The 55,750-nt window shown below is 67.2% G+C and carries 52 protein-coding genes, 1 pseudogene and 1 riboswitch (2 of these 54 cut by a window edge); of the genes and pseudogenes, 28 read left to right on the forward strand and 25 right to left on the reverse strand.

The window, feature by feature from the left end; all coding sequences use genetic code 11:
* From QF036_RS02145 to QF036_RS02155, 3 genes are all read left to right on the forward strand, one after another.
* Positions 1-48, forward strand: partial view of an MFS transporter gene (locus tag QF036_RS02145; protein ID WP_307098796.1) — the final stretch only. 1,059 nt of this gene lie to the left of the window's left edge; only the last 48 of its 1,107 coding nucleotides appear in the window; the start codon falls outside the window, past its left edge; the stop codon is at positions 46-48.
* A 130-nt stretch (positions 49-178) separates the two neighbouring features.
* Positions 179-1,540 (forward strand): hemolysin family protein, encoded by a 1,362-nt coding sequence (locus tag QF036_RS02150; RefSeq protein ID WP_307098798.1) that lies wholly within the window; start codon positions 179-181, stop codon positions 1,538-1,540.
* Entirely contained in the window at positions 1,533-2,576 is a 1,044-nt protein-coding gene (locus tag QF036_RS02155) for a hemolysin family protein (protein WP_307098799.1), read from the forward strand. Before QF036_RS02150 ends, QF036_RS02155 begins: the two co-directional genes overlap by 8 nt.
* A gap of 97 nt (positions 2,577-2,673) precedes the next feature.
* On the opposite strand, the gene QF036_RS02160 is transcribed toward QF036_RS02155, so the two are convergent.
* Complete coding sequence (locus tag QF036_RS02160; RefSeq protein WP_307098801.1) at positions 2,674-4,857, reverse strand: chitobiase/beta-hexosaminidase C-terminal domain-containing protein; 2,184 nt, start codon at positions 4,855-4,857, stop codon at positions 2,674-2,676.
* 420 nt (positions 4,858-5,277) lie between these two features.
* Positions 5,278-5,676 (reverse strand): DUF5997 family protein, encoded by a 399-nt coding sequence (locus QF036_RS02165; RefSeq protein ID WP_307098803.1) that lies wholly within the window; start codon positions 5,674-5,676, stop codon positions 5,278-5,280.
* 90 nt (positions 5,677-5,766) lie between these two features.
* Here QF036_RS02165 and QF036_RS02170 point away from each other — a divergent pair, with 90 nt between their 5' ends.
* Positions 5,767-6,516 (forward strand): LysR family transcriptional regulator substrate-binding protein, encoded by a 750-nt coding sequence (locus QF036_RS02170; RefSeq protein ID WP_307098804.1) that lies wholly within the window; start codon positions 5,767-5,769, stop codon positions 6,514-6,516.
* A 96-nt stretch (positions 6,517-6,612) separates the two neighbouring features.
* Here the strand turns inward: QF036_RS02170 and QF036_RS02175 are convergent, their stop codons facing one another.
* Both QF036_RS02175 and QF036_RS02180 read right to left on the reverse strand, forming a co-directional pair.
* The gene (locus QF036_RS02175; protein ID WP_307098806.1) at positions 6,613-8,724 is read right to left on the reverse strand and encodes an Ig-like domain-containing protein; all 2,112 of its coding nucleotides are present in this window, start codon (positions 8,722-8,724) and stop codon (positions 6,613-6,615) included.
* 217 nt (positions 8,725-8,941) lie between these two features.
* Positions 8,942-9,154 carry a hypothetical protein gene (locus QF036_RS02180; RefSeq protein WP_307098808.1) on the reverse strand — a complete coding sequence of 71 codons (213 nt, stop codon included), beginning with the start codon at positions 9,152-9,154 and terminating at the stop codon, positions 8,942-8,944.
* Positions 9,155-9,556: 402 nt separating this feature from the next.
* Here QF036_RS02180 and QF036_RS02185 point away from each other — a divergent pair, with 402 nt between their 5' ends.
* The 6 genes from QF036_RS02185 (at position 9,557) to QF036_RS02210 (ending at position 16,482) form a co-directional block, all read left to right on the forward strand.
* Positions 9,557-11,332, forward strand: coding sequence for a multicopper oxidase family protein (locus QF036_RS02185; protein WP_307098810.1), 1,776 nt, complete (start codon positions 9,557-9,559; stop codon positions 11,330-11,332).
* A gap of 2 nt (positions 11,333-11,334) precedes the next feature.
* Complete coding sequence (locus QF036_RS02190) at positions 11,335-12,168, forward strand: hypothetical protein (protein ID WP_307098812.1); 834 nt, start codon at positions 11,335-11,337, stop codon at positions 12,166-12,168.
* A gap of 58 nt (positions 12,169-12,226) precedes the next feature.
* Positions 12,227-12,865, forward strand: coding sequence for a LacI family DNA-binding transcriptional regulator (locus tag QF036_RS02195; RefSeq protein ID WP_307098814.1), 639 nt, complete (start codon positions 12,227-12,229; stop codon positions 12,863-12,865).
* A 360-nt stretch (positions 12,866-13,225) separates the two neighbouring features.
* A complete protein-coding gene (locus QF036_RS02200; RefSeq protein WP_307098816.1) occupies positions 13,226-14,134 on the forward strand; it encodes an ABC transporter ATP-binding protein in 909 nt (302 codons plus the stop codon).
* Positions 14,134-15,051 carry an ABC transporter permease gene (locus tag QF036_RS02205; protein WP_307098818.1) on the forward strand — a complete coding sequence of 306 codons (918 nt, stop codon included), beginning with the start codon at positions 14,134-14,136 and terminating at the stop codon, positions 15,049-15,051. Before QF036_RS02200 ends, QF036_RS02205 begins: the two co-directional genes overlap by 1 nt.
* Before the next feature lie 33 nt (positions 15,052-15,084).
* Complete coding sequence (locus QF036_RS02210; RefSeq protein WP_307098820.1) at positions 15,085-16,482, forward strand: LLM class flavin-dependent oxidoreductase; 1,398 nt, start codon at positions 15,085-15,087, stop codon at positions 16,480-16,482.
* Here QF036_RS02210 and QF036_RS02215 read toward each other — a convergent pair.
* Positions 16,479-17,498 carry a bile acid:sodium symporter family protein gene (locus tag QF036_RS02215; RefSeq protein WP_307098823.1) on the reverse strand — a complete coding sequence of 340 codons (1,020 nt, stop codon included), beginning with the start codon at positions 17,496-17,498 and terminating at the stop codon, positions 16,479-16,481. The genes QF036_RS02210 and QF036_RS02215 overlap by 4 nt on opposite strands.
* Before the next feature lie 157 nt (positions 17,499-17,655).
* On the opposite strand from QF036_RS02215, the gene QF036_RS02220 reads away from it, so the two are divergent.
* On the forward strand, positions 17,656-18,795 hold the full coding sequence (locus QF036_RS02220; protein ID WP_307098825.1) for a GGDEF domain-containing protein: 1,140 nt from the start codon (positions 17,656-17,658) through the stop codon (positions 18,793-18,795).
* A 249-nt stretch (positions 18,796-19,044) separates the two neighbouring features.
* On the opposite strand, the gene QF036_RS02225 is transcribed toward QF036_RS02220, so the two are convergent.
* The 3 genes from QF036_RS02225 to QF036_RS02235 all read right to left on the reverse strand — a co-directional run bounded on the left by QF036_RS02225 (position 19,045) and on the right by QF036_RS02235 (position 22,792).
* A complete protein-coding gene (locus QF036_RS02225; protein WP_307098827.1) occupies positions 19,045-19,827 on the reverse strand; it encodes an NlpC/P60 family protein in 783 nt (260 codons plus the stop codon).
* Between the two features lie 3 nt (positions 19,828-19,830).
* Positions 19,831-19,996, reverse strand: a riboswitch (cyclic di-AMP (ydaO/yuaA leader).
* Between the two features lie 180 nt (positions 19,997-20,176).
* Positions 20,177-21,679 (reverse strand): SulP family inorganic anion transporter, encoded by a 1,503-nt coding sequence (locus QF036_RS02230; RefSeq protein ID WP_307098828.1) that lies wholly within the window; start codon positions 21,677-21,679, stop codon positions 20,177-20,179.
* A gap of 6 nt (positions 21,680-21,685) precedes the next feature.
* A complete protein-coding gene (locus QF036_RS02235; protein WP_307098830.1) occupies positions 21,686-22,792 on the reverse strand; it encodes a GTP pyrophosphokinase in 1,107 nt (368 codons plus the stop codon).
* A 205-nt stretch (positions 22,793-22,997) separates the two neighbouring features.
* Between QF036_RS02235 and QF036_RS02240 the strand changes: the two genes are divergently transcribed.
* The 3 genes from QF036_RS02240 to QF036_RS02250 all read left to right on the forward strand — a co-directional run bounded on the left by QF036_RS02240 (position 22,998) and on the right by QF036_RS02250 (position 26,491).
* Positions 22,998-23,819 (forward strand): alpha/beta hydrolase, encoded by an 822-nt coding sequence (locus QF036_RS02240; protein WP_307098832.1) that lies wholly within the window; start codon positions 22,998-23,000, stop codon positions 23,817-23,819.
* Positions 23,820-24,176: 357 nt separating this feature from the next.
* The gene (locus QF036_RS02245) at positions 24,177-25,295 is read left to right on the forward strand and encodes a ferredoxin reductase (protein ID WP_307098836.1); all 1,119 of its coding nucleotides are present in this window, start codon (positions 24,177-24,179) and stop codon (positions 25,293-25,295) included.
* Positions 25,296-25,309: 14 nt separating this feature from the next.
* Entirely contained in the window at positions 25,310-26,491 is a 1,182-nt protein-coding gene (locus tag QF036_RS02250) for a fatty acid desaturase family protein (protein ID WP_307098838.1), read from the forward strand.
* 176 nt (positions 26,492-26,667) lie between these two features.
* Here the strand turns inward: QF036_RS02250 and QF036_RS02255 are convergent, their stop codons facing one another.
* Both QF036_RS02255 and QF036_RS25200 read right to left on the reverse strand, forming a co-directional pair.
* On the reverse strand, positions 26,668-28,227 hold the full coding sequence (locus QF036_RS02255) for an IS1182 family transposase (protein WP_307098840.1): 1,560 nt from the start codon (positions 28,225-28,227) through the stop codon (positions 26,668-26,670).
* Positions 28,228-28,281: 54 nt separating this feature from the next.
* On the reverse strand, positions 28,282-28,530 hold the full coding sequence (locus QF036_RS25200; protein ID WP_373460314.1) for a hypothetical protein: 249 nt from the start codon (positions 28,528-28,530) through the stop codon (positions 28,282-28,284).
* On the opposite strand from QF036_RS25200, the pseudogene QF036_RS02260 reads away from it, so the two are divergent.
* The 3 genes and pseudogenes from QF036_RS02260 (at position 28,420) to QF036_RS02270 (ending at position 31,068) form a co-directional block, all read left to right on the forward strand.
* A pseudogene (locus QF036_RS02260) lies at positions 28,420-29,332 on the forward strand (carbohydrate kinase family protein). The gene QF036_RS25200 and the pseudogene QF036_RS02260 overlap by 111 nt on opposite strands.
* A gap of 9 nt (positions 29,333-29,341) precedes the next feature.
* The gene (locus tag QF036_RS02265) at positions 29,342-29,872 is read left to right on the forward strand and encodes a YbhB/YbcL family Raf kinase inhibitor-like protein (RefSeq protein WP_307098842.1); all 531 of its coding nucleotides are present in this window, start codon (positions 29,342-29,344) and stop codon (positions 29,870-29,872) included.
* 200 nt (positions 29,873-30,072) lie between these two features.
* Positions 30,073-31,068 carry a substrate-binding domain-containing protein gene (locus QF036_RS02270; protein WP_307098844.1) on the forward strand — a complete coding sequence of 332 codons (996 nt, stop codon included), beginning with the start codon at positions 30,073-30,075 and terminating at the stop codon, positions 31,066-31,068.
* Here QF036_RS02270 and QF036_RS02275 read toward each other — a convergent pair.
* From QF036_RS02275 to QF036_RS02290, 4 genes are all read right to left on the reverse strand, one after another.
* Positions 31,065-31,346, reverse strand: a complete 282-nt coding sequence (locus tag QF036_RS02275) for a hypothetical protein (protein ID WP_307098846.1) — start codon at positions 31,344-31,346, stop codon at positions 31,065-31,067. The two genes, QF036_RS02270 and QF036_RS02275, sit on opposite strands and share 4 nt — an antisense overlap.
* A 142-nt stretch (positions 31,347-31,488) precedes the next feature.
* Entirely contained in the window at positions 31,489-31,749 is a 261-nt protein-coding gene (locus tag QF036_RS02280) for an FCD domain-containing protein (protein WP_307098848.1), read from the reverse strand.
* Positions 31,750-31,977: 228 nt separating this feature from the next.
* On the reverse strand, positions 31,978-32,994 hold the full coding sequence (locus tag QF036_RS02285; RefSeq protein WP_307098850.1) for a sugar phosphate isomerase/epimerase family protein: 1,017 nt from the start codon (positions 32,992-32,994) through the stop codon (positions 31,978-31,980).
* Entirely contained in the window at positions 32,991-34,169 is a 1,179-nt protein-coding gene (locus QF036_RS02290) for a Gfo/Idh/MocA family protein (RefSeq protein WP_307098852.1), read from the reverse strand. Before QF036_RS02290 ends, QF036_RS02285 begins: the two co-directional genes overlap by 4 nt.
* 144 nt (positions 34,170-34,313) lie before the next feature.
* Here QF036_RS02290 and QF036_RS02295 point away from each other — a divergent pair, with 144 nt between their 5' ends.
* Positions 34,314-35,318, forward strand: a complete 1,005-nt coding sequence (locus tag QF036_RS02295; protein WP_307098854.1) for a LacI family DNA-binding transcriptional regulator — start codon at positions 34,314-34,316, stop codon at positions 35,316-35,318.
* Between the two features lie 35 nt (positions 35,319-35,353).
* Here the strand turns inward: QF036_RS02295 and QF036_RS02300 are convergent, their stop codons facing one another.
* A complete protein-coding gene (locus QF036_RS02300) occupies positions 35,354-35,665 on the reverse strand; it encodes a putative quinol monooxygenase (RefSeq protein WP_307098856.1) in 312 nt (103 codons plus the stop codon).
* A 15-nt stretch (positions 35,666-35,680) separates the two neighbouring features.
* A complete protein-coding gene (locus tag QF036_RS02305) occupies positions 35,681-36,733 on the reverse strand; it encodes a LacI family DNA-binding transcriptional regulator (protein ID WP_307098858.1) in 1,053 nt (350 codons plus the stop codon).
* A gap of 206 nt (positions 36,734-36,939) precedes the next feature.
* Here QF036_RS02305 and QF036_RS02310 point away from each other — a divergent pair, with 206 nt between their 5' ends.
* From QF036_RS02310 to QF036_RS02325, 4 genes are all read left to right on the forward strand, one after another.
* Entirely contained in the window at positions 36,940-38,292 is a 1,353-nt protein-coding gene (locus QF036_RS02310) for an NAD(P)H-dependent oxidoreductase (protein WP_307098860.1), read from the forward strand.
* 94 nt (positions 38,293-38,386) lie between these two features.
* A complete protein-coding gene (locus QF036_RS02315) occupies positions 38,387-39,409 on the forward strand; it encodes a DctP family TRAP transporter solute-binding subunit (protein ID WP_307098862.1) in 1,023 nt (340 codons plus the stop codon).
* Between the two features lie 81 nt (positions 39,410-39,490).
* Positions 39,491-41,410: a TRAP transporter large permease gene (locus QF036_RS02320; protein WP_307098864.1), complete on the forward strand. Its 1,920-nt coding sequence runs from the start codon at positions 39,491-39,493 to the stop codon at positions 41,408-41,410.
* A 28-nt stretch (positions 41,411-41,438) separates the two neighbouring features.
* Positions 41,439-42,365 carry an NAD(P)-dependent oxidoreductase gene (locus QF036_RS02325; protein WP_307098866.1) on the forward strand — a complete coding sequence of 309 codons (927 nt, stop codon included), beginning with the start codon at positions 41,439-41,441 and terminating at the stop codon, positions 42,363-42,365.
* On the opposite strand, the gene QF036_RS02330 is transcribed toward QF036_RS02325, so the two are convergent.
* On the reverse strand, positions 42,352-42,711 hold the full coding sequence (locus tag QF036_RS02330; RefSeq protein WP_307098868.1) for a hypothetical protein: 360 nt from the start codon (positions 42,709-42,711) through the stop codon (positions 42,352-42,354). The two genes, QF036_RS02325 and QF036_RS02330, sit on opposite strands and share 14 nt — an antisense overlap.
* A 4-nt stretch (positions 42,712-42,715) precedes the next feature.
* Positions 42,716-43,195 (reverse strand): NUDIX domain-containing protein, encoded by a 480-nt coding sequence (locus QF036_RS02335; protein ID WP_307105734.1) that lies wholly within the window; start codon positions 43,193-43,195, stop codon positions 42,716-42,718.
* A 159-nt stretch (positions 43,196-43,354) separates the two neighbouring features.
* On the opposite strand from QF036_RS02335, the gene QF036_RS02340 reads away from it, so the two are divergent.
* A complete protein-coding gene (locus tag QF036_RS02340; RefSeq protein WP_307098870.1) occupies positions 43,355-43,681 on the forward strand; it encodes a PepSY domain-containing protein in 327 nt (108 codons plus the stop codon).
* A gap of 34 nt (positions 43,682-43,715) precedes the next feature.
* On the opposite strand, the gene nagA is transcribed toward QF036_RS02340, so the two are convergent.
* Genes nagA through QF036_RS02360 form a run of 4 tightly spaced genes read right to left on the reverse strand, consistent with a single transcriptional unit; the run spans position 43,716 to position 48,434 of the window.
* Positions 43,716-44,849: an N-acetylglucosamine-6-phosphate deacetylase gene (gene nagA, locus QF036_RS02345; RefSeq protein ID WP_307098872.1), complete on the reverse strand. Its 1,134-nt coding sequence runs from the start codon at positions 44,847-44,849 to the stop codon at positions 43,716-43,718.
* Positions 44,846-45,919 carry an SIS domain-containing protein gene (locus tag QF036_RS02350; RefSeq protein WP_307098874.1) on the reverse strand — a complete coding sequence of 358 codons (1,074 nt, stop codon included), beginning with the start codon at positions 45,917-45,919 and terminating at the stop codon, positions 44,846-44,848. Before QF036_RS02350 ends, nagA begins: the two co-directional genes overlap by 4 nt.
* A 50-nt stretch (positions 45,920-45,969) precedes the next feature.
* Positions 45,970-47,016, reverse strand: a complete 1,047-nt coding sequence (locus tag QF036_RS02355; RefSeq protein WP_307105735.1) for an N-acetylglucosamine kinase — start codon at positions 47,014-47,016, stop codon at positions 45,970-45,972.
* Positions 47,016-48,434, reverse strand: coding sequence for a sugar porter family MFS transporter (locus QF036_RS02360; protein ID WP_307098876.1), 1,419 nt, complete (start codon positions 48,432-48,434; stop codon positions 47,016-47,018). The genes QF036_RS02355 and QF036_RS02360 overlap by 1 nt, the downstream gene beginning before the upstream one ends.
* A gap of 130 nt (positions 48,435-48,564) precedes the next feature.
* Between QF036_RS02360 and QF036_RS02365 the strand changes: the two genes are divergently transcribed.
* Together QF036_RS02365 and QF036_RS02370 are read left to right on the forward strand one after the other, a co-directional pair.
* Positions 48,565-49,281, forward strand: coding sequence for a GntR family transcriptional regulator (locus QF036_RS02365; protein WP_307098878.1), 717 nt, complete (start codon positions 48,565-48,567; stop codon positions 49,279-49,281).
* Positions 49,282-49,484: 203 nt separating this feature from the next.
* On the forward strand, positions 49,485-49,952 hold the full coding sequence (locus tag QF036_RS02370) for a hypothetical protein (protein WP_307098880.1): 468 nt from the start codon (positions 49,485-49,487) through the stop codon (positions 49,950-49,952).
* 68 nt (positions 49,953-50,020) lie between these two features.
* Here the strand turns inward: QF036_RS02370 and QF036_RS02375 are convergent, their stop codons facing one another.
* A complete protein-coding gene (locus tag QF036_RS02375; protein WP_307098882.1) occupies positions 50,021-51,184 on the reverse strand; it encodes an ABC transporter substrate-binding protein in 1,164 nt (387 codons plus the stop codon).
* A 177-nt stretch (positions 51,185-51,361) separates the two neighbouring features.
* Positions 51,362-51,976 carry a DUF6919 domain-containing protein gene (locus QF036_RS02380; protein ID WP_307098885.1) on the reverse strand — a complete coding sequence of 205 codons (615 nt, stop codon included), beginning with the start codon at positions 51,974-51,976 and terminating at the stop codon, positions 51,362-51,364.
* 175 nt (positions 51,977-52,151) lie between these two features.
* Here QF036_RS02380 and QF036_RS02385 point away from each other — a divergent pair, with 175 nt between their 5' ends.
* From QF036_RS02385 to QF036_RS02395, 3 genes are all read left to right on the forward strand, one after another.
* The gene (locus QF036_RS02385; RefSeq protein WP_307098887.1) at positions 52,152-53,165 is read left to right on the forward strand and encodes an ABC transporter substrate-binding protein; all 1,014 of its coding nucleotides are present in this window, start codon (positions 52,152-52,154) and stop codon (positions 53,163-53,165) included.
* 468 nt (positions 53,166-53,633) lie between these two features.
* Positions 53,634-54,647 (forward strand): pirin family protein, encoded by a 1,014-nt coding sequence (locus tag QF036_RS02390; protein ID WP_307098889.1) that lies wholly within the window; start codon positions 53,634-53,636, stop codon positions 54,645-54,647.
* 25 nt (positions 54,648-54,672) lie between these two features.
* A complete protein-coding gene (locus QF036_RS02395; RefSeq protein ID WP_307098891.1) occupies positions 54,673-55,020 on the forward strand; it encodes a GNAT family N-acetyltransferase in 348 nt (115 codons plus the stop codon).
* A 67-nt stretch (positions 55,021-55,087) separates the two neighbouring features.
* On the opposite strand, the gene QF036_RS02400 is transcribed toward QF036_RS02395, so the two are convergent.
* On the reverse strand, positions 55,088-55,750 hold the 3' portion of the coding sequence (locus QF036_RS02400; RefSeq protein ID WP_307098893.1) for a LacI family DNA-binding transcriptional regulator. It continues 342 nt past the right edge of the window; 663 of the gene's 1,005 nt are visible here — the last part of the coding sequence; its start codon lies beyond the right edge, outside the window — the gene reads right to left on this strand; it ends in the stop codon at positions 55,088-55,090.

Here is a 55,750-nt window from a genome sequence, read left to right on the forward strand (position 1 = left end):
GCCGCGCTGATGGCCGCCTACCCGCGAGGCGTTCAAGCCGACGCCTAGGCGAAGCCACGGAGTGACATGGAAACACCCGATATAGTTAAGGGCACTATGGACGACCCTCCTTCACATATGCCCTGGCCCCTCACCCATTTGACCGGCAAGCCGGTTACTACGGGAGAGGGGCGCCCCAATGAATGAATGGATCATGATCGGGATCGGCCTGATCCTGACAGTCGGCACCGGATTCTTCGTCGCATCCGAGTTTGCCCTGGTCAATCTTGACCGCAACGACCTGGAAGCTCGCCAGGCCCGGGGTGAGAAACGCCTTGCCCCCACCATCAAAGCCCTGAAAATCACCTCGACGCATCTTTCCGGTGCGCAGCTGGGCATCACCCTCACCACCCTCCTGACCGGTTACACCTTTGAACCTGCCATCAGCATGCTGCTGAGTGGGCCGCTGACGGCGGTCGGGTTCCCGGAAGGCCTCGTGCCCGGGGTGGGTGCCGTCGTCGCGATTTTCATCGCCACCATCTTCTCGATGGTGATCGGCGAGCTGGTTCCCAAGAACTTCGCGCTGGCGCTGCCGCTGGCCACCGCCAAGGTGGTGATACCGTTCCAGGCCCTGTTTACCACGGTGTTCAAGCCCGTCATCCTCCTGTTCAACAACACCGCAAACGCGGTCATCAGGTCCTTCGGCATAGAGCCCAAGGAGGAACTCTCAGGTGCCCGCAGCGCCGAGGAACTGAGCTCGCTGGTCCGCCGCTCCGCGCTGGAAGGCGTCCTCGACCTGGACCACGCGGCCCTGCTGCACCGGACGCTGCGCTTCTCCGAGCACAGCGCCGCGGATGTTCTGACGCCGCGCGTGCGGATGACCGCGGTGAACACCGATGACACGGCCGAGCAGATCATCGCGCTGGCCAGCTCCACCGGCTATTCGCGGTTTCCCGTCATCGGCCGCGACCGCGACGACGTGCTCGGCGTGCTCCACGTCAAGCAGGCCTTCGCCGTGGCCCTTGAGGAACGCGCGAACGTGTTCGCCGCCGACCTGATGATCGAACCGCTCATGGTTCCCGAATCCATGGGGGTCGACTCCCTCCTGGTGCTGCTGCGCAAGCAGGGCCTGCAGGTGGCCATTGTCTCCGACGAGCACGGCGGAACTGCCGGCATTGTCACCCTGGAGGACCTGGTGGAGGAGATCGTCGGCGAACTGGAGGATGAGCACGACCGCGCCCGTGTGGGCGTGGTCCGGACCGGCCGGTCCATCACGTTCGACGCGTCGCTGCGCCCGGACGAGCTCCTGGACCGGACCGGCATCGCCGTCCCCGACGGTGAGGACTACGACACCGTGGCCGGTTTCGTCACGGACCAGCTGGACCGCATCCCTGAACTCGGCGACGAGGTGGCCATCGACGGCGGCACCCTCCGCGTGGAGCGGGTGGCCGGCACGCACGTCGAGCGCCTCAAATTCACGCCGGAGGAATCGGCGGGGCCACCCAAAAGTGCCCACGACCGGATCGTTGACAGCCTGACCCAGGAGCTGACCCATGAGTGAGTACCTTCCTGGCATCATCTGGCTCGCCGTCCTGCTGCTGGTCAACGGCTTCTTCGTCGGCGCCGAGTTCGCCGTCATCTCCGCCCGCCGTTCACAGATCGAACCCAAGGCTGAGGCGGGCAGCAAGGCCGCGAAAACCACGCTGTGGGCGATGGAGCACGCCACGCTCATGCTGGCCACCAGCCAGCTGGGCATCACCGTCTGCTCGCTGGTGATCCTGAACGTTTCCGAGCCGGCGATCCACCACCTGCTGGAGATCCCATTGGGCCTGACGTCCCTGTCCGCGGAGACGATCGGAATCATCGCCTTTGTGGCGGCGCTGCTGCTGGTGACTTTCCTGCACGTGGTCCTCGGCGAGATGGTCCCCAAGAACATCTCGTTCTCGGTGCCCACCCGCGCCGCGCTCATCCTGGCCCCGCCGCTGGTGATGGTGGCGCGCGTGTTCAAACCGGTGATCTGGACCCTGAACGGCATCGCCAACTCCATCCTCCGCCTGTTCCGGGTGGAACCCAAGGACGAGGCCACCAGCGCCTACACCCTGGACGAGGTGGCGAACATCGTCGAGCAGTCCACGAGGGAAGGCGTCCTGACCGACAACACCGGTGCCCTCACCGCAGCCTTCGAATTTACGGAGAAGACCGTGGCCGACGTCGAGGTTCCCATCACGGAAATGGTGCTCCTGCCGGCGTCGTCGACTCCGGCAGACATCCAGCGGGCCGTCGCCGAGCACGGGTACTCCCGGTACATCCTGACCGACGACGACGGCGACCCCTCCGGTTACCTTCACCTGAAGGACGTCATGGACCTCACCACACCGGAGAAGTTCACCCGGCCCGTGCCGGAGAAACGGATCCGCCGACTGGCCTCGACCTTCCGCGGCAGCGACCTGGAGGACGCCCTCGAGACCATGCGCCGCACCGGCGCCCACGTGGCCCGGGTGTTCGACGCGCGTGGCAACACCACGGGTGTGCTGTTCCTCGAGGACATCATCGAAGAACTGGTGGGCGAGGTACAGGACGCCACCAGCAGCTCCTAACCACCCTGGAAACAAGCGAACCCGGAACATAACAAAGTCCGGTGGCTGGCGGCTGATGCCGCCGGCCACCGGACTTCAGGGCGTTATGGTTGCGTACTTACTTGTTGGTTACCGTCAGGGGTCCTGCCATGCCGCCTACCGTCGACTCAATCCAAACGGTGCCGGGGTTGGTGGTGCCTGCGGCGGCGTTGCGGAGCCTCAGGGTGTAAACGCCACCCGTTTCCGGTGCCACAGCTGCGGTGACGGCTGCCTGGCCCAGGATCCTGCCGGTCGGTCCGCCGACGCGGACGGTGATGGTAGCGCCGACCACGGAGCCGGTGCCGTTGACCCGGAAGTCGCCGGTCTTCCACTGGGCACTGCTGATGGTCACGCGGTCCGGAACAGGAACCACCTTGACCTCGTCAGTCCTGGTATTCGTGCCGGCGGTGACCGTCAGCCGGAACGTTAGCGGGTTGTTGGTCATCGGCGTCCGGAAGACCGGAAGGCTGAACGTCGGCTTGAGCGTGGTGGCTCCGGTCAGCGTCACCTTGTTGGGATCGGTCGCGCTGCCCAGGACCTGCTCCCACTGATAGGTGGCGCCTGCGGCGGTGGAGCCGGTGCCGTCAAGCGTGACGGTGGTGGCGGTGGTACGGCGGACAACGTTCTGGTCCGGTCCGGCGACGGCGACCAGGGCGCCCTGGACGGTGACGGCCGCGGTCTTCTCCGACTCCGGGCCCATGCCATTGGTGTTGGAAGCCCGGACCGTGAACTGGTAGGCCGTGTCGCCGCTGAGGCCGTCGTAGACCAGCGTGGTGACGTCGCCGGCGGTCGTCTTGGGTGTGCCGAACGCCGTTCCGTCGGCGGTGTAGGCCTGGACGGTGTAGCCGGTGATGGTCATTCCCGTGGCGCCCGGGCTGGGGGCGGTCCAGGACAGGCTTGCCGTGCCGTTGCCTACCACCGGAGTGCCCGAGAAGGTAGGAGCCGCGGGTACCGGGTCATTGGTGACGGTGAAGAGGACCTCGCTGATGGCGGAGACGTTGCCGGAGGGGTCGAAGGCCGCGAACTTCAGGGTGGTCGTGGATGCGATCTCCATCGGTCCGGTGTAGTGGATCGCGTCGGGTGCAAGCACGCCGCCCGACAGGACAGGATCGGAGCCGTCGATTGTGTAGTAGATGTCGCTGCCCGTCTCGCTCGCCGTCAGGGTGACCGTCTGGGCCACCGCCGTGGTGCCGCCGTTGGGGGTGGCAGACACCGTTGGAGCCGTGGTGTCCGCGGCCGGGATTGCGTGTGCGGCCGGGAACGTCTCGCCGACGCTGCTGACACCTACCACGTAGACGTCGTATTCCTCATTGGCGGAGAGGCCGGTGATCGTGGTGCCGGTGGCTGCCTTGCCGGAGATGCGCTTGCCGATCTCCACCTGCTCGTTGCTTGTCACGGTCTTACCGACTGCAACGGCGCGGTAGCCGGTGATGTCTGGCGTGCCGGGGATGGCTTCAGCCGGCGTCCAGTTCAGCTTCAGTCCGCCGGAAACCTTGGCGGCCGTGATTCCGGACGGTGCGGGAGGCCCGGACTGCAGCGGGCCGCTGGGGCAGCCTCCCATGCCGGGGCCGCCGGGCTCGCCGTACTCGGCGATGGTCAGGCCCTGCCGGTTGGCGTCTGCGTCTTCGAACTCCCAGGCCATGGCGCGTTCGCCAAGCCCGGCGTTCGCAGCGATTTCGGCGTTGGCGGCGTCATCGAAGACATACGTGGCAGTGAAGGTATCGCCCGTGACTTCCAGCCCGGAGGAGTAACCGCCCTTGTCCGATGGAGTGAGGGGGCCCGGGATGGCGCGAATGTCGCGGCGGCCGATGCTGGTGTCCTTCAGCGCCGGTTCAATGATCCGCTGTTCCAGCTGGGCGGGATTCACGCCGGCTCCGATGTGTCCCTTGACCGTGATGGTGCTGCCGGTGAGCTCGGCGTCGCCTGTCACGTACGTGTCCTGCACGGTGGTTTCGCCGGCGGCGGCCGTGCCGAACCTCATGGAGACGATGTCACCGGGACGGATATCGGGGGTGACAGCAAGACCGGTGCCGGCACCCCAGCAGACGCCGCCGGGGTGGTTGACCTCAAAGGCGACGCCGCCGGCGTCGACCACTGCTTCTGCTGAGCCGATGACCTTGCCGGCGCGCTTGACCTCGAGGGTGGCAGTCTCGCCGGCGTGCCCCTCGTACCCCTCAATGGAGACGAAGTCGCGGTCGGGGAAGACAACAATGTTGTCCGGGAAAGTAGGGACAGCCGCGCTGGCGGCGGGAATGGCGAACATGGATGTCGAGCAGACGACGGCCGAGACTGTTGCGAAGATTCCGGCCCTTCGGATACCGGGTAGGCGAGAAGTGTGCGCTCCCGGCTCGCTTTGTGCTGATTTCATGATGACCTCATCGATCCGAGGTGCGCGACCTTCACGCACAATCACAGAATCAAGAAGGCCCCTTGGGGAAACGCTGGGCGTTTTGGCTTGGAAAAACGCCCCGCGGCACCGACTTGGCCGCACCTTTTGGTCCCCCCACATGGAGCGGTCCGTGAGGGGGAATCCGGTGGTTTGCCCACGTCAGTGCGGGCATTCCCGGCGTTCACCGTTCGCGGGACGTGGAACCCCCACGGGGATAGGGACCCCCACCTCCCCCTCTGCGAGGGGATCAGAATTCCGGGTTTCCCCAAGGGACTGGCCGGAAAACGGGCAGGCTCAGCCTTGGCGAGCCTTCTTTGCTGCCTTCTGGGCAGCCTCTTCCTTCACCCGCTGGGCTTCGGCACGGACTGCAGCATGCGTGGCGCGCTCGGCAACCAGCCAGGCAGGGGGAGCCTGCAGCAGCGCGGTGATTTCCGCCGTCGTCAGCGCCTCTTCAACCCCACCGCGGGCAAGGCCGCTGATGGAGATGTTGAGTTTCTGCGCCACCACCGGGCGGGGGTGCGGGCCGTTGCGGCGCAGTTCGGCCAGCCACTCAGGCGGGTTGGACTGCAACTCGGCGAACTCGGCGCGGGTGATGGTTGAATCCTGGAACTCCTGGGGCGTCGCGGGCAGGTAGATGCCAAGCTTCTTGGCAACGGTGGCCGGCTTCATGGACTGGGAGTTAGCAGAGGTCATGCATTAAGGGTATCCGGCTGTGCCCGTTCCCCCGACCACGGCCTGTGGCCAACGCACGCCGTGCTGTGCCAGTGGCAGTACTGTGAAGGTGTGCCCGCTGAAGATGAACCCACCCTGGACCCGGCACCGCCGGAGTCCCCGCCCCGCGAGCTCCGCTTCGCCTACGTCGCAGGCGTCACGCCGGGCAAGTGGATCCGGCGCTGGGAGGAACGGATGCCGCACGTTCCCCTGCATTCGTTCATGTCCGACGGCGGCACGCAGCTTTCGGTGCTGCGCGACGGTTCGGCGGACCTCAGCTTTGTCCGCCTCCCGGTGGAGCGCGAAGGCCTGAACGTCATCCCGCTCTACGAGGAACAACCCGTCGTGGTGGCCCCCAAGGGCCATGAAATTACCGTCTTCGAGGACGTGGCGCTAGAGGACCTGGCGGAAGAAACCTTTCTGGACGCCGATGAACTGGGCGGGCCGGAAATGGCCCTGCAGGTGGTGGCAACAGGTGCGGGCCTGCTGATACTTCCCATGTCCGTCGCCCGGCATTTCAACACCAAGGACACCGTGGCCCGCCGCCTCACAGGCGCGCCACAAACCCAGATCGCGCTCGCCTGGCCCAGCGACGCCACCGACGAGGTCATTGAAGAGTTCATCGGCATTGTCCGCGGCCGCACGGCGCAGAGCTCACGGCAGCCGTCCGCGCAGCAGGAGAAACCGAAGAAGGCACCTAAGCCGGACCGCCGCGGCAGCGGCACAGGGGCGGGCGGCAAGAAGTCGAAAGTAGCCCAGCGCTACGCACCCAACCCGGACAAGGGCCGCGGCAAGGGATCGCGTAAGAAGGGCAAGCGCTAGCCCGCGGCCAAGACCTGCGCCAGTAATGACAAGGGGAGGCGCCGCCTGCTGGGTGCAGACGGCGCCTTCCTGTTGCCTTGCATTCAGTTCAGCCGTTTAGCGGGTGCCGGTGGTGAAGCTCCAGGCCGTGCTGGCCAGGGGAGTGCCGGCCACATCCCGTACCGCGGCGGGGCCGCCCGTGATGGTGGCGGTGTACCTGGTGCTGGGCGCAAGCGTGGCTGCCGGGTTGAGGATCCACTGGTTGGTGGTTCCGTTGCGGGTGACGGTGGCTGCCACCGCCGCGCCGGTGGCGGCGTTCTTCAGCGTGAAGGTGGCGGTGCCGACGCCGTTGACGGGCTTGCTGAAGGTAGCGGTGATGTTGGCTGTCCGGAGCGCCCCGGTCGAGTTCACGCCCGGAGCCCGGGAGGTCACGGTCGGCGCGGCGCTTGTGGTGAACCGCCAGCTGGTTGAGGCCAGCGGCCGATTGGCCAGGTCGCGGATGGTGGCCGTGCCGCCGGTCAGGGTGGCGGTGTAGGTGGTGCTAGGGGTGAGCAGGGCCGTCGGATCAAGGGTCGCCCGGCGGGCTGCCTGGTCGTAGGTCACCGTAGCCGGGATCGTGGTGCCGGCGGCGTTCTTCAGGGTGAACGTGCTGGCGGAAACCCCCTGGACGAACTCGCTGAAGGTGGCGGTGATGTTCGTGACAGTACCGACGCCGGTGGCGGCCGAGGCGGGTGCCCGGCCGGTGACGGTTGGAGCCACCGTGTCCGCCGGCCCAATCTGGACCGTCCGGCTGGCTACCGCGCTGACGTTGCCGGCGGCGTCCGTTGCCCGGACGTTGAACAGGTAGGTTCCGTTGGCCTGGGCATCCCAGGTTTTGGGCGAAGCGCAGGTGGGATCCCAGTCGGTGTTGCTGGGCAGCAGCTGGCATTCAAACCTGGCGCCGGCTTCGCTGCTGAAGTTCAGCGTCGGCGTGCTGTCCAAGGTCGGCGTTGACGGGAACGGTGCGATGACCGAGGCCACAGGGGCTGCACTGTCCACGGTGAACGTCAGCGTCGGGGAGGTCAGGAACTGAGGAACGCCGGCGGGTACAACTCCCGTCAGCGGGTCCGGTACGTAGGCGGGGTTCGCCGTCCGGGACTGGATTCTGTGGACGCCCTGGCCCAGCGGTGCCAGCCTCGCCGAGTAGCTTCCGCCGGCCAGCGTGGTTGCCACAGGAGTTGCAGCGCCGTCCACGATCAGCTGCACGGGTGCAGTGCTTCCCGCCGGCAAAGCACCGGTGAAGGTGGGTGCCGTGACATTGGTGATGTTGTCCGTGGCGGAACGTCCGCTGTCACTGGCTGCCGCCAGATCCGGGGTGGACGGGGCGCCGTCGGACCCTTCCGCTATCAGTCCCTGCACGGTGAAGGTGCTGACGGTCAGGGTGTTGATGCCGGGCCCGCCGGCGTTGGGGCCGGTGATGACGACGGCGTTGGTGCCGGACGGTGCGCCGGTAACCGCCCGTGGGGTGTTGATGTCGCCCAGGGTTCCGGGCGCGGCGCCCACTTGGCGAAGGAAGGTCGCCGTGCTGCCGGCCTTGTAGTCGCCCAGGAAGGCGGCACCTACTCCGGCCCAGTTGCAGGGCGCGGTGGGGCTGGGCGCGCACACGCCGGAGTCGATGGTGGTCTTGATTCTGCCCACTGCAGGATTCTTCGGATCCGCTTCGGAGGTAAGGACGTTCACTCCGTAGGGGTGCGTGATGGTGTACGAGGTGTTGGGAAGGATGTTTTCGACAATGAAGCGAAGCCTGCCGAAGCCCATCTGCTCCCCGGGCTCTACGACGCCGTTGGTGTGGGCGCCTTCGAGTGCCGCTTCATAGAGCCTCAGGTTTCCGCCGGCGGCTTCGGCATTGAACCAGAAGGCTTCCTCAGGGAAGTTGTCCGGATACGACGCCGGCGCGGCGGGGTCGGGTGGTTCGGAGAGGCAGCCGGCACCGGCCATGTAGCAGAGCTGCAGCTTCACCGTGCCGTCGGAAAACCAGGACGGAAAGCCGTTGGACGGATCCACAGGCCCCACTCCGGCGGCAGCGGCGCTCGCCGGGACCGCAGCCAGCGGCGACAAGGCGGCAGTAAGCAATGCGCCGGCGGCAACGGATGCCAGTCCGCCCCTGACCCGTGTGCGGTTCCGGGACGGGGCAGGCCCGCTGCGCCCCCCGGCGTCGAACGTCTCGTGGTGGTGGAATTTCGCAAACATGGTGACTCCTTCGGTCTCGATGTGGCCCCCAGTACCCTCTAGGCCAGGTCAGGTAGTCGGCCCCTAACCATGGAAATCATCAAATGAAGACCTTGGATAAAGGCCCGGCGGCACCACCCTCAAAAGAGTCCCCGTCCACCTGAGAGGGGGGACCACCTGCAAGGGGACCAGCCCTGCGGGGACTCATCAGGGTGACCGGAACGTTTTTGCAACGGTCTCAGGACGGACCCGCCGCGGCGGGTCCCTCAGCCCGGCCGGTGCCCTGGCCCCGGCAACCGCGGAGGTGCGCCAGCAGGGCTTGTTCCGGGCTGCCGGGGTTCTCGCCAAGGTGCCGCAGCAGCGCCATCCGTATGTTCGTGTCTGTCGCCTCGTCAATGAGGACGTGGGTGATGACGCCCATGATCTGGCGCCGAAGACCTTCCTCCTGCATGGGACCACGCTCCTTTGCTCCTCGCTGCATTCTGCCGCCGGTCCGTTGTGAATAGCCGGGAGCGGGCCAGCTACGGCACGAATGGGGCGGCCAAACCTAGGGGTCCCGCCCTCGCGGGATACTGCGGTAGCCAGTTTGAGGGTGCGGCCGCAGGGTAGTCCGTGCTTTCCACAGGGGCGCCTTGGCACAGTGATGACACCTGGTCGGCAGACACCCAGCCGAGAGCCGGCCAGGCGCCGGGCCCGGCAGCGCACCCCCTGTTACTTCCGGGCGGCGGCACCCCAGTGCCCGCGGCGTTCCCGACGACGCCCCTCCCACCTATTCAGGTGGGACAGGCCCCCGTGCGCGCTGCTTCCCAAGGTTTTTTGGAGTCGCCCGGCGCACCATGAGTTGTCTCAATATTTGGCCAGCGCCAACGCCGCCGAGGCCATCGCAACCAGCTGGGAGGACGTCATGGCAACAACACGGAGGGACGTGTTAAAACTAAGCCTGTTGGGCGGCGCCGTCGCCGTCACAGCATCAACCGGAGGGCCGGCCATCGCGGGTGTCCCCGGACGCCGGGGTGCGGACGACGATGACGGAACGGTCATCACGCCAAGCAAGCTTGCCCCAGCGAACATGCCCGTTCCGTTCACCACCGTCTTCCGGCGGCCGCCGGAACTGCTTCCCTACGCCACGGGCCGGGACCGCGACGGTACGCCGTTTGCGAAATATGCGCTGAACCAAAAACTGGGCAGGGCACAGATCGCACGGGGGCTCAGCACCACCCTTGCAGGGTACAACGGCGTTTTTCCGGGCCCCACCATCCGCGTGCAGCAGGGCACCCGCTCGGAGCTGAGGATCAGCAACCGCCTGCCAGCTACCGGCCTGCTCTACCCGAACACCTTTAACACCGTCACCCACCTGCACGGCTCGGCGTCGCTGCCCCAGTACGACGGGTACGCCAACGACCGCACGGCGCCGGGCCGGGTGAAGAACTACCACTATCCGAACTGGCAGGCGGCGCGGACGCTCTGGTACCACGACCACAACCACATGCTGACGGCACAGGGCGTGTACTCGGGGCTCGCCTCCATCTACTCCATCACCAACGCGCGTGAGCGGGCGCTGTTGCCGCAGGGCGAGTTCGACGTGCCCATCCTGGTCTCGGACGTGATGCTGAACGCCGACGGGTCCCTCGGCTACAACGACAACGGCCACGCCGGCCTGTGGGGCGACATCATCATGGTCAACGGGGTGCCGTGGCCCACCATGAAGGTCAAGCCGCGCATTTACCGGTTCCGCTTCCTGGTTGGCTCCATCACCCGCTCCTACCGCTTCGCCCTGTCCAACGGCGACCCGTTCCATGTGGTCGGCACCGACGCCGGCATGACCCCGAAGGTGCAGGCGGTGTCCTCCTGGCGGCAGGGGACTGCCGAACGCTACGAGGTGCTGATCGACTTCCGGAAGTACAAGCCAGGCCAGTCCGTGGAGCTGCGGAACCTGAGCAACAAGAACAACGTGAACTTCGCCAACACCGGCAAGGTCATGAAGTTCCAGGTGGTGGCCGATTCCGCAGCCCAGCCCGGTTCCCACTCACTCTCCTCCATCCCCACCACCCTGGATCCCGGCCCGCACCCCACCAAGGCACTCGGCGGGCTGGACACCATGGCACTGACGCCCGACATGGCCGTCGCCAAGAGGGTCCTCCGCGTCCAGCGGGAAGGTGGGGAATGGACCATCAACGGTGAAACCTGGGACGACGTGGAAAAATCCAACTTCACCCGCTGCTTCGCCAACCCGCAGCGCAACCAGGTGGAGCAATGGACCATCGTCAACGAGTCCGGCGGCTGGTTCCATCCGGTCCACATCCACTTGATTGACGGCAAGATCATCGGCCGCAACACGAACGGCGGCAAGCCGTTCGCCTGGGAAGGCGGGCCGAAGGACGTCTTCTACGCGGGGGAAAACGAATCCGTCACGGTCCTCATGCAGTTCGACACGGGCAAGCACGTCGGCGGCCGGTACATGGTGCACTGCCACAACCTCGTGCACGAGGACCACGACATGATGGTGCAGTTCTCCGTCGGCGACCTGCGGAACAACGATCCCATCAACGCTGACAAGCCTGTGCTGGAAATGCGGCCCGAGGGGTACTACGCCTCGAAGTACAAGCTGGCCTACCCGGCGGGGACGTGAAAATGAAACGGACGCTGCTGATCGCACCGGCGGTGCTGCTGGCCTTCTCCCTGGCGGGCTGCACCGGCGGTGTCCAGGCCAGCCCGGCGGCCAACCCGGCTCCCACCCCGCCCGCGAGCAGCCCCGCCACCACCGCGGACGCCGCGGAGCGGGTCCTCGCGCAGGCCGAAGAAGGCCAGGACCTGGGCAACGGGCGGCCCACCGTCAGCTACGACGGCCTCATGGTCCGGCGCAGGGTAGTGGTTGCCGTGCACACCGCACTGGACGCCGACATCGCCGGTATCCGCAAGCGGCTGGACACGGCCGCCGCCGCACGGGGCACGGCCCTGTCCGCCATCTCACCTGATGTGCTCGAACCCGCGGTGCTGCAGCAGATGGTCCCCGAGGTCATCGTGGCCCTCCCGTCAACAGCAACTCCCGACGACGGACGCATCATCGTGCGTGCAGTCACCGAGGAGGACACCGGCAAACTGGGCGTGAAGAACTTCTACGTCCTCCCGGTCCTGGTGCATGACCTGCGCTTCAGCGTTGCCACAGCCAACCCGGCCGCAGTATCGGCCGCGGTGGACAGGGAAGGCATCGTCTCCGACGCGCTCGGGAACTACAGCACCGTGGCACGGGGCGGCCAGCTCAGCATCAGCTACACGGGCCCGCTGCTCGGCGACGAAACGATCGAGAGCGTCCGCGAGGGCATCAGCAGGCAGGCACACATTCCCGCCGCCGAGGTGAGCGTAGGGCCACGGTCTGTGTCCGGAACCGGCGTGGACATGGCCGCCGAACCGCCGTGGGACGCGGAGCAGCTCGAAGGCCAGGCCATACATCCGCATACGGAGTGATGCACCACTCCAAACCAGAAACTGCGCGGAGAAACGATAGGAGATAACAGTGAGGAGCATGTCCAGCCCCACCATCCGGGACGTTGCCGAACGGGCCGGGGTCTCACTGACGACGGTGTCCTACGTGCTGTCCGGCAGGAGCGGAGGCACCACCCGGGTCAGCCCGTCCACGCAGGAGCGCGTCATGGCCGCCGCCGGCGATCTTGGCTACGTGCCCAACCAAGCGGCGCGGGGAATGCGGCGCGGCAGGACAGATCTGGTGGCCATCGCCATTGAGGACCTGGAATGGCCGCCGGACCGGGCGCTGGCCACGGCCGCCGCCGCGATACTTCCGCGGCACGGTTACCAGCCGGTCATCCTGCTCGGCCAGTCATGGCGGCAGTTCATGCTGGCCGGCGGTGCCGACGGCGTCATCATGGGCGTCCTGCCCACCACTGAGGAAGAGGACCGCGCCATCGCCGAACTGGCCAGGCGCGGCATCGCGCAGGTGTTCATCTCCGAATCGCCGCACGCAGAACACGCCGTCGCGCTGCTCATGGAACGGATGGCGGGGTACGCCGCCAGCGCCGCAGAAAACTCGGCCTCCTGGAAGCGTCTCAGCGGATATGCCCTGTTCGGCGGCGGTGCGCTTCAGCTGCTGCTGAACGAGGTGCTGTCCGCCGCCGGCGCGTTTGCCGAGCAGATTCCCGTCCTCTAGCAACCAGCGGCTCCGGAACCGCGTGCCGGCAGCCGCGTAACAATCGGACCTTCGCGTTGTCCGCGTTCGGTGCAGGACGCGGGCGGTGCCGGCCCGTCATGGACCGTAGCCGGCCGCAACATCAGCCGCGTTCGTGGCCGGTTTTTGTCGCCGTGCGTCATCCGGTGTCCCCGGAAGACGCCCGCCATTACGCCCTGTTGACTTTGAAGTCCCCGCGCGTCCCGGAGCCGCCATCTGCGGTCCCGGCCGGCAGGTTACGCCCCGTTTCCCCTCGTGACCGTGCCCTTCAGGCGGTGGTCCATCTCTGCTCTCATGGTGGACACCAAACGCCTTGAACGACCTGCTGAAGGGAAGCACACCATGACCTCCGGAACCGGGCCGATACCGAAAATCAGCCTTCAAAACATCACCAAGAAGTTCACGGTGCGGCCCAGCAAGGACAACCCGGAAGGGGCGGTCCTGACCGCCTTGGACGGCATCTCCCTTGACGTCTCCGCAGGCGAATTCATTACCCTGGTGGGCCCCAGCGGCTCAGGCAAGACCACCCTCTTGGACCTCCTGGCCGGCCTCACCACACCGGACACCGGCAAGGTGCTGGTTGACGGCCGGGAAGTGGCAGGCCCGGGCCGGGACCGCGCCGTCGTTTTCCAGCAGTATGCGCTGTTCCCCTGGCGCACGGCTGCTGCCAACGTGTCCTTCGGGCTGGAAGGCGCGGGCAGCGACGGGAAGCGCTACAGCCGCAAGGAGCGGGCCGAGAAGGCACGCGAATACCTCGAGCTTGTGGGTCTCGGCGGATTTGAAGACCGTTACCCGCACGAGCTGTCCGGCGGCATGAAACAGCGCGTGGCCATTGCCCGCAGCCTGGCCTACGAGCCGGACATCCTGCTGATGGATGAACCCTTCGCTGCGCTGGACGCCCAAACGCGCGAGCAGCTCCAGACCGAACTGCTCCGCATCTGGGCCACCACGGGCAAGACCATCATCTTCATCACCCACGGCATCGACGAGGCGGTGTACCTGGGCCAGCGCGTGGCCGTGCTCAGCTCCCGGCCGGGCAGGCTGAAGGAAATCGTGGACATCGACCTTGGGGACCGCTCCGGCGACGAAGATGTCCGCTCCAACCCGGCCTTCGTGGAACACCGCCACAAGGTGTGGTCGCTGCTGCATGACGAGGTACGCCGTGCCCAGGAAGCCGGGCACGCAAAGATCCAGCCCGACGGAACGGCGCCGGACGAAACCAGGACCATCACCACCGGAAAGGCAGCCTGATGAGCACGCCAACACTGACCAAGGAAACGGAAGCGCAGCCCGGTCCCGCGGCGGCTGCCGGGGAGGCAGCGACGGAGCGAAATCCGGCGCTGCGTCCGGGGCCCGGCAAGACACCTGCGGCCAGGCTGCGCCTGTACGCCCGGCAGGGCGGCAAAGCCGTGTGGGGTGCCGGGGCCATCATCCTGTTCCTGCTGCTCTGGGAACTGGGACCCACCTACCTTGCCCCGGCATCGACGAGGGTGTTCCTTCCGCCCCTGCACGTGGTGCTCGAGGCACTGGGCACACTTGTCGCAAACGGCCAGCTGCAAAACCACCTCGCCGCCAGCCTGAGCCGCTCCGCGAGCGGATTCGGCATCGCCGTTGTCTCCGCCGTGGCCCTCGGGCTGCTCGTGGCCTGGTACGGGGCCCTCGACCGCTTCCTCAACCCGCTGCTGGAAGTCTTCAGGAACACGGCCGCCCTTGCCCTGCTGCCGGTGTTCACTCTGCTGCTGGGCATCGGGGAGACGTCCAAGATCAGCATCGTGGCCTACGCGGCGTTCTTCCCGGTGCTGCTGAACACCATTGCGGGTGTCCGGACCGTTGACCCGCTGCTGATCCGGGCCGCCCGCTCACTGGGGCTGTCCAATTTCCAGCTGTTCCAGAAGGTGATTCTTCCGTCCGCCGTGCCCACCATCTTCACGGGCATCCGGATGGCCGGCACATCCTCCATCCTCGTCCTGATCGCCGCCGAGATGGTCGGTGCCAAGGCCGGCCTGGGCTACCTGATCGTCAATTCCCAGATGAGCTTCCTCATCCCGGACATGTACGCGGGCATCCTGACCGTGTCCCTGCTCGGCTTGCTGGTCAACTACCTGCTGGTCGGCGTTGAACGCCACTTCTCCCGCTGGCGGACCGCCGTCGGATCCCGCACCGCCTAGCCCGCCCTCCCCCTACCCACAAGGAACCAGATCATGCCTGAACGTACCCCCGCCAACGCCGGCGCACGCCAACTCCACCTGAACGCCTTCCTGATGAGCACCGGACACCATGAGGCGTCCTGGCGTCTTCCCGAAAGCGACAGCTTCGCCGGAACGCAGGTGGCACACTTCCAGCAGCTCGCCCGCACCGCCGAACGCGGCACCTTCGACTCGATCTTCTTCGCCGACTCGCCCGTACTGCACGGCGACGTGCGCCAGCGTCCCTACGGGACCCTCGAGCCGACGGTCCTCCTCAGCGCCATCGCCGCCGTGACCAAGCGGATCGGGCTGATCGCCACCGCCTCCACCACCTACAACGACCCCTACAACCTGGCCCGCAGGTTCGCCTCGCTTGACCACATCAGCGGCGGCCGGGCCGGCTGGAACGTGGTGACGACCGCGGGCGAGGCCGCCGCGCGGAACTTCTCCCTGGAGGACCAGCCTGCGCACTGGCGCCGCTATGAGCGCGCCGCCGAGTTCCTCGACGCCGCCAGGAAGCTCTGGGACAGCTGGGAAGACGACGCCGCGGTGGGGGACAAGGCAGCCGGGGTCTGGGCGGACAGCTCCCGCGTCCACCCCATCAATCACACCGGCCGCTACTTCCGGATCCAGGGTCCCCTGGACGTGCCGCGCGCACCCCAGGGCCACCCTGTCATCGTGCAGGCCGGCTCGTCCGAAGACGGCAAGGACTTCGCCGCCCGCTACGCCGAAGCGGTGTTCACCGCGCAGCAGACCCTGGCCGAGGCGCAGCGCTTCTATGCGGACCTGAAGCGGAAGACGGCCGCCGTCGGCCGCAACCCGGAACACATCAAGATCCTGCCCGGCATCGTCCCGGTCATCGGCTCCACGGAGCACGAGGCACGGCGGCTGGAGAAGCAGCTCGACGAGCTCATCCACCCCGAGCACGCGCGGAAGCAGCTGGCCGGCGTCCTGCGGGTCTCGCCGGAATCCCTTCCGCTCGATGCGCAGCTGCCCGAAGACCTCCCCGCGGAGGATGCAATCGAGGGGGCCAAGAGCCGGTACACACTCATCGTTGAGCTCGCCCGGCGCGAACGGCTCACCGTCCGCCAGCTCATCGGCAGGCTGGGCGGCGGCCGCGGGCACCGCACCTTCTCCGGAACGCCCGAGCAGGTGGCGGACGCCATCCAGGAGTGGTTTGAGAAGGGCGCGGCCGACGGCTTCAACATCATGCCGCCCGTGCTGCCCTCGGGCCTGGACGCCTTCGTGGACCACGTCATTCCGATCCTCCGGTCCCGCGGACTGTTCCGCCAGCAGTACACGGGGCGCACGCTGCGGGAGCACTACGGACTGCCGCGGCCCGAGAACGGATTTGCCCTGGCTGACTCCGCCGAGGCGGCTGCAACGGAGCAGGCCGTGCCCGCTGCTGTCTAGGCCTCCTGCTGCTCCGGCAGGGGCTTCCGTGCCAGCCAGGCAGCGACGATGGCACCGGAGATGTTGTGCCAGAGCGAGAAGACGGCGGACGGCAGGGCCGCCAGCGGGGTGAAGTGGGCGGTGGCCAGCGTTGCCGCCAGGCCGGAGTTCTGCATGCCGACCTCGAACGCGAGTGCCCTGCGCGCCTTGGCGTCCAGGCGGCCGAGCTTGCCGGCCAGGTATCCGAGCCCCAGGCCGAAGCCGTTGTGCAGCACCACGGCCAGGAACACAATGCCGCCGGCAGCCAGGATCTTGCTGGCGCTTCCCGCCACCACAACCGCCACGATCAGGGAAATAACGACGGCGGATGCCCAGGGGAGCGCCGGCAGCGCCTTTGCGACGAGCTTCTTGAGGAACAGCCGGGCCAGCAGGCCCGCGACCACGGGCAGCAGTACGGTCTTGACGATGTCCAGCACCATGCCGCCGGCGTCGATGGTCAGGAAGGAACCGGCCAGGAACAGCACCAGGACGGGCGTGACCACCGGGGCGATGAGAGTCGATACGCTGGCGACCGCCACGGACAGGGCCACATCGCCCTTGGCCAGGAACGCCATCACGTTAGAGGCGGTGCCGGACGGCGCGCAGCCCACGAGGATCAGGCCCACGGCGAGTGCGGGCTCCAGGTGGAGGAGGGTGGCGATTGCCCAGCCGGCCCCGGGCATGATCACGTAGTGGGCCACGATGCCCAGCACCACGGCCCACGGCCTGCGCGCAACGGCGGCGAAGTCGGGCGGCGTCAGTGTCAGGCCCATGCAGAACATGATGATTCCCAGCAGGTACGGGACCGCCGGGCCAAGGGGTTTGAAGGCGCCGGGAAGCAGGAACCCGGCAACGCCGGCTGCGAGCACCAGGAGGGGGAAGACGGTCACCGCGACGCGCGCAATCCTGGCCTCTGCGGCGAGGGCCGGATTCAGGGGTGCGGCGCCGGCCTCCGTGGCAGAGGAAGCGGATAGGGGGTCTTTTGTTGCCTCAAGCATTCAATAATGCTGGCACCGGAGGGGCATTACGGCCCAGTTCGTGAACTGATGTCTGACAAATGTGTCGTCCCCGGGAAAATTCTCCGCGGCACACCGGAACCCCGTGCGCTCCCGGTGCGATACTGGATTGCACTGGATCGGGATTCAAGGGGACAGAATGATCCTAGACACAGCAACACTGCGGGTTGCCTTCGCGGCGATGGCCCTGGTTCTGGCGCTGCTGTTCTATTTTTCGACCTTCCGCAGCACCCGCTCGCCCTACAGCGCCTGGTGGTGCGCGGCCCTGCTCCTGTTCCTCTCCGGTTCTGCATCATTCCTCCTCAACGGAACGCCGCAGCAGGTCTGGGCCAATCCGCTGGGTAATGTCCTGCTGGTGTCTGGCGCGGCAGGGGTCTGGGCGGGGGCGCGTTCCCTCCGGAACCTGAAGCACAACCTGTGGCTGTCCACCGCGCTGCCGGTCATCGCCGGCGCCGCCGCCGGCATCGACAGTCCGGGATCCAATACCTGGGCTGGCGGCGCCGTCTTCCTGGCGTCCATGGCCACACTTATTGGTCTGGCATCGCACGAGCTGTGGCGGCTGGAACCCGGTTACTCCCGGGTGAGGATCCCCATGGCCATCGCAGCGGGCGGGGTGGCCGTCTTCTACTTTTGCCGTCTGGTGGTGTTCCTCATCGAAGGGCCAAACGGTCCTGTTTTTTCCACATACTTCGGGTCCGCGGTGACCACTATGGTCACCATGGTGCTGCTGGTGGTGGTTTCCTTCAGCATGGCGGGGCTGAGCACCGAGCAGCAGACGCGGGCGCTGCGACCGGTCGCCACACAGGACGGGCTTACCGGCCTCCTTAACCGCGGCGCTTTCCTGGAAGCGGCGGCCCAAGAACTGGAACGCAGCAAGGCAGCCAACAGCGGCGGGTCGCTGATCCTCGCGGACCTGGACCACTTCAAGTCGGTCAACGACACCTTCGGCCACGCGGCGGGCGACCTTGCACTGCAGGCGTTTGCCGACGCGTGCAGCGCATCGGCGCGGTCCACGGACGTCGCCGGGCGCTACGGCGGCGAGGAGTTTATCCTCCTGCTTCCGGGTGCAGGCCCCAAGAGCGCGGAAATCATCGCGGGCGAAATCAGCAGGAGGCTGGCAGAGCAGCACATCCCGGAACTGCTGCGGATGCCGACCGTCAGCTACGGCATTTCCACCTATAACGCGGAAACCGCTGACCTCGACGAGGTGATCGCGGCCGCCGACGTCGCCCTTTATGAAGCCAAATCTCAGGGACGGAACCGCACGGTCAGGGGCTGAGGCGAAGCTGCTGCCTCTTAGAAGCTGCTGCCTCTTAAAGGAGGCAGTGCCTCTTAAAAACAGGCACCGGATCCGGAATGCATGGGGGACAATCCGGACCCGGCGATCCTGACTCGCAGCCGGAGACTGCGGTCTTTCATCAGGCATAGCCAGTGTGTTCCACCATCCTTACGGAAAGGTGGGAACACCTTGGGGGTGGCCGTGTTCCGCCGCCCCCAAGGCAGCGGAACACGGCGGTTTTCAGCTCTGCTAGGCCGCGCGCACGAACGTGACGGGGCCGGTGGCGGTGAGCCAGGACAGCGGGTGGGCCATGGTGGCGTTGATGCCGTTCATGCCGCCACTGATGACCTTGCCGGCGCCGGCGTAGATGGCCACGTGGCCGGACTGGACCACCATGTCGCCGGGCTGCGGGGTGGAGACCACCTTGCCGTGGCTCAGGAACTGCATCGGGGCGAGGTCGCCCACGTGGATGCCGGCGGCGCCGAGGGCCTTCTCCACCATGGCGGTGCAGTCCTGCGTGATGCCGATCTGGGCGTAGGCCGAAGCCAGCATGGTTGCGTTGACGCCTGCCGCAGCCTGGACGGGGGCCTTCGGTGCGGGAGCCGCAGCCTTGACGGTGACCTTCGGCGCGGCGGCCGGCGCAGCTGCAGCCTTGGCGGGCGCGGCAACCGGGGCGGCGGCAGGTGCCGCGGCCTTCTTCGCTACCGGCTTTTCGACGACGGGTGCTGCCACCACGGGAGCCGGGGTCGACTCAACTGCGGTGCGTTCAAACTCGATCTTGACGCTGGAAGCAGCGTTCAGGGGAGCCTGCACCTGGCTGGCGGCCTCGGGGGCGGCGGCCGGAGCTTGCGCCGGCTGGGCCGGGGCGGCGCCGCCGGCGTTGGCCGCAACGGTGCCCGTGAACGCCAGGCCGGAGGCGGCGAGGATCACGGCTGCCTGGCGGCCGAGGCCGGAGTTTGCGGAGGCAATGCGGGTGAATGGATTGGAGCGGGCGGCCGCAGCACGGCGGCCAGAAATAAAGCGGAACGACATGAAGAAGCCTCTCCCGATGCCTGCGAGGTGAGCTGTCGGATTCGGATGGGAGGCACCCGGCCGCGGTCCTGAACGTGGTCAGGAACTGTGCGGCTTCACCCCAAGGCCCGCTTCAAGCAGGCCGAAAAGTGGTTTCCCCGTCTCTGCCGGACATGGGTCTTCGGTTGGTTCCTCGGGCTGCGGCAGAGTTAGGCAATCAGCGCGGGAGTGCCTCATCGGTGAAAAAGGCACGTTTTTCACGGTACGGAAGGCTTCGCCCCATGTCACATTAAGGTAACGGGGCCGTGTCGTTCATTTCGCGGCGGCCCGCGTCAGGTAGGGGATCGAGGTTCGATTGGTGTGGTGAACCTCACTCTGCAGCGTTGAGTTTGCCGGCAAGCCGCTCCCGCATCTGGATGCTGGCTGAGTTGAGGCCGATCAGCTCCACCTCGCGGCCGTGCCTGCGGTATTTCTCCGTCACGGCGTCCAGCACGGCGATGGTGGAGGCATCCCACAGGTGCGAGGCGTGCAGGTCGATCACCACGCCCCCGATGTCCGACTCGGAGTCGCGGGCGTAGTTGAATTGGGTGTAGAGGTCGTTGGAGGAGGCGAAGAACAGCTCGCCGTCCACGATGTAGGTGGCCACGGTCCGGCCGTTGAGCTCCACTTCCGTCCGCTCCACGGTGGCGAAGTGGGCCACCCGGCGGGCGAACATCGCCATCGCTGCCAGCACCCCGACTCCGACGCCGATCGCCAGGTTGTGCGTGACCACCACCGTGCCCACAGTGATCAGCATGACCGCGGTTTCCGATTTGGGCATCCGCCTAAGCGTTGCCGGTGCAACAGAGTGCCAGTCGAACGTGATGGCCGAGACGAAGATCATCACCGCCACCAGCGCCGCCATGGGGATGAGGCCCACGATGTCACCCAGGGTCACCACCAGTACCAGCAGGAAGACGCCCGCGAGGAACGTGGACACCCGGCTTCGGGCGCCGGAGCCTTTGACGTTGATCATCGTCTGTCCGATCACGGCGCAGCCGCCCATGCCGCCCAGGAAGCCAGTGACGATGTTGGCCACGCCCTGTCCCCAGGATTCGCGGGTCTTGTTGGAGCGGGTATCGGTGATGTCATCCACCAGCTTGGCCGTCATCAGGGATTCCAGCAGCCCCACGAGCGCCATGGACAGCGAGAACGGTGCGATGACCTGGAAGGTCTCCCACGTCAGGGGCACATTCGGGATGAAGAGTGTGGGCAGGCTTTCCGGCAGCTGGCCCTTGTCCTGGACGGTCGGGACGTCGATCCCGGCCGCCACGGCGAGGATCGTCAGGAGGACGATGGCCACCAACGGTGACGGCACCGCCGTCGTAATGCGGCGGAGGCCGACGACGATCAGCAGGCCGGCGGCCACCAGCGGGTAGACGGGCCACGGAACGCCGAGCAGTTCCGGCAGCTGGGCCATGAACACGAGGATGGCCAGCGCGTTCACGAAGCCCACCATCACCGAGCGCGGGATGAAGCGCATGAGCCGGGTGACGCCCAGGACGGCGAGCAGGATCTGGAAGACCCCGGCGAGGATTACCGCGGCGATCAGGTGGTCCAGTCCGTGGCTGCGCATCAGCGGCGCGATCACCAGGGCGACGGCGCCTGTTGCGGCCGAGATCATGGCGGGCCGACCGCCCACGAAGGAGATGGTGACCGCCATGGTGAAGGAGGCGAACAGTCCGATCCGGGGATCCACGCCGGCGATCACGGAGAACGCGATGGCTTCGGGAATGAGGGCGAGGGCCACCACCAGCCCGGCGAGGGCCTCGGTCTTGAGGCGCCGCGGGGAACGGAGCGTGGCCCGGACGGACTGGAGCTGTTCGGGCTTCATGAAACTCTATTTCTTGGTCTGGCGGTAGCGCTCGATCTGCTTCAGCCGCCGCAGGAGGCTGTCGCGCCGCGGGTGGGGAACGGCGTCGGGCGCCTCAGCGGTGAGGTCGATGTGTTTGGTACCGTACTGCCACAACAGGAGGTCATCCAGCAGGCGGTCCGGCCCGGGGGAGTAGCGGTGGTCCAGGGCCCTGCGGACCTCGGTGATCCGGTTGGCGCTGAGCAGTCCGGCAAGCTGGACGGTCTGCTTGAGTCCATGGGCCGCCAGGAGTTCGGCCGCCCATCCCCAGTCGTCATCTACTTTACGGTCTACGTGGGGGAGCAGGGTGCGCCAGACGTCGCGGATGCGGTTGGGGGTGAGCTGTGCCGCGCCCTCACCGTCCACGTCCCAGTAGCTGCGGACCTCCTCGTAGCGTTCATGCAGGTCGGCGAAGGCGGTCTCCACGGTCTCCAGCATCGCGGCGGTGGCGGTGAACTGCCGGTCGAAGTGCGGCGTCCAGGCCCGCGGGTCCTCGGCCTTGAACCGGATGTCGTGCTCGATTTCGCTCCAGGCGTGGGCGAAGACGGTGCGGATCTGGCATTCGAAGAAGTAGCTGCCGTTGGGCTGGACCTCGGGGTTGAACACCTGCTGGTAGTTCTTCACCACGTCGTTCTGAATGGTGCGCAGGATCAGGTGCCGGCTGGAGTACCCGTACGTTCCGGACTCGATCGAGCCGATGTCCTTTTCGCGGTCCCCGCGGCAGTCGAACAGGTGCCGCTGGCGCTTGATCAGGTTGGCCACCAGGGCGTTCTCCGTCGGCAGCTTGGTAATCACGCGGACGCCCACCATGTCGTTGAGGGTCCGGAACGGGTCCGGGAACTTCAGGAGCCGCGGGCCGCCGGGTTCCAGGGGCTCCTCGGTCCGGGCGATCTTCTCCCGGAAGGAATCCACCGACTTGGTCCGGCCGGTGACGAACAGCGGCGTGACCTCGGTGTCCTTGAGCATGGTCCGCAGTATCTGCAGGACCTCCCTGGTGACAAGCTTCAAGGCAGGCCGGACACGCTCATAGAGTTCCACGCTTTCCTGCACGGAGTCGCGCTGAGTGACGTCCAGGCGATCCCAGTTGCTTGCCATGGTTCCAAACTATCAAGGCGGTGCGACAGTGGCGCCGGTGACACCCCCGCCACTGCAGCCCCTTCCGCCCCATGGAAGCGGCCTCCCTGTAGGCTCGGCATATGGCTGTTGTGGGCCGTCGTGCCCTGCAATCCCGGATCCCGGGTGCGCGGGCGGCGGCAAGGAGGGGCCCGGCGCTCCGTTCGAAGGATCCAAGGAGGATGCAGTGAAGCGGCAGAAGTACCACTATGGTGACCACCCCAGCCAATGGGGCGAGCTCTTCCTGCCGGAAACACCTGCATCACGCAATGGCAAGCCGCCATCCCCCCGCGGCATCGTTGTGGTAATCCATGGCGGCTACTGGCGCTCGCAGTACGGCGCCGAGCTGGGCGAACCGCTGGCGAAGGACCTCGCGGCGCACGGAATCGTGGCCTGGAACCTGGAGTACCGGCGGGCGGGCGACGGCGGCGGCTGGCCGCGGACGTTTGAGGACGTTCTCGCCGGGATCGACAAGCTGCGTGAGGTGGCCGGTGAGCACGACCTCGACCTGAACCGGGTGGTGGCGCTCGGGCACTCGGCCGGCGGTCATCTCGCTGTCTGGGCGGCCGGCCGGGACCGGCTCTCCGGACTCGGCGCCGCCGACGCCGACCGGCAGGTCGCCAGGAATCTCAACGGCGAGGCCGTGCACCTGACCGGCGTCGTCAGCCAGTCCGGGCTGCTCAACCTGGCGCAGGCGGAGTGGCTCGACCTCAGCAACGGCGCCGTCAGCAACCTGCTGGGCGGGTCCGCCGAAAGGTACCCCAAGCGTCACAGGTACGCCGATCCGATGAGCGCCGTGCCGCTGACCATCCCGGTCTACGCGGTCCACGGGGTCGAGGACGACAGCGTGCCGGTGAGCCAGTCCGAGGCCTACGCCACTGCCGCCCGCGCGGCCGGTGCCCCGGTCCAGGTGGTCAAGGTCCCCGGCGACCACTTCGCGCTGATTGACCCGAAGGCCCCGTCCTACCGGAGGTGCCGCGAGCTGGTGCAGGAGCTGCTGCAGCTTTAGGCCCTACGGCCTGAGCGGGGGAACTCCTGCGGGCCCTGTTCGTTGCACTGGTGGGCTGAGCTTCTCAATGGACTCCGGCGGTAAGTATGCTTATCATCAACCGCAAATGCCGCAGAGGCCACAACGGAGGGAGATTGCCCTGTTTGAACTCACTGCCATCACCTTGGTCTGCGCGCCCGCGCCCGCGCCGCTGCCAAGGAGATCCCGCCGGTGAAGGCGACGCCGAAGCGGGCTCCGGTTGCTAGCGGCGCCGGCATGGAGGACGCTTGTAGGACGGGACTGAGGTACTTTTGTATTTTACGATCCCGGGTTTCACTAGGAGATACACATGGGTGAACCCAATATGGGGTGGACAGCATGATCCGACTTCGAAAGCTGGCCCGCGCCGCGTCTGTCCTGACCACCCCTCTCGCCCCGGAGGATATTCTCGCGCTCTTTGACCCGGTGTTCTCGACCCGGCAACTGCGTGGTGTGGTCACCAAGGTTGTTCCCGAAACGGCCGATTCAGCCACCATCCATTTCCGGCCCGGCCGGGGCTGGAAGGCCCATAAAGCCGGACAGTGGGCGCGGATCGGCGTGGAGCTCGATGGCGTCCGGCACTGGCGGTCCTATTCGCTCAGCGCCCCGGCGGGGGAGGATCCCGCCATTACCGTGAGCGACATGGGTGCCGTGTCCGGCGTCCTGGTCCGGAATACCCGGCCTGGGGACGTCCTGTTCCTGGCGCCGCCGCAGGGCGACTTCGTCCTTCCCGAACGTCCCAGGCCGCTTCTGATGCTCACCGCCGGCAGCGGGATCACCCCCGTGATGTCCATGGTCCGCACGCTCGTGCCGCACCGCCCCGATGCCGATGTGGTGCTGGTCCATTCCGCCCGAAGGCCGGAGGACAGTATTTTCCGCGAGGAACTTTCCGAGCTCGCGGACCAGTTTCCCAACTTCCGCGTGACGCACTGGTACACGGGGGAGCGCGGCCGGATGGACTTCGGCTCGGCCGCCGGGCTGGACAGCCTGTGCCCCGACTGGCGCCGCCGCGCTGCCTACGCCTGCGGCCCGGAAGGGTTCCTCGACGACGCCGAAGCCCTATGGGCCGCCGAAGCCGCCGCCCATCCCAGAGACCCCAAATCGACCCGCGCGGACGGAGCCACCGGCCCCTTCGCGGCGGACCCCGTCAACCTCATCATCGAACGCTTCAACACCAGGCTGCTGGCGGGTGCCGGGCACGACGGCGGCCTGGTCACCTTCGAGGCCTCCGACCGGGAGGTGGAGGCCGACGGCGACACCCCCCTTCTTGACATCGGCGAGGACGCCGGCGTCCTCATGCCCAGTGGCTGCCGCATGGGCATCTGCCACAGCTGCCTGCTGCCCCTGCGTGCAGGGCAGGTCCGGGACCTGCGCACCGGTGAAGTCCACGGTGAACCGGGCCAACTAATCCAGACGTGCGTTTCGGCAGCTGCCGGGCCCGTTAACCTCGACATCTGAGGAGCAACTCAAGCATGACTGCAATATCCGATCGCACAGACGCGACCACGAAGACCGCCACCGACAAACCGGTCACGAAGCCGCGGCCGGGGGCCCTGGCCGCCTCCGGCCGGCCGGCCGTGCGCCCGCCCGCCGCAGCGCACCTGTCCGACGAGCAGGTGGCAGAGCTCGGCCGGGAACTGGACGCCATTAAGGACGAGATCCTGGCCAAGCGCGGAGCCTCCGACGCCGCCTACATCCGCCGGGTGATCAAGATCCAGCGCGGGCTGGAGATTGCCGGCAGGGCGGCGCTGCTGATGGGCCGCAACAAGGCCGCCTGGGTCACCGGCACTAGCCTGCTCAGCCTCGCCAAGATCCTGGAAAACATGGAGATCGGCCACAACATCCTCCACGGCCAGTGGGACTGGATGCGCGATCCGGACATCCACTCCACCACGTGGGAATGGGACTTCGTCACCCCGGCGCGGTCGTGGCAGCACACCCATAACGACCTGCACCACCGCTGGACCAACGTGGTGGGCAAGGACAACGATGTCGGATACAACCTGCTGCGCATGGACGAGGACCAGCCCTGGACCCCGCGCGCCCTGGGCAACCCGCTGTACAACGCCATCCTCGCCCCGATATTCGAATGGGGCATTGCGGTCTATGACCTGGAGCTCGTCGACTACAAGGAGGGCAAGAAGAGCAAGGAGGCCATGGCCCGGGACCTCAAGGCCCTCGGCGTCAAGGCGCTCAAGCAGTTCACCAAGGACTACGCTGCCACGCCGGCCGTGGCCATGCTGACCGGCTCGGGCAAACAGGCCCTCTACGGCACGCTCACCGCCAACGCCGTGCGAAACGTCTGGGCGCATGCCGTGATTTTCTGTGGCCACTTCCCCGAAGGAACGGACACGTTCACAGAGGAAATGGTGGAGGGCGAGACCCGCGGCGACTGGTACGTCCGGCAGATGATCGGCTCCGCCAACATTTCCGGCTCCAAGTTCATGCACATCATGACCGGAAACCTGTCCCACCAGATCGAGCACCACCTGTTCCCGGACCTGCCGTCCAACAGGTACGGGGAGGTGGCGCCGAAGGTGCAGGAAATCTGCCGACGCTACGGCCTGCCGTACACCACCGGGCCGCTGCTGAAGCAGGTGGGTTCCTCGTGGGCGAAGGTCTTCAAGCTCGCGCTGCCGGGGAAGAAGGCCTAGGAGACTGCTGAACAACGTGGTTGTGGGGCGGGCGGAACGCCACCAATGGCCGTCAAGCGGCATGTAAGGTCAGCACCCTTGGGTGCGACAACGGGGTCATTCCGCCCGCTTAGTTCATTGTGCCCCGGATGTGGGGCGCCATCCAGTGGTGGGGTTGGCCGGGTCCGGGCGGCGGTTCATCCCAGCGCCCATGATTCCTCGTTTCTGCTCAGTCCGAGAGCGAGCAGGCGTCGCAGGTTCAGTCCCGCCACCCGCAGGCGCAGCCAGGCGTTGTTCCGGCTGGTGCCGCGGTGGGGAACGCGCCGGTTGCCGCGGGTGAGCCAGGCGATGGGCCGTTCGACCATGGGCCGGTGGGTGCGGTAGTCGTCCTGGAAGGCCGGGTCCGTGGCGCGTTTCCGGTGTTCGCGCTGCAACGCGTAGTGTTCGTGCAGTTCGATTTTGCGTCCTTGCGGCGAGGCGGTGCACCGGGCCCGGAGGGGACAGCCGGTGCAGGCGGCGCCGAACGTTACCCGTCGCTTGGCGGTGATCTTGCGGGTGAGACCATTCGGGCAGGTCATGGTGCCGGCGACTTCATCGACGGTGAAGTCATCGAGGCTGAATCCGCCCTCAACGGTCGGGCGTAGCGGCCAGGGCTTGATCACCGGAAGAAGCCCGGTGGACGCGAGGGCGGCGAGCATATCCCCCGTGCCGTAGGCCGAGTCGGCCAGGACTTGGATGCCGGTCCCGCTGATCGTTGGATCCTGGGTCAGTAGCCGGGCGCCGACGGTCCCGTCGCTGTTCTCCGGCCCGGAGGCCTTGGTCAGTTCCGCGGCGGTGATCAGCCCGGTGTCGGGTTCGATCACGATGTGGGCTTTGTAACCGTCTTGCTGACGTGACTGGGTTTTGTGCGCGTGCCGGGCGTCGGGGTCCACGGTGGAGATCATCCGGTCCGGGGCGACCTTCCGGGCGATCCGCCACCGCCCGTCCGTGCCGTCCGAATCCTCAGCCGGTTCCACGTCCTGCCCCGCGACCAGGGCCAGCAGCGCATACGCATCAGCGGCCCTGCCCTCCAGCGTTTCGGGATCGACCGCGGCCAGCAGCGCCAAGGCATCGGTGACCAACGCGGAGATCAGTCCGTCTTTGGCGTCCGGGTCATCCCAGGCGATGTTCGGTTTGCCGGTGCGCGTGTAGTCATACCCGGTCGCGTGGAGGCCGACCAGGTCTTGGCCTCCGGGAATGTCGCGGCCGAAGCGGCGGACCGCAGCGATCAGCTGCGTGATGGTGTCCTGCCTGGCGACTGCGTCATCCAGGACCGTTGAGTCCACCGCCCGCCGGCGCTTGCCCTTCAGGGCCCCGGTTTCCGCGACGACCTCGGCGATGGCCTCCATGATCCGATGCGGGTTTCCGGACCCGGCCAGACGCCTGCGCCAAAATGTCAGCGTGCTCGGGTGGAACGCGGTATCAGTCAACCCGTACCCGCACGCGGCCTTCCAGCGTAGATCGTAGGTCAAAGCCTCGGCTGTTTCCCTGTCAGAGAGCCCCTGCAACGCCTGCAGCACCAACACCGAACCGATGACCGGCGCCGGAACCGACGGCCGGCCCCGCCGCGACGGAAAGAGGTCCTCCATCATTGAATCCGGAAACAGGCGCCCCCGATGTTTGGCCAGAAAAGCGAAGACGCTGCCCGGAGCCAACAACTCTCCGGCCAGCGACTCCACATCCAAATACCCGCGTTGCGCATCCTCGCGTCCCTGCATAAACACCAGTCTTAACCACCAGGCCCACGAGTCCAGCCGACGCGCCCGCCGCGATTAATTCAGCAGTCTCCTAGCCGGCTGCGGGGAACCCGAGCGCCGGGCGGCGTTCTCTGGCAGAGTATGACCATGCTCACTGTTATCGGCGAGGGCCTCGTTGACGTGGTCCAGCGCAGCTCCGGAATCGAAGCCCATGTGGGCGGCAGCCCGCTCAACGTCGCCGTCGGGCTCGCCCGCCTGGGGCACCCGGTGCAGTTCGTCGGCCGGTACGGCCGGGACGCGTACGGGGAGTCGTTGGCTGCCCACCTGAGGGCGAGTTCCGTCATGCTCCCGCAGGCCCCGGACGGGTTGCCCCACCAGCGTGGCCACGGCACTGGTGGACGACGACGGTGCCGCCACCTACACGTTCGACCTCGCCTGGGAGCTCCCCGGACTAAGGGAACGGCTGCCGTTCATGCTGCAGGCCAACACGCTGCTGCACACCGGCTCCATCGCCACCATGCTGGCGCCCGGCGCCGCAGAGGTGCTGGCCGCCGTCGAACATGCCCACCCGGCGTCGACCATCAGCTTTGACCCCAACTGCCGCCCCAGCATCATCACGGACGCCGATTACGCCCGCCGGCAGGCGGAAAAGTTCGTGACCCTCTCGGACATCGTCAAGGCCTCGGACGAGGACCTCGCCTGGCTCTATCCCGGTGCGGACCCGCTGGAGTCCGCGCGCCGCTGGCTGAAGCTTGGCGGGGCGGAAGGGCCAGCCATGGTGGTGGTGACGCGCGGCGCGGCCGGGCCCTGGGGGATCACCGCCGCGGGCGAGGCCGAGTTTGCCGCACCCCGGGTAGAGGTGGCGGACACCGTTGGCGCTGGGGATTCCTTCATGGCGGCGCTGCTGTCCGGCGTCGTGGACCGCGGTCTGGACGGCGCCCAGAACCGGGCGGACCTGCGGGCGCTCCCGGCCGAGGGGCTCACCGCGCTCCTGGCCCACGCCTCTCGGGCCGCGGCCGTTACAGTCTCCCGTTCCGGTGCCAATCCGCCCACCCGGGCGGAGCTCAACCGCGTCGAAGCAGACGCCGAAGCGGTAGCAGAGGAAGCCGAAGTTCCCACCACCTGAGAGGCAGTCATGACATCGCAGCGTCCGTTTTCAAACCTGCCGGACGTCCCCACGTTCGGGCTTACCAGCCGGTCCTTCGAGGACGGCGGGATCCTGCCGCCGCCGCAGCGCAGCGGCAGGATGCATGCCGGCGGCGCCGACGAGTCCCCGCAACTGAGCTGGAGCGGCGCGCCGGACGGGACCAGGAGCTACGCCGTGACGGTGTTTGATCCGGACGCGCCGGGCGCCGACGGTTTCTGGCACTGGGCGGTCCTTAACATCCCGGCAGACACCACCTCCCTGGCAGAGGGCGCCGGGGCCGAGGGCGGCCCGCAGCTCCCGCCCGGCGCGACGCAGCTGAAGAACGACGCCGGCTTCCGCGGTTATGTGGGGGCGGCCCCGCCGCCGGGGCACGGCCGGCACCGTTACGTCGTCACCGTCTACGCACTGGACGTCGAGGAGCTGCCGGGCGGGGCAGGGGCGAAGCCCGCGGGGCTGGGTTCCGAACTGGCCCGTCACCTGCTGGGCACGGCAACCCTGACGGGTGTTTACCAGCGCTAAGGCGCCGGCGGCTGTTTACCAGCGCTAAGGCGCCGGCGGCAGGTGGCGCCGAATAGAACTATTGACAGGACAAACTCCTGCTCCTATCCTCAGTTTATGGAGCGCTCCAATTGCGCTCGGTCGCATCCCTCTTCTCCGGCCGGAAAGATGCAGTGGTGTGGTTCCCCCAGTCATCTGGACACGATCGAAGGAGATCACCAGTGAAGAAGTTTTTTTGGCGCCGCGCAGCGGTAGCCGCGGTCGCAATCCCGATGCTGGCTTTGACAGCATGCTCCAGCCAGGGCGGAAGGGCACCGGAAGCCGACAGCGGAGGCGGTGGGGGTCAAGCCGCCTCGACTCCGCGCATGAAGATTGCGCTGATCACGCACGCTCCGGCGGGCGACACCTTCTGGGACACCGTCCGGAAGGGCGCCGAGGAGGCCGCGGCCAAGGACAACGTGGAGCTCCTCTACACGAACGATCCCGAAGCCGGGCGGCAGGCGCAGCTGATCCAGCAGGCCGTGGACCAGAAGGTGGACGGAATCGCCGTCACCCTGGCCACGCCCGGCGCGCTGAAGGATTCCCTCAAGAAGGCCTCTGACGCCGGCATCCCCATCGTGAGCCTGAACGCCGGCGAGGACGTCTCCAAGCAGCTTGGGGCGTTTACGCACTTCGGTTCCAACGAGCAACTCGCCGGCCAGGCGGTGGGCGAGAAACTGGCGGCCGAGAACTTCAAGCACCCCATCTGCGTGATCCAGGCACAGGGGCACGTCGGGCTGGAAGCCCGCTGCGCCGGCGTGAAGTCCAAGGTTCCGGGAACCGAGATCCTGTACGTGAACGGCGCCGATATGACGTCGGTGGAATCAACCGCAACCGCCAAGCTGCAGGCAGCCAAGGACGCCGACGTCATCATTGGACTGGGTGCCCCGATCACGCTGACCCTCCTGAAGTCCGTGACCACCTCGGGCAGCTCGGCAAAGGTCGCCTCCTTTGACCTGAACAAGGAGCTCGCCCAGAAGATCGCCGACGGCACCGTGCTGTTCACGGTGGACCAGCAGCCCTGGCTCCAGGGCTACGAGTCCGTGGACGCCCTGTGGCAGGTCAAACGTGGCGGCTTCAAGCTCGGCGGCGGGCAGCCCGTGCTCACCGGACCCACCATCGTCGACAAGTCCAACGCGGCGGACGTCGTGAAGTTCGCCGACCAGGGCATCCGCTAACCGCCGCTGGTTCTGTCGAAACCGCCGCTGGTTGAGGTTGTCGTAAACCTCAGCCAGCGGCGTCGGCCAATCAGCGGTCCGCGATAAGGCGCCACGGGGGAGCGGCGAGGTCCGCCACCGGTACGGGAACTGAGCCGGAACCGCTGCGGGGCCCCGGCCGCGGCCACGGCGCGCTTCTCCTGCAGCACCGGCCGCGACGCGGTGACGATCTTCATGTCGGCACCGCCGAAATCAATGTACGGGCCAATGAGTCCGGGCTGGCCGGACGTGAGGGCCACTCGTACCAGGTCATTTCCGTGTAGTCGTAGTAGCGCCGGCCAGGACTGCCAGGTCGGCGAAAACCCTCTCCAAGCTCTGTCCAAGGGCCCGGGCCGTCGACTGCAGGACCTCGTCGATGGGTTTCACCGCTGGTCCGCCAGGTCAGGTGAGGATGGCCAGGCGCTGGTTGATGATGAGGGCGCCTTCCCGTTCGAAGTGGGCGATTGCAGTGTTCTCAGCTGCGCCGGGGTCCCCCTGCTCGATGGCGTCCAGGAGTGCCTCGTGTTCCTCCACGGCGGTCGGCTGTCCGTCCAGCCACGCCTGGCCCCACGTCAGCGGGGACAGCTCAGCGTGGATTTGGATTAAAGGGCCGTAAGACGGCGGGACTGTGCCGCTGCCCCCAACCCGATATGCAGGCGGCATCCGCCTGGCGAAGCATGTGCGGCGCGCAGCTTGCAGCAAAGCGCTGCGCGAGCTTCCGGAAGCGCCGCACGTCCTGCTCGTCGGAGCGTTTGGACGCCAGCCGGGCTGCCCTGTGTCACAAAGTCACACCTACGATACCTGCGGGCCGTATGACTCGGGCAACGACGGAAGCCTGCCGGCTGATTGCCGGCAGGCTCCCTGTCCGTGCTCGTATTGCAGGTCTGGCGGCTAGGGGCTGACCAGCGAGGCAGCCAGGGCCGCGTCTGCTTCCTTGAGAACCGTCGAGGCGACTTCCAGGCCCTCGATGCGGCCCAGTTCGACGTCTTCGTGTTCGATGTTGACGAGCATGTCGGGGTCCACTTCATGGAGGGCGCGCAGGAATTCGGTCCAGTAGGCGGTGTCGTGGCCTTTGCCGAGGGCGACGAAGTCCCAGGCGGCGGGCTTGGGCCATTCGTTGGCCCACTCGTCGCCACCCAGGTTGGTCCGGTTCTCTTCCGGTGCCAGCCGGCGGAAGCGGTTGTCCAGGACGCCATAGATGGCGGCCGTGTCCTTGTTGACCCGCACGTCCTTGGCCGCGGCGTGGAAGACCAGGGGGCCGAGTTCGCGGACTACGGCCACCGGGTCCATCTGCTGCCAGAACAGGTGGGAGGCGTCGAGTTCGACGCCGACGTGGGTGGCGCCGGTCAGTTCGACGAGCCTGTAGACATCGGCGGGGTTGAAGACGAGGTTCTGCGGGTGCAGTTCCAGGGCGACCTTGACGTCGAGGTCGGCGGCGAGCCGGTCGGTTGCCTTCCAGAACTCGGCGGCGACGCCCCACTGGTAGTCCAGGACGTCCAGTGCTGCGGAGTTCCAGGCGTTGACGATCCAGTTCGGCACGGTGGCGCCGGGTTCCCCGCCGGGGAGGCCGGACATGGTGACCACGCGGTTCTGGCCGAGCCTGTGGGCCAGGCGGATGGAGCGGCGGATGTCCTCGGCGTGCTTGTCACCGATCGCGCGGTTGGGGTGCAGTGGGTTGCCGTTGCAGTTCAGCCCGGCGATGGAGACGCCGGTGCCCTCGAAGATCGCCAGGTAGTCATCGCGGGCGGCGTCGCTCTCGAGGATGTCGTCGAAGGTGGGGACGTGGACGGCGGGCAGGAATCCGCCGGAGTTGATTTCGATGCCGGTGAGGCCCAGGTCGGCGACGACCTTCAGGGCCTCGGGAAGCGGGCGGTCGTGCAGGATCGCGTTGTAGACGCCGAGCTTCATAGTGTGATCTTCTTTCCGTTGTTCAGGGCTGATTCGGTGACCGCGGCGAGCAGTTCCATGTTGCGGACGCCTTCGTCGAAGGTGGCACAGCGCGGCAGGGATTCCGCTTCGCTGAGGCCGGCGACCTCTTCGAGGAACGCACGGGACTGGTAGGCGAACGCGTCGTTCTGGCCGAAGCCGACTTCAGGGGCGTCCATGGCCAGGCCGCCGGCGATGTAGGGGTGGCCCGGGCCGAGGATGACCTGGCGGTAGCCGTTTTCGTGGCCGGAGCCGTCGTTGAGGAACAGCTGGACCTCGCCGGGGCGGCGCTGGTCGAACTTGGCGGAGCCGTTCTCGCAGAAGACCTCAAAGTTGAGGCTGTTGGCATGTCCGGCTGCGACGCGGGAGACTTCGAAGCTGCCGGCGCCGTTTTCGAACTCGGCGGAGAAGGCTGCGTAGTCGTCGTTCTCCACCGCCTCAAAGGTGTCGCTGACGGCGGCGTGGTCATGTCCGATGACGGCGCCCAGGGGCAAGGGCCGCTTGTCGATGGCCGTGCTGAGGCGGCCACCGCTGACGGACTTGATGTCGCCACAGAGGAATTCGGAGACATAGGCCAGGTGGCTTCCGACGTCGGCCAGCGCCCCTGAGCCGGGGCCGCCCTTGTAGCGCCAGCTCATCGGGGCCTCCGGACTGAAGCCGTAGTCAGTCCAGTAGCGGCCGCTGAAGTGCAGCACCCTGCCCAGGGTCCCGTTCCGGATGAGGTCGCGGATGTAGGCGATGCCCGGCGTGCGGCGGAAGGTGAATCCGATGCGGGCGATTGAGGAGGCGCTGCGGGCGGCGTCGGCCATGGCCCGCGCGTCTTCCAGGGTGTCGCTCAGCGGCTTCTCGCACAGCACGTGCTTGCCGGCGGCGAGGAGGCCCTCCACCACTTCCCGGTGCAGTGAGTTGGCGATGACAACACTGACGACGTCGATGTCATCGGCCTCGGCGATGGCCTGCCATGAGGTGTCGTTGCGCTCGTAACCGAAGCGCCGAGCGGCGAGGGAGCCGAACTCCGGATTCACGTCTCCGATGGAGACCAGCCGGATGGGCGGCAGGACGGGGTTGTACAGGGCGGACGCGGTGCGGAAGGCGGCGGCGTGAGCCTTGCCTGCCATGCCCGCCCCGATGACGGCTACGCCGAGATCTTTGGGCATTGATTTTCTCCTTTGAAACGGGCTTTGCGGGACTCAGCCGCTGTGACGTGCGACGCGAAATGGAGCGCTCCATAAACACGATAGGGGTGTGACTTTGTCCTGTCAATATCCCAAAACGGTCCGCCGATGGGTGACAATTGCAGAGTGACCCAGGAGACCGGCAAACGCCCGAACATTTACGACGTTGCCTCCGCGGCCGGGGTATCGAAATCCCTGGTCTCGTTGGTCCTGCGCGGTGCGCCCGGCGTGTCAGCTGCGCGCCGCGCCGCCGTCGAGGAAGCTATCGAACGGCTGAACTACCGCCCCAGCCGGGCGGCAGCGACTCTTGCGGGAAACCGGTCCCGGACCATCGGCGTCGTACTGGACGACTACCGGAACCTCTGGTTCGTCGGCCTGCTGGGCGGGCTCCACGATGAACTCGCGCCCCTCGGCTTCCGGGTGGCTGTCGCCGACCCGTCGTTCAACGCCCACTTGGACCGGACGCCGGTGGACGGCCTCATGTCTTTGCGCGTTGACGGCATCGTGATCGCGACCGAGCCCACGGAGGAGATGTTCGCCGCACTTGACGTTCCCGCAGTGGTGGCGGGCAACCGCGACGTCGTTGTCCCGGGCGCGGACATTGTGGCCAATGATGACGAGGCAGGCGGCCGCCTGGCCACCGAGCACCTGATCGGACTGGGGCACAGGGAAATCGGGCATGTGACCGGCGGGGGCGGCGCCGCCCGTCTTCGGGCGCAGGGGTTTGAGGCCGCGATGCGCGGACACGGGCTGGCGCCGGACATCGCGCAGGGCCACGGCCTGACGATGGAGCCGGACGGCTACGAGGGCGCGCTGAAGCTGCTGGATCGAAACCCGGCGCTTACTGCGATTTTTGCCGCCAACGACGTGATGGCGATGGGTGTGGCGGCGGCGGCGCGGGACCGGGGGCGGCGGATTCCGGAGGACCTGTCCCTGATCGGCTACGACAATTCGCCGCTCGCGTCGGCGAACCTGCTGCGCCTGACCACCATCGACGGCCGCAACGGCGAGGTGGGTGCAGGGGCTGCGAAGGCCCTGCTGGACCGCATGAAGGACCCGGAACTGCCCGTCCGGACGAAGCTCGTGGACCCGGAACTGGTGGTCAGGGGCTCGACGGCGTCCCCCGCCTGAAACGCTCAGGCGAGGGGCCGCCGTCGTTCGTCAAATCAGAGCGCGCCCTGCGCGCTGGTGCCCGCAGGGATCGCGGCCAGCCGGGTCACTTCCACCGGTTCCTCAAGGAGTCCCTCTAGCGAGGCGTTCAGGCGCTTGACGGCGTCGCCGGCGCCGTGGGCGTCGAGGAGTTCGGCGCTTTCCCACTTTTCGATCATGACAATCTGGCCGTTCGGGGCTTCGTGGATGGCGTACAGGATGCAGCCCGGCTCCTCGTGCACCTCCGCGATGGCGGGGGAGAGGGCGGCGACGACGTCAGCGAAGGCACCTTCCTTGGGCGTGAACATGGCGGTGACAACTACGGTCATGGGTTTTCCTTTTCATTATCTGGTTGCGGACTTGCTGGTGACGGTGCGGACAGGGGCCGCGCAGCTGCTGCGCGGCACGAAATCGGCCTGCACTTCGATGGTTCTGGCGCCGGCGGGAAGCCGGCCCTGCATCCGTCCGAGGACGAGCTCGAGGGAATGCACCGCAAGCATGCCGATCGGCTGCCGGATCACGCTGAGCGGGGGGCTTGTCAGTTCGGTCCAAGGGTTGTCGTCAAAGACGATCACTGAGAGGTCGCCTGGTATCCGCACACCCATCTGGACGAGGCGCCGGACTGAGCTTTGCACCTGGGCGGTGTTGGCGACGATCAGTCCCGTGGGGGGCTCCGGGAGAGCCAGGAGGGACCCGACGGCGTCGCCCCCGCCATCTCCGCGGAAGGGGACGTCCCGGACCAGCGTGGGGTCGAGGCTTATCGAAGCGCTTTCGAGGGCGGACCGGTAGCCGCCGATCCGCGAACGCCCCGTGGAGGTGCTTGCGGGGCCGGTGATCAGCCCGATCCGCTCGTGGCCGAGCGCGATGAGGTGGTCGGTGGCGCGCCAGGCAGAGTCGGAGTTTTCGATGCTGACGACGTCGACGTCGCTGAGTTCCGCAATGGCGCGGTCAACGAAAACCACGTTGACCCCGAGGTCCCGCAGGCGGTCCCATTTCTCGACGTTTCCGCCCGTTGGGGTGGCGATGACGCCACCCACCGAGCGGTCAAGGAGCGTGTCCAGGGATTCGGCCTCAAGGTGCGGGTCCTCCTGGGTGGTCATGACCACCACCTGCACGCCGTGGCTGCGGGCCTCCCACACCACGCGGTCCGCCAGTTGGGCGAAAAACGGGTTGGCAAGGTCCGTGACCACCAGGCCGACGGTGAGGGCGTGGCCGGCGCTGAGCTCACGCGCCGCGGCGCGGGGGGGACGGTATCCGAGTTCGCTGATGACGTTCAGCACCTGTTCCCGCTTGGCCGGCGCGACAGGGCCGGAGTCCGGGTTCAGCACCCGCGACACCACGGATACCGAGACCCCCGCCGCTGCCGCCACGTCGCGGATAGTGGGCGCCTTCTTCAATGCTCCTCCTTGCGGCCGGTGGGGTTCACCGACATCTGTTGACACAGCTTAACACTGACTGGTACAAAAGTGGAACCGGTTCCACTCCGGTACTCCAGATCACCGCATCTGCTAACGCAGATCACAAACAGTGCGACGAAGAGGTTGCTCTACCGCAAGGTGGACGGCCATCTCTCTTCGGTCAGACATCAATCAGAGAGATTCCCATGAACCTTCACAAGCTTCTTAGCGACCGCGAGAACCAGGGCCGCCCGATCCGCGTCGGACTCATCGGCGCCGGCCGGTACGGCACCATGTACCTCGCCCAGGCAAACAACATCCCTGGCATCCATGTTGTTGCCATCGCTGACATCAATGTGAAGCGGGCGGAAGGCGCCTTCGAGCTCGTCGGCTGGCCCCAGAACCAGATCGCCCCGGACATCGCGACTGCCCTGGAGAACCGCTCCACCACCATCGTGGCAAACGCCGACGAACTGTTCGATGTCGACATCGACGTCATCGTGGAAGCCACCGGCAACCCGATCGTCGGCGTGAAGCACGCGCTGCGGGCGATCGAAACCAAGAAGCACATCATCATGGTCACGGTCGAGGCCGACGCCCTGGCTGGACCGGCCCTCGCCAAGCGCGCGGAAGAAGCCGGCGTCGTCTATTCCATGGCGTACGGCGACCAGCCCGCCCTCATCATGGAACTGGTGGACTGGGCCCGGACCAGCGGCTTCGACGTGGTCTGCGCGGGCAAGGGCGCCAAGTACCTTGAGCACTACCACGAGATGAACCCGGACAATGTGTGGGAAAACTGGGAGTTCTCCAAGGAGCTCACCGACTCCGGCCAGCTGAACCCTTACATGCACACCTCCTTCCGTGACGGCACCAAGGCATCCATCGAGATGGCGGCCGTCGCCAACGGCGCCGGCCTCACGCCGTCGGACGCCGGACTGACCTTCACTCCAGGCGACGTGGAAGAAATCGCCACCATCTGCCGCCCGGCCGACGTCGGGGGTGCCCTGGCGCACGAGGGAAGCGTGGACGTCATGTCCAGCGTCAACCGCGACGGCAGCTGGATCAGCCACAACACCCAGGAAGGCGTCTTCGTCGTCGTCAAGGCGACCAACGGCTACGTCTCCGGCTGCTTCAACGAATACCCGTGGCACCCCGACCCCACCGGCCAGTACGCAGCCCTGTACCGCCCGTACCACTACGTGGGTCTCGAACTGAACATGTCCATCGCCAATGCAGCCCTCCGCGGCATCGCAACCGGCTCGCCCGTCGGCTTCTTCGGCGACGTCGTTGCCACGGCCAAGAAGGACCTGAAGGCCGGCGAATTCCTCGACGGCGAGGGCGGGTTCACCGTCTGGGGCAAGCTCGTCTCGGCCAAGCATTCCGTGGCGATTGGCGCCCTGCCGGTGGCACTCGCCCACCACGTCGAGCTGCGTGCCGACATTGCCAAGGGTGCCACCGTCCGCTGGGAAGACGTCATCATGGACGACTCGCTGTCCCAGGCCCTCGAGCTGCGCCGTGAAACCGAAGCGCTTGTTACCGAAGCGGCGCTGAGCGCCTAATTCACATACCTATCCCTATCTCCCGGGCGCGCTGCGAACCCCCAAGCTTCCCGCGCCCGGGAACAAGAATCCTTCCAATGAAGAAAGGCATCACATGAAATCGAAGACCCGCGCCCTCACCGGAGTGCTGGCATGCACCCTCGCCGCCTCCGTCCTCGCCGGCTGCGCCTCCGGGGCGCCCGGCGCCGGCTCGCCGGTGGCCAAGATCCAGCTGTCCATCCCGGATCCTCTGACCTCCTCGGTGGGTGTCTCCGCCCAGCACTTCGCCGACCAGGTGAAAAAGACCTCCAACGGCTCCGTGGTTGTCACGGTGGTACCGAACGGAACGAGCTTCAGCGGGGACCAGAACGCGGCCGTCACGAGGCTGCAGGGCGGCTCGCTGGATGCACTGATCCTGTCGACGTCGGTTTATGCATCCGTGGTGCCCGAGATGAACGCCATCAGCATCCCCTACCTCTTCGACGACACAAAGGAAGAGGCGGCATTCCTGGCCGGCATGCCCGGCGACGTGCTGAAGGAGAAGCTCAAGGAGAAGAACACCGTCGCGCTGTCCTTCCTCACCAGGACCGGACGCCAGATCACCAACTCCGAACGCCCCATCGAGCAGCCGTCGGACTTGAAGGGCCTGAAGATCCGCGTCCCGGGCAACCCGCTGTGGACGGACTTCTTCGGCAAGCTGGGCGCGAGCCCCACCACCATGGCGTTCTCCGAGGTCTTCACCGGCCTGCAGACCGGAACCATCGACGGACAGGAAAACCCGATCGAGGTGCCGTGGACCAACAAGTTCTCGGAAGTCCAGAAGTACGTCTCGCTGACGCACCACATCAACGACGCCTGGGTCCTGGCCCTGTCCTCCAAGAAGTGGGACTCGCTGAACGAGGACCAGAAGAAGGTCCTGACGGATGCGTCAGCCGAGACCGCCACCTTCAAGACTGAATACGACGCCGAACAGTCAGAGAAGCAGCTGGCCGAACTCACCGCCAAGGGCATGAAGGCCAACGAGCCCACCGCCGCCGGACTCGAGCAGTTCAAGGCCGTTTCCAAGAGCCTGTACCCGGACTTCTCCAAGCTGATCGGCAAGGAATTCTTCGACCAGGCCATTGCCGCAGCCAAGTAAACCCCTTGAGGGCCGGAGCGCAGCCCGGCGCTCCGGCCCTCACCAAGCATCCCGCTCTCAACGTTGACAGTCTGGAAAAACATGGAACATACACTCGCCCCGAAGGAACTCGAAGAGGTCCTTCCCTCCGATGCGGAAGAGATCCTCCACCACGGGCACGTCGCACCGCGCTGGAGCGGAGCCGTCTGGCTGGACAAGGCCCTGGAATGGACCGTCGGCGCGGCCATCCTTGCCGAGCTCGTGGTTATCCTGCTGAACATCATGGTCCGGGTTGTCACCGGGGATTCCGTGCTGTGGACGCAGGAAGTCTCTGAAATCGCACTGCTGACCATCGCCTTCATCGGCGGTGCCATCGCCTATCCCAAGGGTGCGCACATGGCCGTCCAGGCCCTGATCATGCGGCTTCCGGCTAGCTGGAAGCCTTATCTGGCGGCCCTGGTCGATTGCCTCGTCTTCGTCATGAGTGCGGGCGCCTTTGCGCTCTTCGTCCCCACCCTCGTCCAGCAGCTCGAGGAAAAGACGCCGATCCTCCAGCTGCCGGTGTTCTGGGTTTCGCTGCCCTTCTCCATCGGCATGGTGCTCATTGCCTGGTTTGCTGTCCTGAAACTCACGCGGCAGCCGCGCCGCGCCGTCCTGCTCGGCGCGGGGATCACCGCAGTCCTGGCCGCCGCCGTTGTCCTGTCCCAGCCGCTGTTCTACTACGCCTCGCCCAACGTCCTCCTCGGCGTGGTCCTGGTTGCCCTGTTCGCCCTGCTGTTCCTTGGCCTGCCCATCGCGTTCGTCCTGGCACTGGCCTCCGGCATCTACCTCTACCTCGGCGGGATCTCGGAGGTCAGCGCGATCCCGATCGGCATGGCCTCGGGGGCCAAGGGCTTCGTGCTGCTGGCGATCCCGTTCTTCATCCTCGCCGGCACCGTCATGAACTCCGCCGGCCTGACCCTGCCGCTCGCCAAGCTGGTGGACGCACTCATCGGGCACCTGCGGGGCGGTCTTCTCCAGGTGGTCGTCGTGACCATGTACATCTTCTCCGGCATCTCCGGCTCCAAGGTTGCGGACGTCGCGGCCGTGGGAACCACCATGCGCGGCATGCTCGAGGAACGCAAGTACCCGCGCGGCGAGGTCGTCGCCGTTTTGTCCGCCTCGGCCATCATGGGTGAAACCATCCCGCCGAGCATCGTCCTGCTCATCATGGGCTCCATCACCACGATCTCCACCACCACGCTGTTCCTCGCCGGCTTCGTTCCGGCCGCTTTCCTGGCCCTCGTGGTCATGGCGCTCGTTTTCCTCCGCGCAAAGAAGCAGGGGGGCGTCTCCAGCCCCAGGGCCACCTGGCGTGCGCGCGGTTCCGCCACGTTCTTCGCCATCCCCACGCTGCTGCTGCCGGTCGGCATGGTGGTGGGCATCCTGAGCGGCTTCGCCACTCCCACCGAGGTGTCCTCGGTCGCCGTCGCCTATGCCTTTGTCCTTGCCGCCGCCTACCGGCGCGGCAGCAAACGGCTGCTGGGCGATACGCTGCGGGAAACGACGACGACGGCCGGCATGGTTCTGTTCATCATCGCTGCCGCGTCGCCGCTGGCCCAGACGCTTGCCCTCGCCGGTGTGTCCCAGCAGATCCATGACCTCATGTCCGGCCTGGGCGACTCACCCATTCTCTTCATGCTGTTCACTGTGGTGCTGCTGATCATCATGGGCCAGCTGCTGGAGGGCCTGCCCGCCGTGCTGATCTTCGCACCGCTGCTCCTGCCCATCGCCACCGAATTCGGCGTCAACCCGGTGCAGTACGCCATGGTGCTGATCATCTCGATGGGCATCGGTTCATTCGCGCCGCCGGCCGGTGTCGGCTTCTATGTGGCCTGCGCAACCGGTCTTGAGACCGTGGAAAAGAGCCTCAAGCATTTCTGGCCGTACCTCATCGCGGTGTTCATCGGGCTGCTGGTGCTTGCCGCCGTTCCATGGTTCAGCACCTTCCTGCCCGCCATGGCCGGCCTGATTCCCTTCTAGCGACGTGGGCACAGTGACAGAGGCAGCAGTGACAGACACACAGAACCAGTTGAAGTCCGGGGTTTCAACGTCGGTGGCCCTGCTGGGCACCGGCCCGATGGGCGCCCCGATCGCCAGGAACATCCTGGCCGCCGGCGTCCCGCTCACGCTCTGGAACCGCACCGCGGAAAAGGCCAGAGCCATCGGCGGGGGACGCGTGGCCGGCACACCGGCGGAGGCTGCCGCCGGCGTCGTCCTCACCGTCCTGCCGGACCTGCCGCAGGTCGCCAGCCTGCTGCCCGGCGAGGACGGGCTGCTGGCCGGGTGGAAGGCGGCCGGCATCGAGGAACCGGTCCTCGTCATTCACGGAACGGTGTCGCCGGTTGCCGTGGCCCGGTTCGCCGAGGACTGCAAGAACCTGCACGGGGTGACGGTGGTGGACGCACCGCTCAGCGGCGGAACCATCGGAGCCGAGGAAGGCCGGCTGAGCACCATGGCCGGAGGGCCGCGTGACACCGTGCGGCGCCTCCTGCCTCTCTTCGGGCTCTACAGTTCCACTGTCGTCTGGTTTGGCGAAGCCGGCGCAGGATCCACGGTCAAGGCCTGCAACCAGATCGTCGTCTCCGCCACGGTCACGGCCCTCGCCGAGGCCATGGCCGTGGCGACGGCCACCGGGCTTGACCCCGAGAAGGTGCAGTCCATTCTGGCCGGCGGGCTGGCGAATTCGGAGGTGCTCAGGCAGAAGGGACAGCGCTGGATCGATCAGGACTTCGAAGGCGGCGGCTCTGCGAAAAACCAGCTGAAGGACCTGAACTTCATTGCCGAGATCGCCAAGGACGCCGGGCTGGAGCTGCCGCTCTCCGCCAGCGTCCGCGGTGCCTTCGAGCTAATGGTCGATGCCGGAGACGGCGATCTCGACCACACCGGGATCTACCGGACGATTCTGGGGAAGCCGGGACACGCTAGCCGTCGGTGAGGCGCCGGGCGTGCTCGGCCTCAGAGGGGCCGAGTTCGCCGGGGCCGCCGCCGAGGAATGCCCAGCGGCTGGTGCGGCCATCCGGGCCGGTGAGGCTTCCTTCGCGGAGGGCGCTGTCGATACGGGTGCGGACCAGGGCTTCGTTCCCCGGTTCGGTGGCGAATATGATCCGCAGGGTAACCGTGTCCCCGTCCCTGTCCGGCCGGGTGTGGTGCGGCGCCAGCGGGCAGGGCGGCGGATGGTCCCAGCTTCCGCACAGCTCAAGGGTGACTGCGGCACCCAAGGCGCGCAGGTCGCCGTCGGCCTCCATCATTACAGTGGCCTCGTGCACGAACGCTGCGCGCATAGTGTCATTCACCCTCGGCGCCCCGGAGGTGCTCGAGCAGCGCGTCGAGGATTGGCAGTTGGCCTTTGACCAGCTTGGTGCGGGCCTCGGATTCACCGATCCACTCGGCCCGGTCGATCTCCGGAAAGTCCTGGACCGTTCCGGACCCCTTGGGCCATTCCAGCGGAAAGGTGTTGCTCAGGATCTTCTCGGGCGCGAAGGCGGACTCGGCGGCGAACGCGGTGATGAGCTTGCCCGAGGGCTGCCGGAAGGTACCGAGCAGCACGTAGTCCGCGGAGGGCGCCGGGACACCCATTTCCTCCGCGAACTCACGCTGCGCCGCCGCGAGCGGATCCTCCTCTTCAAGGTACTCGCCCTTGGGAATCGACCAGGCGCGCTCATCCTTGCGCTCCCAGAAAGGGCCGCCCATGTGGGCGATCCACACTTCCACTTCCGCCCCGCCGTTCTGCCGATACAGCAGAAGGCCTGCACTCCTGACCGCCATGTTGCCCTCCAGCCCCAAGGCTACCCCCGGGATGCCGGCACAGACCGGCGCCTGCAGACCGGGCCTGCTTCCGCTGATCGAGCTTGTCGAGATCAAGCCGCCTTGTCCCGCTCCCTCCGCGGGGGGACACTGGAAAAAACGATGCGAAGGGAGTCTGTCGTGCGCAAGAGAACAGCATGGCTTATTGGAGCAGCCGTCGCCGCGGCGGCTCTGGGAGGTGCGTCGGTTGCAGCGGCTTCCGTGAACCCCTTCGACGATGACTCGAGCACAAATGGCGGCACGCAACAGCCACTGAACCAGACCGACCGAGACAAGGCAGTCGACGCCGCGATGGCCAAGGTTGGGCCCGGGCAGGTGACCGAAGTCGAGCGGGGCGACGACGCCGGTTCCGCCTACGAGGTGGAGATCCGCAAGAGCGACGGGTCCGAGGTGGAAGTCAACATCGGCCCCAACTTCCAGTTCCTGAACCAGAGTCCGGACGACTGACCGGCGGGGGTTTCGACAGGCTCAACAAGCGGCGTCAACGCCCGAGCCATTCGCCTGCCTTCATGACCGCCGCCACCTCAAGATCCGGGGTGAGGACCACCAGGTCCGCCTTCCGGCCGGCTTCGATGCGGCCCACGTCGGACAGTCCCAGCATGTCCGCCGGGTTCTGGCTGGCCGCCCGGATGGCGTCGGCGAGCGGGATGCCGGCGTCGTGGACTGCGTGCCGTACTGCCGCGTCCAGCGTGAGGATGCTGCCGGCGATGGTGCCGTCGCTGACCAGGCGCGCCTCGCCGTCGGACACCCGGACGTCCAGCCCGCCGAGCTGGTACGTGCCTTCCTGCGCGCAGGCCGCGGCCATGGCGTCGGTGACGAAGACGGCGCGGGCCGGGCTGGCCGCAATGAAGCGGACCAGCGACGGGTGGAGGTGGACGCCGTCGGCAATGACCTCCGCGAAAACGGAAGGGTCCTCCAGCAGCGCCAGGGCCGGCCCGGGTTCCCGGTGGTGCAGCGGCCGCATCGCGTTGAATACGTGCGTTCCGGCGGTGGCTCCCGCGGCCATCGCCTCGCGGGCCACGTCGTAACCCGCTCCCGTGTGGCCGATGGCCGCGACAGCGCCGTAGCCCGTGATCTGCCGGATGGCGGCCAGCCCGCCGTCCAGTTCAGGCGCGATCGTGACCATCCGGACGGTGCCCCGCCCGGCCAGCATCAGCCGGTCGATGGCCGATGCTTCCGGCGCGAGCAGAAGTTCCGCCGCGTGGGCGCCCCGGTGGTCCGGGCTGAGCCACGGGCCCTCCAAATGAATGCCGGCCAGCACCCCCTGCTCCACCAGGGCCGCCAGCGCGGCCACCGCGTTCTCGAGCTGCGTGAGCGGGGCGGTGACCAGGCTGGCCATCAGCGTGGTGGTGCCGTGCGAGCGGTGCACGTCGGTGATCCGGACCGCGGCGGCAGCGGGATCGGCGTCGTTGAAGCTGAAGCCGCCGCCGCCATGGATGTGGGCGTCCACAAAACCGGGTGCGAGCGTGGCGTCCGGAAAATCGGCGTCGGGCTTCCGGGCGGGCAGCCCGGGACCCGCCGCGGTGATCCGGCCGCCGTCGGTCTCCACCCAGCCGGGCTGCAGCACGGCATCAGGCAGGATGACTCGCGAAGCGGAAATGAGCGTGGGACTCACCAGGTTTCCGTGATCTTGCGGAGGCCGCGGGGAGCATCCGGGTCCTGGTGGCGTGCGGCCGCCATCGCGTGGGCCAGCCGCTGCAGGGGCATGATCTCCAGGATCGGCGAGAGCTGTTCGTGGACGGCCGGCAGCGGCACCACGTGGTTAAGCGGGCGGGCAGCGCCGGGGTTACCCACCAGGCAGACGTCGGCGCCGCGTTCGGCGAGGCGGTCCAGCACGGGGTGCAGGGCACGGCCGCCGGCTCCCGGGGAGGCGACGGCGACGACTGGCCGGTCGGCGTCGATCATGGCGAAGGGCCCGTGCAGCAGGTCCGCGCCGGAGAAGGCGTGCGCGGCCAGGTAGGACGTTTCCATCAGTTTCAGCGCCGCCTCCCGTGCGGTGGGGTAGGAAAAGCCGCGTCCCGTGGTGATGATGTGGTTCACGAAGCGGTAGCGGTCTGCAACCTCCAGTATCTCCGGCCGGGCCAGCACATCGGCGGCGAGACGCGGCAGGTCCGCGGCTTCCGCGCCGTTTCCTCCGGCCCAGGCATTGATCAGCTGCCACAGCGCCAGCAGCTGCGACGTGTAGCTCTTGGTTGCGGCCACGGCACGCTCCGGCCCGGCCAGAATGTCCAGGTGGTGCCGGGCGGCAGCGGCCAGCGGCGAGGACGGGGCGTTCGTGACGGCCACGGTGAGGGCGCCGCCGCCCCGGGCGGCAGCGGCGGTGGAGTCCACCAGGTCCGGGGAGCCGCCGGACTGGCTGACCGCCAGCCACAGCACGCCGTCCATCTTCGGTTCCGCGCCATAGACCGTAAGGCTCGACGGCGACGCCAGCCCGGCCGGCAGCCCCAGCACCGTCTCGATGAGGTACTTCGCATACAGGGCCGCGTGGTCGCTGGTGCCGCGCGCGGCCAGGAGGACGTACCTGATGTCGGCGTCCCGGAGGGTGGCGGCCAGACGGGTGACGGCGGGACGCCCGTGTTCAAGCTGGCGGGCGAGTGCCTCCGGCTGTTCCAGGATTTCGGCAGCCATCAGGGAACCGGGAAGCGGGGCTGCGGCGGCAGGGGCGAGCGTGTTTTGCGAGGTCATGGGTCTCCTTGGGTGGGGATCAGCTGGGCAGGGATAAAGGGGGAGGGGGATCAGGCGGGGATCTTGGCGGCTGGCGGTGCGTCCGCCAGCTGGCGGGCCAGCTCCACGGCGCCCCAGGCGGGCGCCCGGTCCAGCACGCGGACGTCGGTGAGGCCGCTGGCTGCCAGCAGCTCGCACACCCTGCCGGCCAGCGACGGCTGGTTGACCAGCATTCCGCCCGCCAGCAGGACCGGTGCTCCTTCAGGATTGCTGCCCAGCCTCCGGTTCACCGTCAGGGCCAGGACTGCGAGGTGCTGCGCGGCGTCCTCGGCGATGGCTGCGCTCGCGGCGTCCGAGGCGGCGAGGTCGAACGCAGTTCCGGCCAGCCCGGCCCAGTACCGGCGCTCCGGCCGGCGGTAGAACAGGTCCAGCAGCTCCCCGGGTTCCGTGGCTTCGGTCTGCGCCAGGAGGTGGGCGGTCAACGGCCCGGCGGGCAGTCCGTCGTCGGATTCCCGCAAAGCGTTGCGGACCGCGCCGCGGGCCACGGCGTAACCGCTGCCCTCGTCGCCGAGCAGGTAGCCCCAGCCGCCGGCCCGGGCCTCCCGGCCGTCAACGGCCTTCGCCCAAGCGGCGGAACCGGTGCCGGAGATGAGGACGGTGCCTGCTGTGAGGCCGCCGGCCGCAAGGATGATGCGGGTGTCGTGGTCCACGTGGATCCGGGCTCCGGGGAACCGGCGGGAGAGCAGGCCAGCCAGCTGTTCCCGGGCTGCCGGCGTGTCCGCTCCCGCAGCACCGGCAAACACGGCGCCGATTCCGTGGCCTGCAGGATCGGCGATGCCCAGCCGGGCAGCGAGGTCATCCAGCGCCGCGGCGGCTTCGCCCGGGCCGACGGAGGCGATGTTCGCGCTCCCCGCTGTGCACTCAGTGAGCCGTGGGCACTCAGCCAACTGCTGCGTCGGTGAGACCCTGCCGCCCGGAACGGAGCCGCCGCCGGCGGTCCCGCCGTCGTCCATTGGCTCAACATCAGCCAGGATGGCGTGGGTCTTGGAACCGCCAATATCTAAACCGAGGACACGGTCCAGGCCGGGGACACGGTCCGGGCCGGGGACGTGCCGCATCACTTGGCCGCCGGCTTGGTGCTGCCGTCGGTGGTGCCGGTGGCTTCAGGCCAGCGGGCGCCGTTTTCCCAGTAGTGGCGGATTTCCTCGAGGTTTCGGCCCTTGGTTTCGGGCGCGAGGCGGTGGACGAAGACGAAGCCGGCGATGGCCAGCGCCCCGAACACTGCGAAGGTGCCGGCACCGCCGAGCCGCTGGAGCATGGTCAGGAAGAACGCAGCGACGATCACGTTGGCCACGAGGTCCGAGGTCAGCATGGCGCTGGCGCCGAGGGAACGCAGCCGGGCGGGGAACGACTCGCCGGCGTAGACCCAGACCAGTGCGCCGAAGCCGAAGGTGAAGCCTACGGTGAACAGCAGGACCCCGAGGAAGCCGACCACAGTCAGTACGCCACCGAAGTCGCGTCCGGCCAGGAAGACGCCCACCAGGATGACGTTGGCCACGATCATCATGCCGATGCCGCCGAGCAGGATGGGCCGCCGGCCCACCCGGTCCACCAGGGACAGCGAGACGAACACCGCCACCAGGGATGCGGCCTGGACCAGCGCGGGCAGCAGCAGGAGGGCGGCGTTGCCGGTGAAGCCCATGGCCTCGAAGATCCGGGGGCTGTAATAGACCACGGCGTTGATGCCGGTGATCTGGATGAAGAAGCCGAGTCCGACGACGAACACGGTCGCCTTCAGGTACGGCGAGCGGAGCATCTCGCGCAGGCCGCCGCCGCGTTCTTCGCCGATGGCCCGCCGCATGTCGGCCAGTTCGGCGTCGACGTCGGCATCCGGCTCGATCGAGCTGAGCGTGCGGCGGGCGTCTTCGGTGCGTCCGCGCATCATGTACCAGCGGGCGGTGTCCGGGAGGCGCAGGGTGACGGCGAGGACTGCGAGGGCCGGAACGGCGGCGAGGCCCAGCATGAGCCGCCAGTTTTCGGAGGCGGACAGCACGTAGGCGGCCAGGTAGCCGATGATGATGCCGATGACCGTGGCCACCTGGTACGCCACGAGCAGTGCGCCGCGCACCTTGGGCGGCGCTGATTCGGCCACGAAGACGGGCACCACCACCACGGAGATGCCGATGGTCAGGCCCAGGAGCAGGCGGGCAACAAGCAGCATCGGCACATCTGCGGCGAGGGCGCTGAGCACCGCAAAGGCGGCATATGCACCCGCGACACCCACCATGCAGGCCTTGCGGCCCAACTTGTTGGCGAGCCACCCGCCGAGGACGGCGCCCAATACTTCACCGATGACGACGGCGGTGGTCACCAGCTCCTGTTGGCTGGTGGAGAGCTGGAACTCCTTGGTGATGAACAGCAGGGCGCCGGCGATATTCGACAGATCGTAGCCGTAGATTATGCCGATGGTGGCGGCGGTGCCACCGACCAGAAGGCCGAGGCGGGGCGTCTGGCGCAGGTCTTGCAGGAACGACATCTTTGGGTCCTTGGAAGTGGGATGGGAGATCAGGGGGTCTGGAAACGGGTTCATGGCCAGAATTGGTGTAAACCAATTTGCATCATTTTGGCCTAGACCAATTTTCGTGTCAATAGGTACCATCAGATTCATGGGAACCTCCGCCGCCTCTGCCCTGCCCAAGTACTACGTACTCAAGGAGCAGATCCTCGCCCTCATCGAGGACGCGGCACCGGGAACGCTGATCCCCACCGAGCGCGCCCTTGCCGAGCAGTACGGGACGTCCCGCACCACCGTCCGGCAGGCGATCGGTGAGCTGGTGGCCGAGGGCCGGTTGGACCGAACGCAGGGGCGCGGGACGTTTGTGGCGCCGCCCAAGGTGACGCACGTCCGCCAGCTAACGTCCTTTTCCGATGACGCCGCGAGCCAGGGCCTCACGGCTGCGGCCCGGATCGTGGATGTGAGCGTGCTTCCCGCGGATCCGGCCACGGCGCGGCGTCTGGCGGTGGAGCCGGGGACTGACGTCCACCGGGTGGAGCGGATCAGGCTGGTGGACGGTGAGCCGCTCGCGCACGAGATTGCGTTCCTTGCCGGGCCGCTCCCGGACCTGGCGCGGACTGTGGCCGATCGCGGCTCCTTGTATGCTGCCCTGCGCGAGGACTATGGAATCCGGATCGCCGAGGTGGAGGACACCGTGGAGACCAAGCTGGCCGGACCGGCGGAGGTGCAGCTCCTCGATGTCGAAATGGGCGCGCCCATGCTGCTGGTCCACCGGCTCGGCTTCACCCACGAAGGGCGGCCCGTGGAGTGGACTGAGTCGGTCTTCCGGGGCGACCGGTTCCGCTTCGTGGCGCGGATGCGCGTCTAGGGAAGGCGCTGGCCCTTCCGGCGGCAGGCCAGGCACCGTACGGGCGGAACGCCCGTTTGTTACGCCCAACTGCGGAAGATGAAGCACTGTTGCGTAACACGACGGCGGGTGTCGCCGAGCATTGTGAAGCAAGTTACCGGGTGGTTGTGTAAGTCCATAATCACGACGGGGCGGCGTAGCGCCCTCCCTGAATCGAGGGGGACATGATCACAGCTTTGGTTCACAGAATCCGCACGCAATGCGGCGCGGAACTGAACACCTTCCGCAGCCAGGTGCACGCACTGGCGCGGCAGGACATCGGTTCCGGAGGCCTCGATGCGGCGGCCACCACCATGGCCCGCCGGCCGTGCCTTGCCACCCCGGGAGTGTCCGTGGACATTGTCGGCTTCACCTGCCCCCGTTCCTCCGACGGCGTGCCCTCGGTGCGCGTTGCCGTGTCCATGAGCCTGCAGCCCGGCCGGATGGCCTCCGCCGTCCACTGGGAAGAGGCCCATGCCTGGGCCGGAGCCGTGGCCGGCGGGGAATGGGTTGCCGCCGAATATGTCGGAAGCCAGGAAGGCCCGGACGGCATGGTCTTTCACTACGCCCTGAAAAACGCGGAGGACCCGTACGCCCTGCCCGAGTATTCCGCCGTGCCGGAGTACTCGGCGGCATATTCGGAGGTGCTGTAAAAGCGGGTTCAACCACAAAGGATCCGGCGGGAGTTGCTCCCGCCGGATCCTTTTGTTTGTGTTCCGAGTTATTCCTTGCCCAGCCCTGCGGCAGAGGTCTTTTCACCGGTGACTTCATTCAGCTTCGCCAGGTCGAAGATGCCGTTGATGTCGGCCTGCTTGGTGGTACCGGCGTCCACGCCGTCCTGCAGCAGCTTCTTGAACGCTCCGGCCAGCGGGTCCACCGTGAACACAATGTTCTTCAGCGAGCGATCAATAACTTCCTGCGGGAGTGCTTTGCCGGCGGCTTCCTTCAGGGCGGCGTTCACTTCCGTGGCCTTCTCGGCGGCCGGGGTGTGGTTCAGCCACTTCACAGCCTCGACGTGGCCCCTGAGCAGGGCCTCCACCGTCTGCGGGTGCTCCGCGGCGAACTTCTTGTTCACGATCAGGATGGTGGTGGGGAACTCGCCGGGCTTGCCCGTCAGCGACCCGTCCCACAGGTCCTTCTCATCCACCAGGACCTTCGCTCCGGCCTGGAGCACCAAACGGGAGGCCCACGGCTCAGGCAACCACGCGCCGTCGAGCTTGCCGTTCTGGAACAGCTTCAGGGTCTGGGCGTTCTCGGTGGGGTTGATCGCAACGTCCCCGCCGCCGTCGGTGTTGGTCTTGTAGCCCTGCTTGCCCAGCCAGGCGCGCAGCGCCACGTCCTGGGTGCCGCCCAGCTGCGGCGACGCCAGGGTCTTGCCCTTGAGGTCCGCCGCGGTCTTGATTTCCGGCTTGACCACCAGCTGCGCGCCGCCGGAGGCTGCCCCGGCGATGATGTTGATGGATTCGCCCTTGCTCTTGACGAACGAGTTGATGGCCGGGTTCGGGCCGATGTAGGTGGCGTCGATCGCGCCGGCGTTCAGCGCCTCGATCGCTGCCGGGCCCGCGTTGAATACCTGCGTGCTCAGCTTGGTATCGCCCAGCTCCTTGGCGATGAAGCCCTTCTGGACTCCAACCAGCGCGGTGGCGTGGGTGATGTTCCCGAAGTAGCCCAGCTTCAGCTCGGTGGCGGGGCTGGTGGCAGCGGCCGCGTTGGCGGAATCCGGGGTGGCGTTGTTGGCGGCCGTGGTGGCGACGGCGACGCCTGCTCCCAGGACGGCAAGGATGCCGGCGGCAATGCCGATCTTGAGCCCGCTGGGGCGTTTCCGGTTGGCGGGCTGGCCCGCGGCGATCCGGGTGGAGCCCGGGAAATCGTTCGGAGAAGTCATGATGTTTCCTTTTGGATGGTGGAGCGGAGGGGATGGCGCTGAGCGTTGGATTGAGATTACGGAGGCCCCTCGGGCGGCCACAATGGCAGCCGACGCAGGCGTTCACCCGGCGTCGCAATGGTTCATCCTGGCGGTCTTATGGCTTCACCGGGAGTCGCGGAACGTCAAAAATCAGGCTTACAGCCCGTCCGGGTCGGACTTCAGGGTTTCCAGCACGGCGGGCAGCAGGTGCTGTTGCCGGCCCCAGACCGGGTCGAGCAGTTCGACGTACCAGGAGTCGGCCAGCAGCAGGGCGAGGGTCTCGTTGCTTTCGCGCGCCCAGTCCTGGATCTGCTCCGATTCGACCGGATTTTCGCTGCTTCCCAGGACGGTCACCACTTCGCCGTCGTGCAGTGTGACCGGAACGGACGCCTGGCTGACCTCCCCCGGGGCATGGGCGATGGCAATGAGTTCCGTCCCGGCAGACAGCCGCAGCAGGAGGGCCGCCGACTCCGGGGTGCAGAAGCCGGTGACGTACTCGCGCTGGGCGTGGCCGGCGTCGGGGCCGAGGCCGGGCTGGGATTCCTTGGTGAACAGTCCGTTGCGGTTGAGCTCAGCCAGCTGGCCGGCGATGGGCAGGGTCTCGTCGTCGAAGCGCGGGGCGAGGGTTCCGGGCTGGTACTCGCTGGTGCCCTCAAGCCACCGCGCGGTCAGCTCTCCGGCTGCGGCGAGTGAACTTGCCTGCCGCCACACTTCACGGTCTGCCAGAAGCCTGCCGTAGCTGTCACGTTCGGTGGTGAATTGATCGCTCATACTCGATGCTAGGCGCGGTTTAGGGATGAGCGGCAGGCCCAATGACGCCGTCGAACGCCGTGTTAATCGCGGTTACGCCGCGTATCTCCCGGTTTCTCCGCGCTTTGACCGCCCTTTGGGGCTACCGGATAGTTGCTGCCACAACCTTCGCATTCACTACTTCCAGGGGGCAACCATGGTCCGTCAGTCTCTCAAGTCCCGCACGGGCGCACTCAAGCCGGGGGTGGGCCTGGCCCTCGCCGCCACCAGCCTGCTGGCGCTTTCCGCCTGCTCCGATCCGGGCGCTGCGGCTGCGGGCGGTGCAGCGTCCTCGAACGTGCCAGCCGCCACTGCGTCGGCGGCCAAGACGTTCAACCTGACGCCCGAGCAGGACCGCGTTCCCGTCACCGAGGACGAGGCTGCTGCGGCGCTGGTTCCGGCAGCCATCAAGAAGGACGGGAAGCTGACGGTTGCCGTCAGCCCGTTCGCACCGCCGCTGGCGGTTTACGCCACGGACAATAAGACGCCGGTGGGCAACGAAGTGGATATCGCCGTCGCACTGGCCCAGACGCTGGGACTGGAGGCCGAGATCGTCCCGACCGCCTGGGCAGACTGGCCCCTCGGCGTCGAGTCAGGCAAGTACGAGGCCGTCCTCTCCAACGTCACCGTGACGGAGGAACGCAAGCTCAAGTTCGACTTTGCCAGCTACCGGGATGACAAGCTCGGCTTCTACGCCAAGAGCGACAGCGACATCGCCAAGGTCGAATCCGCCGCGGACGTCGCGGGCAAGCGCGTCATTGTCGGCTCGGGCACCAACCAGGAATCCATCCTGCTGCGCTGGGACGAGGAGAACAAGGCCAAGGGGCTGAAGCCGGTCGAGTTCCAGTACTACGACGACGACTCCGCCTCGAACCTGGCGCTGCAGTCCGGCCGCGCGGACCTGACGTTCGGGCCGAACGCCACCGCCGCCTACAAGTCCGCGACCGACGAGAAGACCAAGCTGGTGGGCCTGGTGGACGGAGGCTGGCCGCTGAAGGCGAGCATCGCCGCCACCACCAAGAAGGGCAATGGCTTCGCGGCAGCTGCGCAGGCCGGGCTGAACCACCTGATCGAGGACGGCACCTACGGCAAGATCCTGGACCGCTGGGGCCTGTCATCCGAGGCTGTGGCCAAGTCGGAACTGAACCCGGCGGGGCTCCCGAAGAGTTAATTTCACGCCGATTGCTCCGTAGCTGCCCTTTCGACCCCCGAAAACGGCAGTTACGGAGCAGCCGATCGGTTTCAGGACGCCGGACGACGATCGGCCGGAGGCCACCTGCCGACGCGAACTCCGCCATGGCGCGCACGGCGTCCTCGTCGTCGCCCGCGATGAGGACGTCGAGCTGCCGGCCTGCCCACGTCACCGGCTGCCATTTGCATTCATTTGTCGCCCGGTTCCGGTCCGCAAATGGCAGCGCCATTGCTCCGGAAGCTGCATTGTTGAAAGGATGATCCTGGTTCCGCCGGTCCCGAGTCTGTGGGCGACGAAGCCGTGATGCTGCGCCGGCCGTCGGTGCGACGCCGTACTAAGGAGTGCCATGCTCAACCCGTTTTTCCTGGACAAGTACGATCCCGGCAGCTGGAAGGCCCTGAACGGGGTGGCCCTGAAGGGTTGCCAGCTCCGCGGCGGGGTGATGGCATGAGCAACTTGGAGACCTTCCCCGAGGAGATCGTGTGCACCGAGGGGGACCATGCGGAAGCGGTGGAATTCCTGGCACCCCGGATGGTTCCTTTGGGCGGGCCCCGCGCCATGCCAGTGCGGCGGACCCTTCCCCAGAAGCAGCGCAGCCTCATCGGCGCCTGGTGTTTCTTGGACCACTACGGCCCGGACCTCGTCCCGGAATCAGGGGGTATGAAGGTTCCGCGCCATCCCCACACCGGCCTGGCGACCGTGAGCTGGCTGTTCACCGGCAACGTCGCCCACCGCGACTCGGCCGGGTACGAGGCAATCGTCCGCCCCGGGGAGGTCAACCTCATGGTCGCCGGGCGCGGGATCTCGCACCAGGAGTTCTCCACCCCGGATACAGGCGTCCTTCACGGCGCCCAGCTCTGGTACGCCCTGCCGGAGGAAACCAGGAACATGGCCCCGACCTTCCAGCACTATGCCCCGGAAGCCGTGCAGGGAGAAGGCAGCGAGCTGCGTGTCTTCCTCGGCTCGCTGGCGGGGTCGTCCTCGCCCGTCACCACCTACACGCCGCCGCTGCTGGGCGCCGAGGCCGTGCTGCACGCCGGTGGACGGCTCGAGCTGGACCTGGACCCGTCCTTTGAGCATGGAATCCTGCTCGACACCGGCGAGGTTTCCGTCGACGGCACGCCTATGGCGGTGGACCACCTGCACTATCTCCGCCCCGGGCCGAGCAGGGTCGCGCTGGAGGCCGGGCAGACGCCGGCCCGGGTGCTGATACTCGGCGGAGAGCCTCTTGGAGAACAGATAGTGATGTGGTGGAACTTTGTCGGGCGCACCCACGAGGAAGTGGTCGCCTACCGGGCGGCCTGGCAGGCAGAGATCGGCGCCGAGCCGGCCGACGCTCCTGCTGGCGACACCTACCCGGACGGTGCCCCGTTCCCCCGCTTCGGGCCGTTCCCGGAAGGGTATCCGGCGCCGCTTCCTGCCCCAGCTTTGCCCAATGCCCGGCTTCGTCCCCGCGGCTAACCGACCATCCAACCCAGGAGGACTCTTGGAACAGCAAACAACCCTGACCGTCCAGAATGCACCGCAGCGCCGTCGCTACGAGCTCCGCGACGGCGACACCGTCATCGGCAATGCGCATTACCTCCCGTATGACGGGGGACGGGGGCCCGAGCGTATTTTTTACCACACGACCGTCAGCGAGGACTACGCCGGGCGGGGCCTTGCCGCTCGCCTGGTCCAGGATGCCCTGGACGATACGCTGGACGCCGGCATCGCCGTCGTGCCCGTCTGCCCGTACGTCAAGCTATGGCTGCGCAAGCACCCGGACTACCAGCAGCGCGCGACCCCTGTGCACCCCGAGCACCTCGCCGCCCTCGAGAACGCGCAGCGGTAACGAACAGCAGCGTTCGCTGCGCTGTGGCAGCGCCCGGCGCAGGGCGCGGCTACGGACCCGCCCGCCTTTACCGCGCTGCCGCTTCGACAAGTCGGGTGCTGCCGCGGACGATCAGGTCGCACGGGAAGTCCACCCGCCGTGGCGGCTGCCCAGGCGTGTGGATGCGGTCCAGCAGCATCCGCGCCCCCACGCGGGCCATCTCCCGGCTGGGCTGGCGCACCGTGGTGAGGCTGAAGGAATCCCAGGCCGCCATGTCGACGTCGTCGTAACCGATCACCCAGCACTCCTGCCCCGGGACCCGGTTGGCGCGCAGGGCATCGAGGGCGCCGAAGGCCATGAGGTCGTTGGCGCAGAAGACGGCCTGTGGCCTGTCGGCGCGGGCGAGCAGCCGGTTCATGACCTGCGCGCTGACGTCGTGGGAGAACCCGCCCTGGAAACGGAAATGCTCCGGCACGGCGTGCCCCCGCTCGGCCATCCTGCCCAGGAAGCCCTGGGCACGCTCACGTGACGTGCTCGCGTTTTCAGCACCGCCGATGAAGGCCACCCGAGTCCTGCCGTTGTCCAGGAGGTAATCGGCGACGGCGGCGCCCCCTTCGGTGTTGCTGCTGGAGACCTGGTCGCAGTCGAGGCCCTCCACCACGCGGTTGATCAGCACGATGGGGCTTTTCTTCTCAATGGCCGCCTGCAGCTCGACGGAATCCTCCGTCGCCGTCGTGAAGATGACCCCGTC

This window comes from Arthrobacter globiformis (assembly GCF_030817195.1).
Lineage (GTDB): Bacteria > Actinomycetota > Actinomycetes > Actinomycetales > Micrococcaceae > Arthrobacter > Arthrobacter globiformis_D.

Excerpts from the sequence above, each read along its gene's own strand:
- QF036_RS02150 (WP_307098798.1), top strand. The coding sequence starts at position 179 with ATGAATGAATGGATCATGATCGGGATCGGCCTGATCCTGACAGTCGGC.
- QF036_RS02155 (WP_307098799.1), top strand. The coding sequence starts at position 1,533 with ATGAGTGAGTACCTTCCTGGCATCATCTGGCTCGCCGTCCTGCTGCTG.
- QF036_RS02160 (WP_307098801.1), bottom strand. The coding sequence starts at position 4,857 with ATGTTCGCCATTCCCGCCGCCAGCGCGGCTGTCCCTACTTTCCCGGAC.
- QF036_RS02165 (WP_307098803.1), bottom strand. The coding sequence starts at position 5,676 with ATGACCTCTGCTAACTCCCAGTCCATGAAGCCGGCCACCGTTGCCAAG.
- QF036_RS02175 (WP_307098806.1), bottom strand. The coding sequence starts at position 8,724 with ATGTTTGCGAAATTCCACCACCACGAGACGTTCGACGCCGGGGGGCGC.
- QF036_RS02180 (WP_307098808.1), bottom strand. The coding sequence starts at position 9,154 with ATGCAGGAGGAAGGTCTTCGGCGCCAGATCATGGGCGTCATCACCCAC.
- QF036_RS02190 (WP_307098812.1), top strand. The coding sequence starts at position 11,335 with ATGAAACGGACGCTGCTGATCGCACCGGCGGTGCTGCTGGCCTTCTCC.
- QF036_RS02195 (WP_307098814.1), top strand. The coding sequence starts at position 12,227 with ATGTCCAGCCCCACCATCCGGGACGTTGCCGAACGGGCCGGGGTCTCA.
- QF036_RS02200 (WP_307098816.1), top strand. The coding sequence starts at position 13,226 with ATGACCTCCGGAACCGGGCCGATACCGAAAATCAGCCTTCAAAACATC.
- QF036_RS02205 (WP_307098818.1), top strand. The coding sequence starts at position 14,134 with ATGAGCACGCCAACACTGACCAAGGAAACGGAAGCGCAGCCCGGTCCC.
- QF036_RS02210 (WP_307098820.1), top strand. The coding sequence starts at position 15,085 with ATGCCTGAACGTACCCCCGCCAACGCCGGCGCACGCCAACTCCACCTG.
- QF036_RS02215 (WP_307098823.1), bottom strand. The coding sequence starts at position 17,498 with ATGCTTGAGGCAACAAAAGACCCCCTATCCGCTTCCTCTGCCACGGAG.
- QF036_RS02220 (WP_307098825.1), top strand. The coding sequence starts at position 17,656 with ATGATCCTAGACACAGCAACACTGCGGGTTGCCTTCGCGGCGATGGCC.
- QF036_RS02225 (WP_307098827.1), bottom strand. The coding sequence starts at position 19,827 with ATGTCGTTCCGCTTTATTTCTGGCCGCCGTGCTGCGGCCGCCCGCTCC.
- QF036_RS02230 (WP_307098828.1), bottom strand. The coding sequence starts at position 21,679 with ATGAAGCCCGAACAGCTCCAGTCCGTCCGGGCCACGCTCCGTTCCCCG.
- QF036_RS02235 (WP_307098830.1), bottom strand. The coding sequence starts at position 22,792 with ATGGCAAGCAACTGGGATCGCCTGGACGTCACTCAGCGCGACTCCGTG.
- QF036_RS02245 (WP_307098836.1), top strand. The coding sequence starts at position 24,177 with ATGATCCGACTTCGAAAGCTGGCCCGCGCCGCGTCTGTCCTGACCACC.
- QF036_RS02250 (WP_307098838.1), top strand. The coding sequence starts at position 25,310 with ATGACTGCAATATCCGATCGCACAGACGCGACCACGAAGACCGCCACC.
- QF036_RS02255 (WP_307098840.1), bottom strand. The coding sequence starts at position 28,227 with ATGCAGGGACGCGAGGATGCGCAACGCGGGTATTTGGATGTGGAGTCG.
- QF036_RS02265 (WP_307098842.1), top strand. The coding sequence starts at position 29,342 with ATGACATCGCAGCGTCCGTTTTCAAACCTGCCGGACGTCCCCACGTTC.
- QF036_RS02280 (WP_307098848.1), bottom strand. The coding sequence starts at position 31,749 with ATGCCGCCTGCATATCGGGTTGGGGGCAGCGGCACAGTCCCGCCGTCT.
- QF036_RS02285 (WP_307098850.1), bottom strand. The coding sequence starts at position 32,994 with ATGAAGCTCGGCGTCTACAACGCGATCCTGCACGACCGCCCGCTTCCC.
- QF036_RS02290 (WP_307098852.1), bottom strand. The coding sequence starts at position 34,169 with ATGCCCAAAGATCTCGGCGTAGCCGTCATCGGGGCGGGCATGGCAGGC.
- QF036_RS02300 (WP_307098856.1), bottom strand. The coding sequence starts at position 35,665 with ATGACCGTAGTTGTCACCGCCATGTTCACGCCCAAGGAAGGTGCCTTC.
- QF036_RS02310 (WP_307098860.1), top strand. The coding sequence starts at position 36,940 with ATGAACCTTCACAAGCTTCTTAGCGACCGCGAGAACCAGGGCCGCCCG.
- QF036_RS02315 (WP_307098862.1), top strand. The coding sequence starts at position 38,387 with ATGAAATCGAAGACCCGCGCCCTCACCGGAGTGCTGGCATGCACCCTC.
- QF036_RS02320 (WP_307098864.1), top strand. The coding sequence starts at position 39,491 with ATGGAACATACACTCGCCCCGAAGGAACTCGAAGAGGTCCTTCCCTCC.
- QF036_RS02330 (WP_307098868.1), bottom strand. The coding sequence starts at position 42,711 with ATGCGCGCAGCGTTCGTGCACGAGGCCACTGTAATGATGGAGGCCGAC.
- QF036_RS02335 (WP_307105734.1), bottom strand. The coding sequence starts at position 43,195 with ATGGCGGTCAGGAGTGCAGGCCTTCTGCTGTATCGGCAGAACGGCGGG.
- QF036_RS02350 (WP_307098874.1), bottom strand. The coding sequence starts at position 45,919 with ATGACCTCGCAAAACACGCTCGCCCCTGCCGCCGCAGCCCCGCTTCCC.
- QF036_RS02355 (WP_307105735.1), bottom strand. The coding sequence starts at position 47,016 with ATGCGGCACGTCCCCGGCCCGGACCGTGTCCCCGGCCTGGACCGTGTC.
- QF036_RS02360 (WP_307098876.1), bottom strand. The coding sequence starts at position 48,434 with ATGTCGTTCCTGCAAGACCTGCGCCAGACGCCCCGCCTCGGCCTTCTG.
- QF036_RS02365 (WP_307098878.1), top strand. The coding sequence starts at position 48,565 with ATGGGAACCTCCGCCGCCTCTGCCCTGCCCAAGTACTACGTACTCAAG.
- QF036_RS02370 (WP_307098880.1), top strand. The coding sequence starts at position 49,485 with ATGATCACAGCTTTGGTTCACAGAATCCGCACGCAATGCGGCGCGGAA.
- QF036_RS02375 (WP_307098882.1), bottom strand. The coding sequence starts at position 51,184 with ATGACTTCTCCGAACGATTTCCCGGGCTCCACCCGGATCGCCGCGGGC.
- QF036_RS02380 (WP_307098885.1), bottom strand. The coding sequence starts at position 51,976 with ATGAGCGATCAATTCACCACCGAACGTGACAGCTACGGCAGGCTTCTG.
- QF036_RS02385 (WP_307098887.1), top strand. The coding sequence starts at position 52,152 with ATGGTCCGTCAGTCTCTCAAGTCCCGCACGGGCGCACTCAAGCCGGGG.
- QF036_RS02390 (WP_307098889.1), top strand. The coding sequence starts at position 53,634 with ATGAGCAACTTGGAGACCTTCCCCGAGGAGATCGTGTGCACCGAGGGG.